Origin of the sequence: Achromobacter piechaudii NBRC 102461, from assembly GCF_001571245.1 — a bacterium.
In the GTDB taxonomy this organism is placed as follows: Bacteria; Pseudomonadota; Gammaproteobacteria; order Burkholderiales; family Burkholderiaceae_B; genus Achromobacter; species Achromobacter piechaudii.
The window spans coordinates 571,181-626,939 of sequence record NZ_BCTK01000006.1; the positions used below are offsets into that span (position 1 = coordinate 571,181).

Annotated in this window: 56 protein-coding genes (2 of these 56 cut by a window edge); 25 read left to right on the forward strand and 31 right to left on the reverse strand. The window is 63.6% G+C overall.

Translation table 11 applies throughout. The features are described 5' to 3' along the window. From API01S_RS14705 to API01S_RS14735, 7 genes are all read left to right on the forward strand, one after another. Positions 1–508, forward strand: partial view of a TonB-dependent siderophore receptor gene (locus tag API01S_RS14705; protein WP_061304982.1) — the end only. Its footprint begins 1,901 nt before the window's first position; only the last 508 of its 2,409 coding nucleotides appear in the window; the start codon falls outside the window, past its left edge; it ends in the stop codon at positions 506–508. A 196-nt stretch (positions 509–704) separates the two neighbouring features. Next, positions 705–1,262 (forward strand): sigma-70 family RNA polymerase sigma factor, encoded by a 558-nt coding sequence (locus API01S_RS14710; RefSeq protein ID WP_061304984.1) that lies wholly within the window; start codon positions 705–707, stop codon positions 1,260–1,262. A gap of 21 nt (positions 1,263–1,283) precedes the next feature. Then, positions 1,284–2,297, forward strand: a complete 1,014-nt coding sequence (locus API01S_RS14715) for a FecR domain-containing protein (RefSeq protein ID WP_061304986.1) — start codon at positions 1,284–1,286, stop codon at positions 2,295–2,297. A gap of 227 nt (positions 2,298–2,524) precedes the next feature. Continuing rightward, positions 2,525–5,089 (forward strand): TonB-dependent siderophore receptor, encoded by a 2,565-nt coding sequence (locus API01S_RS14720; RefSeq protein ID WP_254598457.1) that lies wholly within the window; start codon positions 2,525–2,527, stop codon positions 5,087–5,089. 12 nt (positions 5,090–5,101) lie between these two features. Continuing rightward, positions 5,102–5,428 (forward strand): iron uptake protein, encoded by a 327-nt coding sequence (locus tag API01S_RS14725; protein WP_409360609.1) that lies wholly within the window; start codon positions 5,102–5,104, stop codon positions 5,426–5,428. A 17-nt stretch (positions 5,429–5,445) separates the two neighbouring features. Then, the gene (locus API01S_RS14730; protein ID WP_061304992.1) at positions 5,446–7,122 is read left to right on the forward strand and encodes a PepSY-associated TM helix domain-containing protein; all 1,677 of its coding nucleotides are present in this window, start codon (positions 5,446–5,448) and stop codon (positions 7,120–7,122) included. Next, on the forward strand, positions 7,115–7,480 hold the full coding sequence (locus API01S_RS14735) for a DUF3325 domain-containing protein (protein WP_061304994.1): 366 nt from the start codon (positions 7,115–7,117) through the stop codon (positions 7,478–7,480). The genes API01S_RS14730 and API01S_RS14735 overlap by 8 nt, the downstream gene beginning before the upstream one ends. Before the next feature lie 21 nt (positions 7,481–7,501). On the opposite strand, the gene API01S_RS14740 is transcribed toward API01S_RS14735, so the two are convergent. The 9 genes from API01S_RS14740 to API01S_RS14780 are packed head-to-tail and all read right to left on the reverse strand — an operon-like array spanning position 7,502 to position 16,456. Next, on the reverse strand, positions 7,502–8,656 hold the full coding sequence (locus API01S_RS14740; RefSeq protein ID WP_050729483.1) for an iron-containing alcohol dehydrogenase: 1,155 nt from the start codon (positions 8,654–8,656) through the stop codon (positions 7,502–7,504). A gap of 4 nt (positions 8,657–8,660) precedes the next feature. Further along, on the reverse strand, positions 8,661–9,269 hold the full coding sequence (locus API01S_RS14745) for an ANTAR domain-containing response regulator (protein ID WP_061304996.1): 609 nt from the start codon (positions 9,267–9,269) through the stop codon (positions 8,661–8,663). After that, a complete protein-coding gene (locus API01S_RS14750; RefSeq protein WP_061304998.1) occupies positions 9,266–10,405 on the reverse strand; it encodes a transporter substrate-binding domain-containing protein in 1,140 nt (379 codons plus the stop codon). Before API01S_RS14750 ends, API01S_RS14745 begins: the two co-directional genes overlap by 4 nt. Further along, on the reverse strand, positions 10,402–11,913 hold the full coding sequence (locus tag API01S_RS14755) for an amidase (RefSeq protein ID WP_061305000.1): 1,512 nt from the start codon (positions 11,911–11,913) through the stop codon (positions 10,402–10,404). Before API01S_RS14755 ends, API01S_RS14750 begins: the two co-directional genes overlap by 4 nt. A 13-nt stretch (positions 11,914–11,926) precedes the next feature. Continuing rightward, positions 11,927–12,631, reverse strand: a complete 705-nt coding sequence (locus API01S_RS14760) for an ABC transporter ATP-binding protein (protein WP_061305002.1) — start codon at positions 12,629–12,631, stop codon at positions 11,927–11,929. Then, the gene (locus API01S_RS14765; protein ID WP_061305004.1) at positions 12,615–13,349 is read right to left on the reverse strand and encodes an ATP-binding cassette domain-containing protein; all 735 of its coding nucleotides are present in this window, start codon (positions 13,347–13,349) and stop codon (positions 12,615–12,617) included. The genes API01S_RS14760 and API01S_RS14765 overlap by 17 nt, the downstream gene beginning before the upstream one ends. Beyond that, positions 13,346–14,326, reverse strand: a complete 981-nt coding sequence (locus API01S_RS14770; protein ID WP_231689420.1) for an ABC transporter permease subunit — start codon at positions 14,324–14,326, stop codon at positions 13,346–13,348. The genes API01S_RS14765 and API01S_RS14770 overlap by 4 nt, the downstream gene beginning before the upstream one ends. Positions 14,327–14,337: 11 nt before the next feature. Continuing rightward, entirely contained in the window at positions 14,338–15,207 is an 870-nt protein-coding gene (locus tag API01S_RS14775) for an ABC transporter permease subunit (protein WP_006221601.1), read from the reverse strand. 7 nt (positions 15,208–15,214) lie between these two features. Then, the gene (locus API01S_RS14780; protein WP_050729478.1) at positions 15,215–16,456 is read right to left on the reverse strand and encodes an urea ABC transporter substrate-binding protein; all 1,242 of its coding nucleotides are present in this window, start codon (positions 16,454–16,456) and stop codon (positions 15,215–15,217) included. 398 nt (positions 16,457–16,854) lie between these two features. Between API01S_RS14780 and API01S_RS14785 the strand changes: the two genes are divergently transcribed. The 4 genes from API01S_RS14785 (at position 16,855) to API01S_RS14800 (ending at position 20,842) form a co-directional block, all read left to right on the forward strand. Beyond that, positions 16,855–17,649, forward strand: a complete 795-nt coding sequence (locus API01S_RS14785; protein ID WP_061305005.1) for an enoyl-CoA hydratase — start codon at positions 16,855–16,857, stop codon at positions 17,647–17,649. Further along, entirely contained in the window at positions 17,649–18,785 is a 1,137-nt protein-coding gene (locus API01S_RS14790; protein ID WP_061305007.1) for a CaiB/BaiF CoA transferase family protein, read from the forward strand. Before API01S_RS14785 ends, API01S_RS14790 begins: the two co-directional genes overlap by 1 nt. Before the next feature lie 39 nt (positions 18,786–18,824). Further along, a complete protein-coding gene (locus API01S_RS14795; RefSeq protein ID WP_050729475.1) occupies positions 18,825–19,736 on the forward strand; it encodes a LysR family transcriptional regulator in 912 nt (303 codons plus the stop codon). A gap of 113 nt (positions 19,737–19,849) precedes the next feature. Further along, positions 19,850–20,842 carry a Bug family tripartite tricarboxylate transporter substrate binding protein gene (locus tag API01S_RS14800; protein ID WP_050729474.1) on the forward strand — a complete coding sequence of 331 codons (993 nt, stop codon included), beginning with the start codon at positions 19,850–19,852 and terminating at the stop codon, positions 20,840–20,842. 139 nt (positions 20,843–20,981) lie between these two features. Here the strand turns inward: API01S_RS14800 and API01S_RS14805 are convergent, their stop codons facing one another. After that, a complete protein-coding gene (locus tag API01S_RS14805) occupies positions 20,982–21,284 on the reverse strand; it encodes an ArsR/SmtB family transcription factor (protein WP_217481352.1) in 303 nt (100 codons plus the stop codon). A gap of 60 nt (positions 21,285–21,344) precedes the next feature. On the opposite strand from API01S_RS14805, the gene API01S_RS14810 reads away from it, so the two are divergent. The 4 genes from API01S_RS14810 to API01S_RS14825 all read left to right on the forward strand — a co-directional run bounded on the left by API01S_RS14810 (position 21,345) and on the right by API01S_RS14825 (position 23,998). Then, complete coding sequence (locus tag API01S_RS14810; protein WP_084802430.1) at positions 21,345–22,163, forward strand: alpha/beta fold hydrolase; 819 nt, start codon at positions 21,345–21,347, stop codon at positions 22,161–22,163. Between the two features lie 238 nt (positions 22,164–22,401). Then, on the forward strand, positions 22,402–22,791 hold the full coding sequence (locus API01S_RS14815; protein WP_061305014.1) for a hypothetical protein: 390 nt from the start codon (positions 22,402–22,404) through the stop codon (positions 22,789–22,791). 316 nt (positions 22,792–23,107) lie between these two features. Next, complete coding sequence (locus API01S_RS14820; RefSeq protein ID WP_050729470.1) at positions 23,108–23,494, forward strand: DUF6152 family protein; 387 nt, start codon at positions 23,108–23,110, stop codon at positions 23,492–23,494. Between the two features lie 18 nt (positions 23,495–23,512). Continuing rightward, positions 23,513–23,998, forward strand: a complete 486-nt coding sequence (locus tag API01S_RS14825; RefSeq protein ID WP_050729469.1) for a DUF6644 family protein — start codon at positions 23,513–23,515, stop codon at positions 23,996–23,998. Positions 23,999–24,332: 334 nt separating this feature from the next. Here API01S_RS14825 and API01S_RS14830 read toward each other — a convergent pair whose 3' ends face one another. Beyond that, complete coding sequence (locus API01S_RS14830) at positions 24,333–24,965, reverse strand: TetR/AcrR family transcriptional regulator (RefSeq protein ID WP_050729468.1); 633 nt, start codon at positions 24,963–24,965, stop codon at positions 24,333–24,335. Positions 24,966–25,222: 257 nt separating this feature from the next. Here API01S_RS14830 and API01S_RS14835 point away from each other — a divergent pair, with 257 nt between their 5' ends. Continuing rightward, positions 25,223–26,116, forward strand: a complete 894-nt coding sequence (locus API01S_RS14835; RefSeq protein WP_050729467.1) for an NAD(P)/FAD-dependent oxidoreductase — start codon at positions 25,223–25,225, stop codon at positions 26,114–26,116. A gap of 101 nt (positions 26,117–26,217) precedes the next feature. Here the strand turns inward: API01S_RS14835 and API01S_RS14840 are convergent, their stop codons facing one another. From API01S_RS14840 to API01S_RS14850, 3 genes are all read right to left on the reverse strand, one after another. Beyond that, positions 26,218–26,856, reverse strand: coding sequence for an aspartate/glutamate racemase family protein (locus API01S_RS14840; protein ID WP_050729466.1), 639 nt, complete (start codon positions 26,854–26,856; stop codon positions 26,218–26,220). Between the two features lie 290 nt (positions 26,857–27,146). Beyond that, positions 27,147–27,659, reverse strand: coding sequence for a DUF1643 domain-containing protein (locus tag API01S_RS28860; protein ID WP_082306064.1), 513 nt, complete (start codon positions 27,657–27,659; stop codon positions 27,147–27,149). 86 nt (positions 27,660–27,745) lie between these two features. Further along, positions 27,746–28,621 carry a HEPN domain-containing protein gene (locus API01S_RS14850; RefSeq protein ID WP_050729464.1) on the reverse strand — a complete coding sequence of 292 codons (876 nt, stop codon included), beginning with the start codon at positions 28,619–28,621 and terminating at the stop codon, positions 27,746–27,748. Between the two features lie 269 nt (positions 28,622–28,890). On the opposite strand from API01S_RS14850, the gene API01S_RS14855 reads away from it, so the two are divergent. After that, entirely contained in the window at positions 28,891–29,370 is a 480-nt protein-coding gene (locus tag API01S_RS14855) for a hypothetical protein (protein ID WP_050729463.1), read from the forward strand. Between the two features lie 189 nt (positions 29,371–29,559). After that, on the forward strand, positions 29,560–31,062 hold the full coding sequence (locus API01S_RS14860; protein ID WP_050729462.1) for a carboxylesterase/lipase family protein: 1,503 nt from the start codon (positions 29,560–29,562) through the stop codon (positions 31,060–31,062). A 154-nt stretch (positions 31,063–31,216) separates the two neighbouring features. On the opposite strand, the gene API01S_RS14865 is transcribed toward API01S_RS14860, so the two are convergent. The 7 genes from API01S_RS14865 to API01S_RS14895 are packed head-to-tail and all read right to left on the reverse strand — an operon-like array spanning position 31,217 to position 38,506. Continuing rightward, complete coding sequence (locus API01S_RS14865; RefSeq protein ID WP_050729461.1) at positions 31,217–32,158, reverse strand: 2-hydroxyacid dehydrogenase; 942 nt, start codon at positions 32,156–32,158, stop codon at positions 31,217–31,219. 12 nt (positions 32,159–32,170) lie between these two features. Next, complete coding sequence (locus API01S_RS14870; protein WP_231689419.1) at positions 32,171–32,872, reverse strand: GntR family transcriptional regulator; 702 nt, start codon at positions 32,870–32,872, stop codon at positions 32,171–32,173. Positions 32,873–32,877: 5 nt separating this feature from the next. Beyond that, on the reverse strand, positions 32,878–33,879 hold the full coding sequence (locus API01S_RS14875; protein WP_050729460.1) for a 5-oxoprolinase subunit C family protein: 1,002 nt from the start codon (positions 33,877–33,879) through the stop codon (positions 32,878–32,880). Next, positions 33,876–34,643, reverse strand: coding sequence for a 5-oxoprolinase subunit PxpB (gene pxpB / locus API01S_RS14880; protein ID WP_050729459.1), 768 nt, complete (start codon positions 34,641–34,643; stop codon positions 33,876–33,878). The genes API01S_RS14875 and pxpB overlap by 4 nt, the downstream gene beginning before the upstream one ends. Next, positions 34,640–35,683, reverse strand: a complete 1,044-nt coding sequence (locus tag API01S_RS14885; protein ID WP_050729458.1) for an ABC transporter ATP-binding protein — start codon at positions 35,681–35,683, stop codon at positions 34,640–34,642. The genes pxpB and API01S_RS14885 overlap by 4 nt, the downstream gene beginning before the upstream one ends. A 1-nt stretch (position 35,684) precedes the next feature. Continuing rightward, on the reverse strand, positions 35,685–37,391 hold the full coding sequence (locus tag API01S_RS14890; RefSeq protein WP_082306063.1) for an ABC transporter permease subunit: 1,707 nt from the start codon (positions 37,389–37,391) through the stop codon (positions 35,685–35,687). Positions 37,392–37,444: 53 nt separating this feature from the next. Continuing rightward, positions 37,445–38,506, reverse strand: a complete 1,062-nt coding sequence (locus API01S_RS14895; RefSeq protein ID WP_050729456.1) for an ABC transporter substrate-binding protein — start codon at positions 38,504–38,506, stop codon at positions 37,445–37,447. A 145-nt stretch (positions 38,507–38,651) separates the two neighbouring features. On the opposite strand from API01S_RS14895, the gene API01S_RS14900 reads away from it, so the two are divergent. Continuing rightward, a complete protein-coding gene (locus API01S_RS14900) occupies positions 38,652–39,428 on the forward strand; it encodes a LamB/YcsF family protein (RefSeq protein WP_061305016.1) in 777 nt (258 codons plus the stop codon). Here API01S_RS14900 and API01S_RS14905 read toward each other — a convergent pair. Next, entirely contained in the window at positions 39,422–40,360 is a 939-nt protein-coding gene (locus tag API01S_RS14905) for a LysR family transcriptional regulator (protein WP_050729685.1), read from the reverse strand. The genes API01S_RS14900 and API01S_RS14905 overlap by 7 nt on opposite strands. Before the next feature lie 294 nt (positions 40,361–40,654). On the opposite strand from API01S_RS14905, the gene API01S_RS14910 reads away from it, so the two are divergent. The 4 genes from API01S_RS14910 (at position 40,655) to API01S_RS14925 (ending at position 45,309) form a co-directional block, all read left to right on the forward strand. Beyond that, on the forward strand, positions 40,655–41,644 hold the full coding sequence (locus tag API01S_RS14910; RefSeq protein ID WP_050729454.1) for an N-carbamoyl-D-amino-acid hydrolase: 990 nt from the start codon (positions 40,655–40,657) through the stop codon (positions 41,642–41,644). A gap of 40 nt (positions 41,645–41,684) precedes the next feature. Beyond that, positions 41,685–42,713, forward strand: a complete 1,029-nt coding sequence (locus API01S_RS14915) for a threonine ammonia-lyase (RefSeq protein WP_082306060.1) — start codon at positions 41,685–41,687, stop codon at positions 42,711–42,713. Positions 42,714–42,862: 149 nt separating this feature from the next. Next, positions 42,863–43,849, forward strand: a complete 987-nt coding sequence (locus API01S_RS14920) for a Bug family tripartite tricarboxylate transporter substrate binding protein (protein WP_050729453.1) — start codon at positions 42,863–42,865, stop codon at positions 43,847–43,849. Between the two features lie 5 nt (positions 43,850–43,854). Next, a complete protein-coding gene (locus tag API01S_RS14925; protein WP_050729452.1) occupies positions 43,855–45,309 on the forward strand; it encodes an N-acyl-D-amino-acid deacylase family protein in 1,455 nt (484 codons plus the stop codon). 36 nt (positions 45,310–45,345) lie between these two features. Here the strand turns inward: API01S_RS14925 and API01S_RS14930 are convergent, their stop codons facing one another. Next, positions 45,346–46,095: an SDR family NAD(P)-dependent oxidoreductase gene (locus API01S_RS14930; protein ID WP_039883599.1), complete on the reverse strand. Its 750-nt coding sequence runs from the start codon at positions 46,093–46,095 to the stop codon at positions 45,346–45,348. A gap of 184 nt (positions 46,096–46,279) precedes the next feature. On the opposite strand from API01S_RS14930, the gene API01S_RS14935 reads away from it, so the two are divergent. Further along, positions 46,280–47,185, forward strand: coding sequence for a LysR family transcriptional regulator (locus API01S_RS14935; protein ID WP_050729451.1), 906 nt, complete (start codon positions 46,280–46,282; stop codon positions 47,183–47,185). 114 nt (positions 47,186–47,299) lie between these two features. Next, the gene (locus API01S_RS14940; RefSeq protein ID WP_061305018.1) at positions 47,300–47,692 is read left to right on the forward strand and encodes a YkvA family protein; all 393 of its coding nucleotides are present in this window, start codon (positions 47,300–47,302) and stop codon (positions 47,690–47,692) included. A 92-nt stretch (positions 47,693–47,784) separates the two neighbouring features. Here the strand turns inward: API01S_RS14940 and API01S_RS14945 are convergent, their stop codons facing one another. From API01S_RS14945 to API01S_RS14980, 8 genes are all read right to left on the reverse strand, one after another. After that, the gene (locus API01S_RS14945; RefSeq protein ID WP_061305019.1) at positions 47,785–48,102 is read right to left on the reverse strand and encodes an NIPSNAP family protein; all 318 of its coding nucleotides are present in this window, start codon (positions 48,100–48,102) and stop codon (positions 47,785–47,787) included. A 36-nt stretch (positions 48,103–48,138) separates the two neighbouring features. After that, complete coding sequence (locus API01S_RS14950) at positions 48,139–49,125, reverse strand: Bug family tripartite tricarboxylate transporter substrate binding protein (RefSeq protein WP_050729448.1); 987 nt, start codon at positions 49,123–49,125, stop codon at positions 48,139–48,141. A gap of 85 nt (positions 49,126–49,210) precedes the next feature. After that, positions 49,211–50,896 (reverse strand): thiamine pyrophosphate-binding protein, encoded by a 1,686-nt coding sequence (locus API01S_RS14955; RefSeq protein ID WP_061305021.1) that lies wholly within the window; start codon positions 50,894–50,896, stop codon positions 49,211–49,213. 128 nt (positions 50,897–51,024) lie between these two features. Then, the gene (locus tag API01S_RS14960; protein ID WP_061305023.1) at positions 51,025–51,924 is read right to left on the reverse strand and encodes a helix-turn-helix domain-containing protein; all 900 of its coding nucleotides are present in this window, start codon (positions 51,922–51,924) and stop codon (positions 51,025–51,027) included. 174 nt (positions 51,925–52,098) lie between these two features. Then, positions 52,099–53,076, reverse strand: coding sequence for a Bug family tripartite tricarboxylate transporter substrate binding protein (locus API01S_RS14965; protein WP_061305025.1), 978 nt, complete (start codon positions 53,074–53,076; stop codon positions 52,099–52,101). 42 nt (positions 53,077–53,118) lie between these two features. Further along, positions 53,119–54,042, reverse strand: a complete 924-nt coding sequence (locus API01S_RS14970) for a hydroxyacid dehydrogenase (protein WP_254598592.1) — start codon at positions 54,040–54,042, stop codon at positions 53,119–53,121. Between the two features lie 263 nt (positions 54,043–54,305). Then, positions 54,306–55,187, reverse strand: a complete 882-nt coding sequence (locus API01S_RS14975) for a LysR family transcriptional regulator (protein WP_167351707.1) — start codon at positions 55,185–55,187, stop codon at positions 54,306–54,308. A gap of 407 nt (positions 55,188–55,594) precedes the next feature. Continuing rightward, positions 55,595–55,759 carry the final stretch of a Bug family tripartite tricarboxylate transporter substrate binding protein gene (locus API01S_RS14980; protein WP_061305030.1) on the reverse strand. 861 nt of this gene lie beyond the right edge of the window, so 165 of the gene's 1,026 nt are visible here — the last part of the coding sequence; the start codon falls outside the window, past its right edge; its stop codon occupies positions 55,595–55,597.

A 55,759-nucleotide genomic window follows, 5' to 3' on the forward strand; every position in this document is an offset into this window, starting at 1 on the left:
AATCGACCTGTGCCCCCCGGGCGTCCTTTCTTGCTTCCGCGCCGCTGAGAAGGTGCGAAACCGCGGCGTGGACTTTGAGATCAACGGCGCCATCACGCCGGCCTGGAACGTCAGCCTGGGCTACACGTACACCCAATCGAAGTACGCGCAGGGTCCGCAGTCCGGCCAGACGTTTGCGAGCACTTTTCCGCGCCACATGCTGAAGGTGAGCACCGACTACCGCTTGCCGGACCAATGGAACAAGTTGCGCGTGGGCGGCTCTGTCTATGCGCAGAGCGGCATCTTCAATGCCAGCGCGCCGGGCGAAAACGATTACAGGATCTCGCAGGGCGTCTACGCCCTTGTCGGCCTGCACGGGGTCTACGACGTCAACAAGAGCCTGGCGGTGCAGTTCAATGTGGACAATCTTTTCGACCGGCATTACTACCAATCGGTGGGCAACACCAACTACTTCAATTACTTCGGCCAGCCGCGCACGTTCCGGCTGGCGCTACGCGCTACGTTCTAGCCGCCCCGGACCGGGGGGGGGCAGGGCCCTCTCCCGGGACTCAACCTTGGAAACTCGGGATCACCGCGGCGCCAGTGCCCTGGCGCGATCGCTTCGTTGCAAAGCGATAAATATTTGTCGATAATCGGAAGTAATTCTTATTTAGATTTCTGCATCTCCGGATGGCGAGAAGTCTCTTACCGCTGTGGCCCGTGAGATGCCTACTTCAAACATCGAATCCCTTTACAGCAGCCATCATGGTTGGCTTCAGGGTTGGCTGCGCAGGCGCCTCGGCGATTCGTCCGATGCTGCTGACCTGGCGCATGATGCGTTTCTGCGACTGCTTCAGAGGCCTCGCCGTTTCGACAGCATGCCGGAAGCCCGGGCCTATCTGCGCTCGATGGCCAGCGGCATGTGCGTGGACCTGTGGCGGCGGCGCCAGATCGAACAAATGTGGCTCGAAGAGCTGGCCGCGCGGCCCGAGGCGATCGCTCCGTCGACGGAACATCAAGCCATCGTGGTCCAGGCCCTGCTGGAAATCGACACTATGTTGCGCAGCATGCCGGTCAAAGCCGCCAACGCCTTCGTGATGGCCGTCGCGTGCGACATGACCGACAGGGAAGTGGCCGAAGAATTAGGCGTGTCCACCCGGATGGTTCGCAAGTATGTATCCCAGGCCATGCTGCATTGCTTGATGCTGGAAGCGCGCGGCGTGGCGGCTGATCTGCCGGCGCACGCATCCCGATGGGCGGGCGTTGAGCCCGGCGCCAGCTGATGCAGAGACGGCGCCGTTCTCATGAAAACTGACCTGTCCTTATCGCCGCCAGCGCGGGAACCTTCATACCAGGTCCTGGAGCAGGCCGCTGAATGGTTTGCGCTGCTGCGCTCCGGCGAGGCTACCGATGAGGAAAAGCGGCGATGGCAAAGCTGGCTGGACGGTGCGCCGGAGCACCTTAACGCATGGCGCTACGTCGAGCGCATCAGCGGCCAGTTCAGTGCGGTCCAGGCAAGCTCCAGTCGCGAAGCCGCCGCAAGGGGCTTCTGTGCGGCAAACACCCGCATGGCGCGCCGCCGCCAAACCCTGCTCGGATTGGGCGCCCTGGTCAGTACCGGCTTGTCGGGCTGGGCGGCTTGGCGACTGACCCCGTTGCCCTGGCTGGCGGTCGCGATGTCTGCGGATTACCGCAGCGCCACGGGAGAGGTGCGCCGCGTCGCGTTGGCCGACGGCTCGCAGGTGTGGCTAAGCGCTGCTAGCGCTTTCGACCTGGATTACGGCGGTAGCCTGCGTCGTTTGCAACTGCTTGCGGGAGAAATACTGATACAGACCGCCCCGGACCTGGACCGGCCATTTGTCGTCGATACGCCGCAGGGAAGGGTGCGCGCGTTGGGGACGCGCTTCACCGTGCGTCTGGACGGCGAGGAAACGTTGGTGGCCGTCTACAAGGGAGCCGTCGAGGCCCGCACCGCCGACACGGGCTGCGCCCGCATCATCCAGACCGGCCAGCAGATGCGTTTTACGGGCGAGAGACTGGCGGGAGTGGAATCCGCCGACCCGGCGCGCGAGGCCTGGGCACGAGGCATCCTGATTACCAACAACACACCCTTGGCGGAAGTTGCACGCGAATTGCAACGCTACCGTGGGGGTGTGTTGCGCGTGGCTCCCGAGATCGCGCACTTGCCCGTGATCGGCAGTTATCCCCTTGCGGATCCGGACCGCGCGCTCGCCATGCTTGAGGCCGTCCTGCCCATACGCATCAAGCGCACCCTGCCTTGGTGGGTCAGCATCCAGCCCAGGCAGGGCCCGGTCTAAAGCCTCTGACTTCAAGCCTCTGACTTCAAGTCTCTGACAACAGGCCTCTGACGACAGGCCAAGCATGCCTGCGCCCGCGCGGACCGCGCGGCCATGCAAATAAACAAACTCTTTTAGCGAATTGGTTCCGCTTTTGGGGCGCTCATTCGATTCTCTTTATGAGAGCGAGCGTTGTTGTGATTCTGTCGGCCGTTCTCGTCGATAAACCCTAAGGAACCCAGTTCGTCATGCTCCATCATTCCGTTCGCGCCGTGCTACAGCCTGCGCCCCTCTCCCTGCGTCCGCTGTATCGCCAGCCCGTTCCATTGCGCATGACCTGGACGGCGCGTCTGGTCCAGTTGGTGCTGGTGGGCGGCAGCCTGGCCCTGGCCAGTGCGCCGCGCGACGCCGCGGCGCAGACGGCTCCTTCGGCACAGGCGGCGGAGTCTGTGCGGCGCTACGACATTTCGCCTGGTCCGCTGGGCGCGGTGCTGGCGCGCTTTGTGAGTGAATCGGGAGTCCTGGTCGCCGGCGCCGGCGAGCTTGCGCAGGGCAAGAGCAGCCCTGGCGTGTCTGGCGAGCTGGAGGCGCGGGCGGCACTGAATGCCTTGCTGGCCGGCACGGGGCTGACCGCGGCTCCCGGCGACGCGGGCAGCTACGTATTGCAGAGGGTTCCCATCGGGGCGGAGGGCGGCGTGACCACGCTGGCGCCCGTGGCGGTGCAGGGCGATTCGTTCAACGCCACGGAGGGGTCCCACAGCTACGCCATGACCGGGCCCCTGTCGGTAGCGACCGGCCTGCCTTTGACGCTGCGGGAGACGCCACAGACGGTAAGCGTCATGACGCGTCAGCGTATTGAGGACGAAGGCATCGACAGCATCGAGACGCTGCTGGACCGTACCCCCGGCATCTCGGTGCAGAACATAGGCGCCAGCCGCTTTTCGGTGCTGTCGCGCGGCTACGGCATCGACAACTACCAGTTTGACGGCGTCGTGACCGCCACCGACATCGTGTCGCAGAACATTCCGCAAAGCCAGGCGGATCTGGCGATCTACGACCGGGTGGAAATCCTGCGTGGCGCGACCGGCCTGCTGACCGGTGCCGGCGACCCGTCCGGCACGATAAATCTCGTGCGCAAGAAGCCAACGCGCGAATTCCAGGGTTACTTGAGCCTCAGCGGCGGCACGTGGGGCCGAGGCCGGGGCGAGGTCGATGTCGGCGGCCCGATCAATGACGCTGGCACGGTACGCGGACGCTTCGTCGCCGCGCACGAGCAGGGCGACACCTATATTGACTACTACAAAGAAAAGAAGACCGTGCTCTACGGCGTGCTTGAGGCAGACCTCACGCCGAACACGATGCTGACGGCGGGGCTGGACTATCAGAAGAGTGATCCGCGCGGGCAGTCATCCACAGGTTTGCCCCTGTTCTACTCCGACGGCAAGCAGACGGACTTCGACGCTTCAGACAATGCCGCCGCGCGCTGGAATACCAACGAGATCCAGGTCTACAACGCTTTCCTGAACCTGGAGCATCGCTTCGTCAACGACTGGAAGCTCAAGTTCTCGGGCAACTACATGTACGGCGAACGCGAATTCTCGGCCGCCAATGCAAGCTGGGGATTCGTCGACCGCGCCAGTGGCGGCGGCGCCCGTTTGTATGGCGGGCTTGGCAGCGCCCGCCAGCGGCAATCGGGCTACGACCTGCAGACATCCGGGCCCTTCGAACTGTGGGGCAGGAAGCATGAAGTCGTGCTGGGCATGAACTGGTCTGAGTTCAAGAACTTTCACGAGCCGATGTCGGGCGCAGGCATCGAAGGCCGCGCGGTCAACATCTACAACTGGGACAACGAGACGGCCGGTCCGAACTTGTCGGGCCAGAAGCTCATGGACTACGACGGCTGGCAGAAGCAGCAGGGCGTCTACTCTGCGCTGCGCCTGAAGCCCACTGACGATCTGGCGGTCATCATGGGCGCGCGGGTCAGCAATTATCGCTACAAGCTTTCGCAGATCTACGTGTCGCCGGCGCTGGCGCGCAACAATAAAATCACGGAAATGAGCGAGAGCGGCGTGGTCACGCCCTACGCGGGTGTGGTGTATGACCTGAACGAGCAGCACTCTGTCTACGCCAGCTATACCAGCATCTTCAGGCCGCAGGGCTCGCGCGACCGCAACGGCAACGTGCTCGATCCGCGCACCGGCGACAACTATGAAATCGGCCTGAAGAGCGAGTTCTTCGGCGGCCGCCTGAACAGCGCCGTCGCGCTTTACCAGATTCGTCAGGACAACCTGGCCGAGCCGGACCCCGGCCAGACCGTGCCGGGTACCGTGAACGAGCCAGCGTATCGCGCGGTGAGCGGCGCCAAGACCTCGGGTCTGGACATTGAATTCAATGGCGAGCTGACCCCGGGCTGGCAGGCGGCGGTGAGCTACAGCTACAGCGCTACGAAGGACGCCGATGGTCAAGCCATTCGCACCGTCTTCCCGCGCCACATGGCCAAGCTCTGGACCACTTACCGCCTGCCTGGCGATTGGCACCGTCTGACCGTGGGCGGTGGGCTGAACTGGCAAAGCCGCATCTACTACACCGCCACCACCTCGTCGTTGCCTGGCATCACCCTCAATGGCGAGCAGCCGGCGTATGTCGTCACGAATCTGATGGCGCGGTACGACTTCAACCGCCAGCTTTCCGCCACGCTCAACGTTAACAACGTGTTCGACAAGAAATACCTGCAGGGCTTGGACACGACCTTTTACAGCGGTACCTACGCGCCGACTCGCAACGCGATGCTGACCCTGAAGTATCAGTTCTGAAGAGGATGATCGATGACCCGTCCAGAAAAGCGCGGCGCCGCGATTGCGCCAATGGAGATGTCCAGGTCGGTCACGCTTCGAATCGCGGCCGCCCTGCTGGGTGGATACGCCTTTACCTGGGGGTTCGTTTCCTTGGGAGTCGCGGTGACGTTCGCGGCCGGCATGGCGTTCCATGATGCGGAGCACATGAGCTACATCCTGGGCTTTCTTATCTATCTGGTGGCGTTTCTGTGGGCTTTCGCGGCCCGCAGCCTGAAGCGCGTCTGGGCCGTGCTGGCTGGCGGCGGCGCCGCGATGGCGGTGGCAGCGTCCTGCGTGCAGTATTTCAAGCTCGTCTGAGCGTCGGAGAGAAGACGATGTTCCAGAACTTTCGCCTCAGCATGGCGTGGCTGCACACCTGGTTTGGCCTTGTGCTTGGGTTTGTCCTGATGGTTGTGTTCTTTTTCGGGGCCTTGTCGGTGTTCGACCGCGAGATAGACCGCTGGGCTATCCCCACCACGCGCTTCGCACCGCCGCCCGCGCCCTCGTTCGATCAGATGCTCAAGCCGCACCTTGAGCGCATGCAGCCGTCGGCGGACCGTATCGAGCGCATGCGCTCGCAGGTGAACGGGCCTTTGCCCGAACGATTCGATATCCCGAAGCGTTGGGGCTTTTACTCCACGCACCGCGACCCCGTGCTGGGCCTCTTCGTAGGCTATGAAGTGCCCAACGCCAAAAAGCCGGAAACGACGATCTGGGCACGACGCACCATCGATCCGCGCACGGGCGACGCGCTGCCCGACGACCACCTGAAGATCGGCAGCAGCTTTTTCTATCCGCTGCATTACAGCCTGACTTGGTACTGGAAGGGGATGGGCTATTGGGTCGTGGGGCTGGCCGCCCTGGCGATGATGGCGGCGCTTGTCAGCGGCGTGGTCATGCATCGCAAGATGTTCCGCGAGCTATTCACTTTCCGGCCGCGCAAGAACGGGCAGCGCAGCCTGCTCGACCTGCACAACCTGACCGGCGTGGTCGCGCTGCCGTTCCATTTCTTCTTTGCTCTTACGGGGCTGATCATTTTCGCTGGCATTTACTTCCCCGTGACGCACACCCAGCTTGAGCCTCTGCACGAATACAGCGAGCTTGAAGAGGCACGCGAAACAGGCTTGCCACATGAACGGGCCGGCGTGGCCGCGCCGCTCGCGTCCGTGGATGCGATGGTGGCCGAGGCGCGCCGGCGTTGGGCAGCCCGGGGCATGGAGGGCGAAGTCGGATTTTTGGCCGTGCAGTACCCGTACGACACCAACGGCTACGTCAGCATCTTTCGCGCGGGCACCGACCGGATAGCTCTAACCGGCGAGGGCGTGCACTTCAAGGCGGCAACCGGCGAAGTGCTGCGGGTCGATCCGCCGCCGTCGGCGGTGGACAGGCTCAACGAGTTCCTGACTGGGCTGCACTTGCAGCATTTTCGGCACTGGCTGCTGCGCTGGCTGTATCTGTTTGGCGGGTTGACGGGTAGTGTCTGCATCGCCACGGGCCTCATTTTCTTTGCGGAAAAGCGCAAGAAGCAGCATGCCAAGGCGGGTAGCCAAACCAGCCGCGTCGTCGATGCCTTGGCTGTGACCACGGTGACGGGCATGGCGATCGCGGCGGCAGCCATGCTGGTCGCCAACCGCTTGTTGCCCGAGGCGTTGCCGCCGAACTGGCCCGATCGCGGCGCCCTGGAACAGTACCTTTTCTGGGGCGCCTGGGCGCTGGCCATGGCGCACGCGTTTCGGCGCTCGGGTGGGGTCGCGCAGGGGCTATTCAACCCCGCCTGGCGCGAGCAGTGCCACGCCATCTGGATGCTGGCCTTGGCGGCGGTGCTGCTGAACTGGCTCAGCACGGGCGACCATCTCTTCAAGACTCTGCGCGAGCAATACTGGCCCGTAGCTGGCGTGGATCTTTTTTTGTTGGGTGCGGCGGCGGTCGCGGCGTTCGCTGCGGGCCGGCTCAAACGCCGGCAAGACGCCCGGGCGCCCAAGCGGGTGGGAAGGGAGCCCGTCAATGACTGACGCGCTGATGCTGTTGGTGGCTTTGCTAGCGGCCGTGGCCGGCATGGGATGGCTGGCGCTGGCGATGCAAGTGCATTGGGAACAGGCCTGCGGCGACGTGCCGTGCGCGCCTCGGAATAGAGCTTGCCTGCGTGTCCTGGGCGGTGGGGGCCTGGCTGCGTCGTTGGCCTTGTGCTTGGCGGTCGACCATGCCTCCATGGCCACGCTGGTGTGGGTCATGAGCTTGGCCGTGGCTGCGGCGTCTGTTGCCTTCACGTTGGCATGGCGGGCGAGATGGCTGCGGGCGTTAGCCTGGGTAACCGGGTCGATTGAGTTCTCAGCTTCACGAAGGCAAGAATCGCGCGGTCGATTGGATTGACATCGCCGCGCGATGAGCCGACTAGTAGGCGGCGCGGTAGATGTCCAGCGCCTGGCCCTCATCAATAGGCAATGGGTTATTCATCAGCAGGCGTTGCTGCCCCATTGCGGCGCTTGCCAAGGTGGGCAAGTCGGTCTCTGCAATGCCGACGGCTCGCAGGCCCTGCGGCAGGTCAGCCTGGCGGATCAGGTCTTCCAGGAAGGCGATGAAGGCGGCCGCGCCGCTCGCGTCATCCGCGGCCGGCGGCAAGCCCACCGCCCGGCCCAGTTCGGCGTAAAGGGGCGCTGCGGCCTGCGCATTGAAATGCAGCACAGCGGGAAGCACCAGCGCGTTGGACAGGCCGTGCGGCACATGGAATATGCCGCCGACCGGGTAGGCGAGCGCGTGCACGCCGCCCACGGGGGCATTGGCGAACGCCTGGCCGGCCAGCATGGCGCCCAGCAACATGTCGGAGCGCGCCTGCAGATTGGCGCCGTCGCGGCAAACGGTGATCAGGTTGGCGGACAGCAGCTTCAACGCCAGGACGGCCAGGTGATCGGACAGCGGATTCTTCAGGCGCTTGCTGGTGTAGGCCTCGATGGCATGGACCATGGCGTCCACGCCGGTGGCGGCGGTCGCGGAGGGCGGCAAGCCAACCGTCAGTTCGGCGTCCAGAAAGGCCGCGTCGGCATAGAGCTGCGGCGCGACCACGCCGCTCTTGGTGGTGGCGCCGGTGGTCACGATCGAGATCGGCGTGACTTCCGAGCCCGTGCCCGCCGTGGTCGGCACCTGAATCAGCGGCAAGCGCTGCCCTTGCACCTGGTTGACGCCATACATGGCGGACAGCGGCTGATCGCTCTTGCACAACAATGCCACCAGCTTGGCCACATCCATGGATGAACCGCCGCCAAAGCCGATGACCACATCGGCGTCGAACGCGCGTGCGCGTTCGGCTGCCGCCTGTACCACGGCTTCGGGCGGATCGGCGACGACATCGTCGATCACCAGCGTCTGCCAGCCGTTGTCCGCCATGCTGTCCAGCGCGGGTTGCAGCGCGCCGCTGCGATTGAGAAAGTTGTCGGTGACGAGCACCGCGCGCGCGCCGGCAAGGCGTTCGCGCAGCAGGGCGCCCAGGCGGCGCGCCAGGCCCGGTTCGACAAGAATGTGGGGGACAGTCTGGAATGAGAAGGCGGACATGGGATCAGGAGAATTCGTTGATGATGGTTTGCGCCACGTCTTCGAGTGACGATCGCGTGGCCATGGCGCGGCCCTGGATACGGCGGTGCGCTTCGTTTTCGGTAATACCTTCGCGTGCGATCAGCAGCGTCTTGGCCGTGGCGACCTTGCTGACAGCGGCGTAACGCCCTTCGAGCTTGCGCATATGGGCCATCGTGGCGGCCTGCTGGCGCCAGGCGGTGCGCGCCAACAGCAATTGCGTCAACAGACCAAAAGGGCGGATCGGTCGTTCGATGACGCCGGTGCAGCCGCTATGCAGCACCAGTTGCAGCGTCGCGGGGTTCTCGTACTCGACGATACCGACCAGCGGCGGGCTCAATGCGTTAAGGCCGTCGGCCAGCTTCTGGATGGCATCGCGATAGTCTTCTTCGATGGGCAGAACGACCACGTCGGCGTCGGTGCAGAGCTTATCGGGCGGCGGCCATTGCTGGGTCGGCACACAGCCAATGCGCTTCAGATGCGACATCAACAGCCGCGATTCGGCGTCCTGCGGGTGCAGGACCAGCACGCGCAGGCCGTTGAGTTCGCGCAGCGCCGTGGTGCTGCGGCCGGGCCGGGACAAGGAGGCAGTCACGGTAGCGCCAGGGCCTCGGGGTCGAGCGCATGGTCCACGAGGTACGGCACCGGCCGTACCGCGGCGCGCGCGGCGTAGATGATCTCGAACTGACGTTGCGCATCGATGCGGGCGATGCGCGGCCAAAGCGAGGTGTGTTGTGTATCGCCATCGATGGTGACCAAACCTTGGGGCGCTTCGAACTGGGCGCCGTCCAGGGCACGTACGAGATCGGGCAGGACAAGACCGCCCGCGCGGCGTGCGGCGTGCGCCACCAGATGAACCTGGGAATAGGCGGCTTCGGCGCCCGCCGTGATCGGGCTGTCATCGCCGAAGCGCGCATGGTAGGCCTGGGCGAACCGGCGGCTGGGCGCGGTGTCCAGCGACGCGAAGTACGGCGCGGCCGTGATGTGGCCTTCCGCCTGTTCGGCGGTGAGCGCCGCCACGTCGGTCTCGTTCGTGGCCAGGCTGACGATGGGCATGCGCGCCGGGTCCAGGCCCAGCTCGCGGTAGGCGCGATACAGCTTGACAATGTCCCGACCAACCATGGTCGAGTAGATGGCGTCCGGACGCAACGCCACCGCGCGCTTCAGGACCTCGGCAAGGTTTTCCTGGGGCGCGTTCAACGGCAGATAGACCTCGTCGACCACTACGCCGCCCGCCTGCTCGTAGAGCTCGCGCATGATGCGGTTCGACTCGCGCGGGTAAACATACTGGCCGCCAATGAACAGCACCCGATTGCCGAAGTGGCGGATCACATAGCTGGCCAGCTGCACCGAATTCTGGTTGGGCACGGAGCCGCCGTAGAAGCAATAAGGCGAGTACTCGAAACCTTCATAGAGCGTGGCGTAGAACAGCAGCGCGCGGCGGCTTTCGACGACCGGCAGCACCGCCTTGCGGGTGCTGGACATATGGGTGCCGAAGATCAGCGGCACGCGTTCCTGGTCGCAGAGCCACTCGGCGGCTTCGCGATAGTCGGCCGGCTGCGCACCCACGGGGGCGCTGACCGGGACCAGGGGAACGCCGTCGATGCCGCCGGCGGCATTGACCTCGTCTATGGCCAGCAGTGTGGCGTTCTCCTGGGTGATCTCGGTGGCCGCTGTCAGGCTCTCGTGCGAAAACAGCAGGCCGACCCGATGGCCGGTGTTGGCGGTCACAGCGTCGTCCAGTCGAGCGAGAGCTCGAAAGCATGGGCGGCGCGATACAGCGTCGCTTCGTCGAAATGGCGGCCAACGAGCATCATGCCCACGGGCAGATCGTCTCGCAGTGCGCAGGGCACGGAAATGGCCGGGTGGCCGGTGACGTCAAAGGGCGCGGTGTTGGCGTTCATTTCAAGGGCACGGGTCACAAAGAGGTCTGGCGCCGCGTCGGCATTGATGAGGCGCGGCGCGCGCATTGGCACCGTCGGCATCAATAGCAGGTCGACACGGTCCAACGCCTGATCATAGGCCTGCCGCAGGCGGCGCGCCAGGTTTTGCGCCTTGCCATAGTATTGGCCGCCGTAGCGTGCATAGAAGTATTCGCCGGCCAGCAGGCAGGTTTTGACATCGTGCGGGAACTCGTCGGCGTGGTCGCGCCAGTGGCGTTGCGCTTGCATCAGGCCCGTCACATACAGGCCCTTCCAGTTGGTGCCGTAGTTGAAGCCCTTCATCTGCTGGGTGGTGCCCTCGACCGCGATGGGCGTCCAGATGGCGTGACCCTTGCGGTGCAGTGGCACCGGCAGCTCGATGACTTCGGCGCCCAGCGCGGCCATCTCACGGGCGGCCTTGCGCACTGCCTCGTCAACCTCGATTTCACTGTTTGCCCAGCCAAAGCCCTCGGGCACGACGCCGATGCGCAGGCCTTTGAGCGGCATGCCAAGCGCGTCGCTGTAGGCAGGGCGTTCGGCCGGCAGGCCCTGCTGGCGCGGATCCAGTCCATCCGGGCCTGCGATGGCGTCCAGCAGCAGGGCGTTGTCGGCCACATTGGCCGTCATGATGCCGGCGTGGTCCAACGTCATTTCGATCGGCATGATGCCGGTATAGGGAATGAGACCGTGCGTGGGCTTCATTCCATAGATGCCGGAGTAGGCCGCGGGAATGCGCACCGAGCCGCCCTGGTCCGTGCCGATGGCCATGTCGGCTTCGCCCGCGCCGACCAGGGCTGCGGCGCCCGAGGACGAGCCGCCGGCCGAGTGCTCGGGGTTGCGCGGGTTGCGCACCGGGCCCGTGGCATTGGTATGGCTGCTGCCGGACACGCAGAAGTATTCGCAATGGGCCTTGCCGACTATGCGGCCGCCGGCATCCAGGATGCGCGTGGCGACGGTGGCGTCCTGGTCGGGCACGTAGCCACGCAGCGTGGCCGCGCCATTCATCATGGGCACGCCGGCCAGGCAGATGTTGTCCTTGAGCACCACGCGCTTGCCCGCCAGCGGACCGCCCTGGCGGCCGTCGATCTCGGTGCGCACATACCAGGCGTTGAGCGGGTTGTCTTCGGGCTGCACACCGGGCGTGCGCGGATATTGCACCAGCGGCGGCTGATCGATAAGCGCATCGACCTGGTCGTACTCGGCAAAGGTGGCCTCCAGAATGCTGTCGTAGGCACGCAGCGTGGCATCGTCAAGATTCAGGCCGATGCGGCGCGCGGCCTGATCCAGCGCTTCCAGGGTGGGACGGGGAAGGGACATCTCGGATTCCGTATCAGGATTGCAGACCGCCGTAACGCCGGGCGATCTCTTGTGAAGTGGTGGTGGCGGTGGGAACGTCGGCGATCAACTCGCCCTTTTCCAGCACCAGGATGCGGTCGGACAGCGCGCACAGGAAATCGATGTCCTGTTCGACCAGCAGGATGGCGATGCCATGCGAGGCGCGCAGGGTTTGCAGGGCTTCGACGATTTCGTCGCAGATCGACGGCTGGATGCCTTCGGTGGGTTCGTCCAGCAGCATGAGCCTGGGTTCGCCGCACAGGCAGCGGGCCAGCGCCAGCAATTGCTGTTCGCCGCCCGACAGGCTGCCGCCAGGACGATCGAGCAGACGTTGCAGACGCGGAAACACCTTCAGCACCGAGCTGATCATGGCATCGGCGCCGCGCAGGTTCTTCACGCAACCCATCCGCAAGTTTTCCGCGACACTCAGCGCCGGGAAAATCTGCCGGCCCTGCGGCACGAAGCCCAGACCCTGGCGAGCGCGCGCATGCGGGGCAAGCGTGCCGATCTTTCGGTCGGCCAGCGTCAGGTCACCGCCAGTAAGGGGCAACTCGCCCATCAACGCCCGCAACAACGTGGTCTTGCCCATGCCGTTGCGGCCCAGAATGCCGGTGAATTCCCCGGCGGCCATGCTGAAGCTCACGCCATGCAGCACCGGGATGCGGCCGTAGCCGGCTTTCAGGTCACGCGCCTGGAGCATGTGTCTCTCCTTGCTTGCCCAGATAGGCGGCACGCACTTCCGCGTGCGCCATGATGTCGTCGAAGCTGCCTTCGGCCAGCACTTCGCCCTGGTTGAAGACCGTGATGCGGCCCGCGATCAGCCGGATGAACGCCATGTCATGTTCGACCACCACCACGGTGCTGTGGCGGTTGATGGACGCGATCAGGTCGGCGGTCTTGCGCACCTCCTGGTGCGTCATGCCGGCGGCCGGTTCATCCAGCAGCACCAGCTCGGGCCGCGAGGCCAGGATCATGCCAAGCTCCACCCATTGGCGTTGACCGTGTGCCAGCGCATTGACCGGTGTGCGGGCCACAGCGTCCAGGCCGATTTCTGCCAGCACCTGAGCGGCGATGTCGCCGGGCACGCCATCGGCGCGCCGCGCGGCGGCCAGGCGCAGGTTCTCGCGCACGTCCAGCCCTTCAAAGACGCTAGGCACCTGGGTCTTGATGCCGATGCCCAGGCGCGCCACCTCGTGCGTGGCCAGCCCGCGCAGGGCTTGGCCCTTGAAGCGGATTTCGCCGCGGCTCGGCTGCAACTGGCCCGACAGCATCTTGAAGAACGTGCTTTTGCCGGCGCCGTTGGGACCGATCAAGCAGCGCACTTCACCGCGTTCCAGCCGGAAGTCGACGTCTCTCACGGCGTGCACGCCGCCGAAACTCACGCCCAGGCCCTGGGTTTCCAATAGCAGCGTGCTCATGCTTGCTCCTTGGCCGGCCGCAGGGCGCGGCGGCACGCGTCGAGCACCGTCGGGGCCAGGCCGCGCGGGATCAACAGAACGAAGAGAATCAGGATGACGCCCAGCACCAGGCCGGTGTCGACCGTGTGCTGTGCGCCCAGCTGGGTGACCATGGCTTGCAGCGCCACGCAGGCGATGATGGGGCCGATCAGCGTGCCGCGCCCGCCGACGATCACCCAGATGATGATCTGCGCTGACTGCGACAGGCCAAACACGCCAGGGCTGACGAAGGCGCCCCAGTTCGCGTAGAGCATGCCGGCCAGACCGGCCAGCGCGCCGCCCAGCGTGAACGCGGCCAGCTTGTACAGACTGGCGTTGTAGCCCAGCAGCAGGGCGCGCTGCTCGTTTTCGCGTACGGCGGCGACCACGCGGCCAAAGCGCGAGACCATGACGGCGCGTAGGCCGAAGTAGGCCGCGATCAGGATCAGGGCGGCCAGCGTAAACGTGCCTTCGGGTGACAGGGGTTCTGCCGCGCCCGGCAGCGTCAGCGGCGGGATGGACGGAATGCCGTTGAATCCGCCCAGCAGCGCCTCGCCGATGCGATAGCTGTCGCCCGAAGTCGAATTCATCAGGTTGAACAGGATCAAGGTCACGGCCAGGGTGATGACGCCCAGGTACACGTCGCTGATCTTGCCGTAGAACATGAAGTAGCCGAGTAGGGCGGCAAAGGCTGCCGGCACGGCGATGGCCAGGGCCATCGCGCCCATGCCGGGCCCGAAGTTGAAGGCGCCAATCGCCCAGGCATAGGCGCCCAGGCCAAAGAAGGCGGCCTGCCCGAAGCACAGGATGCCGCCGTGACCCCAGACAAAGGCCAGGCTCAGGGCAAGCAAGGCCATGACGAGGTAGACCGTCATGGACAGGAGGCTGAACATATCGACGACGGTGGGCAGCACGATCGCGGCTGCGACAGCCGCCGCGCCCAGAGCCACAGAAATCACAGGTACACGCATCAGATTGCTCGCTTGAAAAATCGGCCAGTGATGCCTTGAGGCAGCAGACGGATCAGCACGATGGCGGCCAGCAGCAAGGCCACTTGGCCGTATACCGGCGTGGCAAGAAAAGTCACGCCCTGGCTGATGGCGCCGAAGATGCCCGCCGCGCTGACCGTGCCGGCGATGACGGCGCTGCCACCGCTGATGACGGTGATGAAGGCCTTGGCGATGTAGGCCGCACCGATGGTCGGAATAACGCCGGTCAGCGGGGCGAGTACGGCGCCGGCCAGTCCGGACAAGGCGGCGCCCAGACCGAAGGTCATCTTGTAGACACCATTGGGGTTCATGCCCAGCGCATTGGCCATCGCGGCGTTCTGCATGCAGGCGCGGGCCCGCAGACCAAAATCGGTAAAGCGCAGCAGGCACCACAGCGCCAGCATCACGCCGGCGGCCAACGCAATCAGGAAGAGGGTGTAGCCGCTGGCTTGGCGCGCGCCGATGGTGATGCCGCCCAAGGGCGAGGAAATACCGACCGTGGTGTTGCCAAAGACCATGGTGGCCAGGCCAATGACGGCCAGCGACAGGCCCCAGGTCGCCAGCATGGTGTCGATCATGCGGCCATACAGATGGCGCACCAGCAAGTGCTCGACCAGCACGCCGAAGATGCCGACGATCAAGGGTGCGAGCACCAGCATCGAGATCCAGATGGGCACACCCCATTGGTTGGTGGCAAGGATGGCGACGTAGCCGCCCAGCATCATGAACTCGCCATGGGCGAGGTTGATGATCTTCATCATCCCGAATACCACCGCCAACCCGACGCTCAACAGCGCCAGGATGGCGATCGCACCCAGGATATCGATGGCATAAATGGCAACGAGATCCATGGAGCGCTCAGAACTTGATGGCGTATTGACGGTTGTCCGCCGGGTTTTTGATCAGGTCGCACACCGCAGCGGTGTCGCCGGGCTGCTGCTGCGGGAAGCTCTCGACCAGATTGAGCTTGCGATCACGCACTTCGGCGATGTGCACATCCAGCGTGCAATGGTGAGTGGCCGGGTCCAGCGACACGCGGCCGCTCGGCGCATCGATGGCGATGCCAGATTCCAGCGCCTCGATGACCTTCATGCGGTCCAGCGAGCCGGCCTTGCGCACGCCTTCCGCCCACAACATGAAGCCCTGATACGCGCCCATGGCCAGTTCGGTGATGTAGGGATAGTCGGCGCCGTAGCGGGCATGGAAGCGCTTGACGAAGTCGGCGTTGGTAGCCCCAGGCAGCTCTTGCAGGTAGTTCTGGCAGACCAGGAAACCATTGCATTCTTCGGGCGACAGCACGATGTGTTCATTGCCGCCGGCAAAGGTGGTCGAGGCGAGCGGGATCTTGCCCGTCATGCCGGTCGCCTTCCATTGGCGATAGAAGGACATGTGCGCGCCGCCTACCAGGCCCGACCAGATGAAGTCTGGCGAGGCGGCCTGGATCTTGGAAATGGCAGCGCCGAAATCGGTCACGTCCAGCGGGAAGAATTCGGTGGCGACGGTCTTGCCTCCCACATCGGCCGCGTACTTGCGCACCCAGTTGGACACGATCTGGCCGTAGTTGTAGTCGGCCGCCACGATGTACACCTTCTTGCCCCACTGCTTGACGGCGTAGGGCGCAAGCTTCTGCACGGTCTGCGCGGGCGTCACGCCGGCCGCGAAGTAGTTGCGGTCGCAGACGCCGCCTTCGTACTGGTTGTTGTAGAAGTACAGGGTGCGATAGCGGTTGAGCACCGGACGCACGACCTCGCGCGAGGCCGAGGTAATGCCGGCGTGGACCACGGCAGCCTTGTCGCGCAATGCGGCCTGTTGCGCGAACTGTGCATAGAGCTGCATGTTCGACTGCGCGTCATAGGCGATGAAGTTGATCTGCTTGCCCAGCAGGCCGCCCTTGGCATTGATTTCCTCGGCCGCGAACCGCAGCGCGTCCATCACCGGCTTGCCGTAGATGTCCAGGCCTCCCGACAGGTCGTAGATGGCGGCGACATTGATTTTTTCCTCGCCGGCCGCAAGGGCGCGCGTGCCGGCCAGCCCCATGAGGGTGGCGGATGCGGCGGTGGCAGCGGTGGACGAGAGGAACTGACGGCGGTTCATGCTCATGTGGATGGCCCCTTGTGCGCTTGCGGCGCGCACGCCTCTGGCGCCCGGCGCAAAGTGCGGGGACGTGCAGAGGCCGACGCCGAAAGTCGCGTAGACGTGTGGTGGTGTGTGGGTATGCCGAGAACCCGGCAGGATGTCGACGCCGTTGTCGACGAGAAAAACTGAGCGGCCTTGCTGGCAGTTGCGCCTTTGGAACTCGCCAGGCCGGTCTTCCTTGAAAGAAGACGAGGCAAATTCTAAGGGGAAGGGTAGGGGGCGGGCTAGCCCCGGGATTTCCCTAGGGCGGCTTTGGGCTGGCTGATTTATTCCATTCCCGACTTATTCCATGAAAATTACTTGTTTGTTGTGATGAAAGCTCGCCCGTAGCATCGGTGTCCATCACCCTTGCTGGAGTTTCCATGACCGCGCCTGTCCCCACCTTCGCCCATGCCCTCGTGACTCGTGACGGGCGCGGTGTCTATACGCTTCAGATCCACGATGCCAAGAGCCTGAACATCCTGGCCTCGACCGTCACGTTGAGCCTGACCGAGGCTGCCCGCTGGATCGCCGCCCAGGAAGATGCTCGCGCGGTCGTCATCCGAGGCTCGGGCGAGCGCGCCTTCGTGGGCGGCGCCAACATCTATGAGATGGCGGAACTCGATCCCCAGGGCGCGCGCGAATTCATCACGCGGCTGCGCGACCTGTGCGACGCGGTCGCCGCCATCCCGGTTCCGACCATTGCTCGCATTCCCGGCTTCTGCCTGGGCGCGGGCATGGAGCTGGCTGCTGCCTGCGACATCCGTTTGGGGGCAACCGACGCGGTGTTCGGCATGCCCGAGGTGCGCGTGGGCATCCCGTCCGTGATCCATGCCGTGCTGCTGCCGGCCATCATCGGGCCCGGTCCCACCAACTGGCTGCTGCTGACTGGTGAAACCGTGGACGCGGCGCAGGCGCTGCAATGGGGCTTCCTGGAATTTGTCAGCGAGACCGGCGCGCTGGACGCGCTGGTCGAACGCACGGTCGCGCCCATCGCAGAAAGCGGCCCGATCGCCGTGCGCTCGCAGAAGGCGCTGCTGCGCTACTGGAGCGAGTCCACGGTAGAAGCCGGCCTGGACCGCAGCGTGGCGGCGTTTGGGGAAGCGTTCACCACCGACGAGCCGCGCCGCTACATGGCGCCTTTCGTCAATCGCAAGAAGCACCCGGAGGCCAAGTAATGGCGGGCCCGCTTGCGGGGGTGCGCGTCATCGACATGACCTCGGTGGCCATGGGGCCGTATGGCACGCAGATCCTGGCCGACATGGGGGCAGAGGTCATCAAGATCGAATCGCCCGAAGGCGACGTGTTCCGCACATCGGCGCCGTCGATGAGTCCAGGCATGGGGCCGGCCTATCTGAACCTGAACCGCAACAAGTACAGCGTGACGCTGGACGCGAAGACGCCGGCCGACCGTGACCGCCTGCTGCGCCTGATCGATGACGCCGACGTATTCGTGTCCAACGTGCGGCCTGCGGCCCTGGCGCGGCTGGGCCTGGATGCCGACACGCTGCGCGCGCGCAATCCGCGTCTGATCCATTGCTCTGCGGTGGGCTTCGGCCAGGATGGCCCGTATGCCGCGCGTCCGGCCTTTGATGACATCATCCAGGCCATGAGCGGCCTGGCAGACCTGCAAGGCCGCAACAGCGGTGCGCCTGCCTACGTCAACACCATCCTGGCCGACAAGGTCGCCGGGTTGACGCTGGCCTACGCCATTCCCATGGCGCTCTATGAGCGCGAGCGTTCGGGCGAGGGGCAGGCGGTTGAAGTCCCCATGTTCGAAACGCTGGTGTCCTTCACCGTGGTCGAGCACATGGGCGGCCACAGTTTCGTGCCGCCGCTGGGGCCCATGGGATACAGCCGCGTGCTGTCACCGCAGCGGCGTCCCTATCGCACCCTCGACGGGTATCTGGCCTTGCTGCCTTATACCGATGCACAGTGGCGGCGCTTCTTCGCGCTGGCCGAACGCGCCGATCTGGCGGCGGACCCCCGCTACGTCGACGCCAGCGCGCGTGCCCGGCACTTCGACGCGCTCTATCAGGACCTGGCCGACATCGTCGCGCTGCGCGGCACCGAAGAATGGCTGACGCTGCTTGCTGATGCCGACATTCCGCATTCGCGCGTCAATACGCCGGAGGCGCTGTTCGATGATCCGCATTTGCGGGCGACGGGGTTCTTCCAGAACGTGGAGCATCCGACTGAAGGGCCGCTGATGGCAGCCGGCATTCCGGTGCGGTTCTCGCGCACGCCAGGAGAGATCTGGCGCCCCGCGCCGCGCCAGGACGCCGATCGCGATATGCTCGGGCCTGCGCTTTGATGCCGGCATGGCCGGCTGCGCCAGGCGGCGACTTCGACCATGAACATCACTCTGAAGCAATTGCGCGTGTTTTGCGCACTCTACGAACTGCGCAGTTTCACGGCGGCCGCGCGCGCGGCCTTCGTGACGCAATCGGCCGTCAGCAAGCTCTGCGCCGAACTTGAGGCCGAAGTCGGCCAGCCGCTGTTCGAACGCTCCACCCGCAGCGTCACGCCTTGCGACGGCGCGGCGGATTTCTATGCCTATGCCCAGGAAATCCTGGGCACCGTGCGCGCCGCCGAGCGCAGCATGTCGGGCCTGCGCACGCTGGAACGCGGCACCGTGGGCGTGGCGACGTCGCCGCTGATGATGGTCGGCCTGCTGGGCGACGTGGTGGCCGACTATCACCGCGCTCATCCCAGCGTGAAGCTGGACCTGTTCGAACTGTCCACCGACGACACCATCGAACACGTGCGCAACGGCCGTGCCGATTTCGGCATTGTTTCCGTTGAGACTCCATCGGAAGAACTGGCCACGCGGGTCATCTACCGCGACACCATGTATGCCGTGTGCGCGCCGCGCCATGCCCTGACGCGCAAGCGTTCCGTGTCATGGGCCGACGTGGCCGCCCACGACCACGTCATGCTGCGCAACGTGTACAGCGTGCGGCGCAGCCTGGACCGCGTGGCGGCCGACCTGAACCTGGAATTCCGCTACCGCATCGAAGCCGGCATGCTGACGTCGGCATTGAAACTGGTCGGCGCGGGCGTGGGCATCACGGTGGTGCCGGGCTACGCCTGCGACCTGGCGCGGCAACTGGGCTTGCGCATAGTGGCCATCGACGGTGCGCGCAAGCATGGGCACGAACTCTGGCTTATCCAACGCCGCAATGCGCGGCTGTCGCTGGCGGCCACGGCGTTTCTCCAGGCCACCGAGGACTACCTGCGGCAGCACCAGGCCGAGGGCGATTGATCGGGCTTTGGAATAAGTCTATGAAAATTAGTCCCTTGTTGGGATAAGAGGCGCCCCGCATCATACGGTCACAGTTCAAGAGGCCGACCCGCGGCCCCTCAAAGGAGACACGTATGATCCGACCGTTTGGCGCCCGCCGCCGCCTGCTGGCCGCCGGCAGCCTCACCGTCCTGACCTTGCTTGCTGGTGCGTTGCCGTCTACGGCGCTGGCTCAGGGCGCTTATCCCGACAAGCCCATCACCATCGTCGTGCCGTTCTCGCCGGGCAGCGCAACCGACACCAGCGCGCGCATCATCGCCGAAAAGCTCGGCCCGCGCCTGAACGTGCCGGTGGTCATCGAGAACAAGCCGGGTGCGTCCGGCACCATCGGCGCGTCGTTCGTCGCGCGTGCCCAGCCTGACGGCTACACGCTGATCCTGACCAGCAGTTCCACGCACTCGGCCACGCCGGCGCTGTTCCGCAAGCTGCCGTTCGATCCCACGGGCGATTTCACGCACGTCGTGCGCATCGCCACCATTCCGATGATGCTGGTCGTGCGCGAAGACGCGCCCTACAAGTCCTTGCAGGAACTGGTGAAAGCCACGCAGGCCAAGCCCCTGAACTACGCATACGGCTCGCCCACCAGCCAGATCGCGGGCGCCACCTTCAATACCGTGGCCGGCGCTGCCGCCAACGGCGTGCCCTACAAGAGCCAGCCGCCCGCCGTAACGGACCTGCTGGGCGGACACGTGGACTACCTGTTCGCGGACCTGTCCGTCGTCACGTCCTTCATGCAGGCCGGAAAACTGCGGGGCCTTGCCTACACCGGCCATGCGCGCGCCAAGGAATTCCCGACCGTGCCGACCTTGTCGGAATTGGGCTATCAGAAGTTCGACCTGGTCGTGTGGGTCGGCGTGGCCGTGCCGGCCAAGACGCCCGATGCCATCGCACAAAAGCTGAATCAGGAAGTCACCGCCATCCTGCGCGAGCCGGACGTCTTGCAGCGCTTCGAGTCCCTGGGCATGCAGGTCTCTCCGAATACGCTGGCCGAGCATCAGGCGTTCGCGCAGTCGCAGCGTCAGGTCTGGACCCAGCGCGCGGTCGACGCGAAGATCGAGCCGCAGTAAGCGGCGAGAGGTTGGCAAAAAGGGTGCCTGCGAAAGCGGGCTCTCGGGCAGAGCGGGTCGATCTTGCAGACCCCTTGATCGTCAGCTTGTGCCCAACGAGAGGCATCTTGCAGACGCCCGTCTTCTACCCGGAGTGGGCCTATGCCGGAGCCGACAATTGTTGTTGCAGCCATGCCAGATAGTCTTGGATCACCGCTTCATCCCTTTTGCAGTACGACCATTTCTGATGCTTGCGAACGGTGATGAATCCTGCCTGCTTCAGGATATCCAGATGCCTGCTTACCGTTGGCTGCGATATGTCCATAGCCTCGGCGATCAAAGTCATGCAGACCCCGAATTCCTCGGGGTCTGCTGACCACTGATGTCCGAAGTGTTTCTTCGCGTCGGCCAAATGTCGCAACACCGACATACGGACTTCGCTGGCCATGGCCTTGATTTGCATTGAGCGGTTCATGCATCTAGTATATCGTCAGTTAGCTAACTGACTATATGAGAGGCGCCTGTGCTGGATTTATCCAATACGTCGATGATCGAAGGAAGCGCCGTCAGATGGGGGAAATGTGGCGACGGGCCACCTCTTGTCGCCATCCATGGAACGCCATTTTCGTCACAGGTATGGCGCAGGATCGTGCCGCAGCTTGTCGATCGCAGAACCGTCTACTTCTTCGACTTGGTGGGCTACGGCCAATCCGAAATGCGAGAAGATCAGGATGTCTCGCTCGGCGTGCAAAACAAGGTGCTTTCAGCATTGTTCACTGAATGGGGCCTTGAGCGCCCTGATGTGTTGGCGCACGATTTCGGCGGTGCTACCGCTTTACGTGCTTATTACCTGGACGGGCTGCGCTACGCCTCGCTGACGATATTTGACGCCGTTGCACTGGCGCCTTGGGGATCGCCCTTGATCCAACACGTCCGCAAGCATGAGAACGCCTTTTCGGGGATGCCCGACTACATGCATCGCGCGCTCTTGAAAGCCTATTTGCAGACGGCAGCGCATAACCCCCTCTCTGATGAAGCGCTCGATGTCTATAGCAGTCCCTGGTTGGGTCCGATCGGCCAGCCCGCCTTTTATAGGCAAATTGCGCAGATGGATCAGAAGTACACAGATGTGCTTCAGGATAGATATTGCGTTATGGACTGCCCGGTGAAGGTCTTATGGGGTGAGAACGACAACTGGATTCCGCACGAGACCGGTGAAACGTTGGCTTCTTTGATTTCGGACAGCCCGTGTGCCGCAATCAGGAATGCAGGCCATCTTGTGCAGGAAGATCGACCGGAAGCCATTGTGGCGGCCGTCCTGAAACAGATCGCCGACGCTTGAAAACAGCTATTCGCCGCGAGCCGCCGACCGAATTTCACTAATTCCATGATTTACTGCCAACAGCGGATTTCCGGCTATCTTTTCATTGTGCCGAGACTCAGTAGTTACTAGCAGGCCGCGCACCAGGTGGGCGCTTCTTCTGGCGAGGGCCAACTTCCTCTTCGGAGCTCTGGTCTTCAGTGGTGATTCAAGCTAAAACCGTCCCGGCGAGTCGAAGCGATACGCCAAGGAGAGCGCTATGTCTTTAGAGTTCGCTCGAGTGCTTCTTGTGTTCATCCTGGCCCCTCTGTCGAGCTACATCTTTTGGGTAGGCCTCGGAATGTCACAGTTAACGCACGATCAGCCGTTCACGGAGCCCTGGATTGCGGCGATTGGGATGATGGCTGGCACCTTCGTCTTGTATATCCCGCTCGGCGTTGTGGTCCTTGGGCTGTGGGTCTATTGGACACGAAAGGCTGTGAATACGTTTCCGCGCCTTGTCCTCAGTGGGCTGGCCTGTGGCGGACTGGTGGGTCTCGCCTTTGCCAGACACTCTGGCGTGCTTTTGCTATTTTGGGGTTTATGCGTCGGTGCCATCGTGGGCATCACGCTAGCGTTGGGTACGCGTTGGGTTCAGCGCCACCCGTAGCATCCGGCCATAGGGCTTTGACGATGCCCGTCTTCCACCGACTGAGGATCTTCTCAAGGGCGACTTGCTCTGCGCTAAGACCATGCCTTCTTTGATCGACGTGCAAAGTTTTGGATGCCATCAAACCAGGCAAAGCGAAAGGCCTCACGCCGCGAAACTCCCCTGAATCTACTGGGGTGCCGGGCTGCATCGGGGTTAGGCGCAGCCGCTGTCCGCCGTGGTAAGAACCGCCGTCGCGCTGCTATGCTTGGTTCGCTGGCCGCCGCCGCAGCGCCGGACCATGACGACAGTCCAACCGCAAACAAGGAGCATCGACATGAGGCTATCCCAACGCGTGTTATCGGCAGGGCTGGCGCTATCCGCGCTGTTGCCAGTCGCCCCAGCGGCCGTGGCGCATCACGGTTGGTCTTGGGCGGAATCTGAACAGATGACCTTGCAGGGCACGGTCGAGCAGGTGCAGGTCGCGCCACCCCATCCCACGCTGAGGGTGCGAGCGGATGACGGTGTCTGGGTGGTCGAACTGGGCAATCCCTCCCAGACAAAGGAAGCCGGATTCGTCGAGGGGGCCGCCAAGCCGGGCGACGCCATTACCGCCATCGGCAACCGCGACCAGGACGCCGGCAACAAGCGTATGAAGGCTGTTCAGATCATGGTGGGCGGCAAGACCTACGACATCTATCCCAGCCGCATAAAGAAACCCTGAACCCCACGGCCTCTAGCGATGGCTGAACTGCTTCGGCTGGCCCTGGAACAGCTTACGGCCCTACCGCCGGCGCTGTGGCTGCGTCGCTCCGGAACGCTCTATCTTTTCGTCAATGCCGCCCATATCGGAGCCATCGGCCTGTTGATCGGTTCGATCGTTCCGCTGGACCTGCGGCTGCTCGGTATCCTCAAGCCCTCGTCCTTGGCGGTCCTGGCGCCCGTGCTGGCGCGCACTGCCGCGGTTGGCCTTGCGCTGGCCATTCTGACCGGCGCCATGTTGTTCACGGTGCGAGCGCAGGAATACCTGCAGAATCCGGCATTTTTGGTGAAGATGGGTTTGTTGGGCGCGGGCGCAGTCAACGCCTGGCTCGTGCGCCGGGGCGGGGCATGGGGACAGGTATTACAAGGGGGGCGCCCATCCAGCGCACTGCGCTGCCAGGCCACCCTCTCGCTAATGCTATGGACTGGCTGCCTGGTAGCGGGCAGATGGATCGGGTTCCTGTAGCCTGTCGTTCGTCTGATCTGGGCAGGTGGGGCGGATTGGCATTGGGTTGTGGACAGAGGCGCTTGGTGACGGTTGACTGGTTCCGACCCATTGCAGCCGGTCGAGCAGTCTCTGTTCGACGGGCAGGTATCGGAGTGGAACGGTCATTCCCCGCCGTCGCCAGGGATACCGGTCACCGGCCTCTGCGGGCGCTTAAAACCGTGCGCTGGTGAGGCGGCTTTTGCGCGCGTGCAGTGGCCTCGCCCATCGGCGTGCGCGCATCATCCACAGATTGATTAGAGCGAACAGGGTATGCAACTCTGCGGATTCTTCATCAAGCCGCGATAGCGCACTTTTAGATGCCTCCGTGCGCAGCGATGAACATGGCGACGGCCGAACGGCAATAGGATTCGATTTCGCTGTCATCCTCTGCTCTCGCCTCATCGAAGCGTGCGATAAGCAGAAGATCTGATCCTTTGAAAAGCGCGGCAAACAAGCGGGCGGATCGGCGAGCATCGGGTACGTTCAGAATCGCTTTCGCGTGCAACTTATGCAGCACGGCCTCGACTTGGGCGATGACATGGGCGGGCCCGGCTTCGTAATGGAGCTTGCTTAACGACTTTTGATTCGTCTTGTCGGCCAAAACCATGGCTTCGACACTACGGACGTCCGGGCTTAACAGCGTGCGAAGCAGGGATGATCCCACCGCCATGAGCTGATCTTCGGCCGAACCGCCGACACTGTCAGAAAGGGCCAGGGGTGCAAATTGATGGCAGTGAGCCACCATCGCCGCGCTGAACAGCGCCTCCTTGTTCTCGAAGTGCCGATAGATGCTGAGTTTGGATATCTGCGCCCTCTGCGCGACCTTGTCCATGGTCGTCGCTTGAAATCCCAATTCCACAAAGAGTTCGCCGGCGGCGTTGACGATCGTTTGGCGAAGCGCTGCGTTGGCGGGCCGGCCGCGCCGGCCCTGGCTGTTTTCGGTCACGGCAATTCCAGTACTTGACAGTATTCAAATTCTCCAATTACGATACCATCAAGTATCATAATTTGCAAGACGCGGGGAGGCTTTGCCCTGGCGCTCACCGTTATCGGTGGCATTGTCGGGCGGGTCAATACTGCCTTGGGCAACTCTCTTGCTAATGGCGAAGCCTTGCTCGCTGACCGTATCAAACGCGTATCGCGGGACGATGCTGCACACCACGCCCAGCCCAACCCTCCATCCACAGCACGGAGTCCATCATCATGAAAGACGTCATCATCATCGGAGGCAGCTTTGCCGGCCTCGCCGCCGCGCTGCAACTCGGCCGGGCCCGCCGCACGGTCACCGTTCTCGATACCGGTCGGCCGCGCAACCGCTTTGCCGGCCACTCGCATGGCATGCTCGGCCACGACCACAAGCCGCCGCTGGACATCCTAATCGAAGCGCGGCGACAACTGGCGCGCTATCCAACTATCAGCCTGGTCACTGCGCGGGCCGAGAGCCTGTCTGGCGCCGTCGACGATTTCCGCGTCATCACTGACGATCACGAAAGGTTGAGGGCTCGCCGCGTAATCCTGAGCTATGGTGTCGTCGATCAGATGCCTGATGTTCCGGGCTTTGCCGAGAACTGGGGCTCATCCGTCATCCCATGCCCCTATTGCGACGGCTTCGAAGTTGCTGACAAGCATTGGGGCCTCGTCTGGTCCGGCCCGCAGTCGATGAATCAGGTCAGGCTGTTTCACGATTGGACCGACAGGTTGACCGTCTTCGGCAACGGTCACGACATCACTGCCGAAACACGGGCCGATCTGACGGGCCGGAAGGTCCCTCTCGTTGATGGCCGGATCACCGAAATGGCACGTCACGGGAGCCATGGTGCCACCATCAAGCTCGATATCGGCCCCGATGTCGCGGTCGACATCCTGTTCGCGCATCCGCGCAACAAGCCGTCCGTAAACCTGCACAACGCACTGGGCCTTGCCACGGTCAATACGCCAACCGGCATCGCGCTTAAGACCGACGAGCGCCGTGAAACCAGCATGCCGGGCATTTACGCCGCCGGTGACCTTGCCAACCCCGGCATCCCCTCGGTTACTACGGCGGCATGGCAAGGAGCGATGGCGGGTATCTTCGTTCAGCAGTCGATGCTGGTTTAAGAGCGCATGTGACCGGCAGTTTGTGGCCGAAAGCGGCTAGACATGCTGGGCCGTCGCCGATCCGATTACTTAATGAGCATGGCAATATCGGCGGGACCTCGCTACACCTCCCGCGTGGCGTGGACCGCGTCCAGCGCTGCCTGTACCCCGTGGATCAGTCGGCGCTTGTTTCCCACTAACTCCGCAGATCCCGCCATCCATGGATGAGCGTAGGCCACGGCATCAAAGCCTTGGGCATACGCTTCATCTGCGGCCTGCGCACATGCCGCCATGCATGCCGCTTGCTTTCCTTCCTGGTAAAGCGCCCAGGCGCCAGGAATCAATTGAACCGTCACACTAGCGCCGGTGGCGGCCGCATAGTGCTCGAAGAGCGCCCGGTTCGGTGCAATGCTTGCTTCGACCGCACAGAGAACGGCAAGCCTTCCGCCGCCGCTTGACGCCGCTTTAGCCAGGGCCGTGTCTGCCCGGATGATGGGAACGGAGACTGCTCCCATGGTGTCGACTGCGGGGCCAAGCGTGGCGCATGTCACGACTACCGCATCAGCGTCGATCACCAAGCCCCGCAACACTTCGTGAACCAGCCCGTGCGCACTGCCTGGCGCCAACTGCTGCCCCATGGCCAGCCGGAGATCCTCGCGAGTCACATGACGAATCTCATCTGATGACCAACCTGCTTTCACCGCCGCGAGTCCAAAGACCGCTTCATTACCTTCCATCGTGTGCAAAAACGCGATTTTCATGCGACCAATCCTTTCAAGGCGAGGGTGGAAACGGATTGTTCTGTAGGCTCCGTATCGCAACAAGGCCATTGGCAATACTGGTATCGACAGTTCTCCCCCAATGCAGATCGCATAGCGCTTGTGCGGCGGGCACGATGAGGAAATGGTCAGGAAAGACCGCCTCAAATGTCAGTAGCAAGCTTGGGTGAGAACCTAAACAGTCCCACTCAGTTCGAGATGAATGGCGAGTATCGACCCAGAGCAGACATCCACTAACGTTAGGATTCAGCGGCTGCCGCAGGCAGTCAGCGTTAGATTTCAAGCGGCATGATGAAGCCTGCATAGCGACCTCTGGATGGATGCATTCTTGTCTGGTAGAAAAGTTTGCCTTGCTGCCGTTTGAGCAAGTCAAGAACGTACTCCTTGCGAGCATGAAAACGATTGCTTGAACCCCATGCAATGACTACTATTTCAGATTCCATTACGGCTGCGGCAATGGCTTGATCATTCCGAGAGCCTATATCCGAAGGCAGGCCAGCGAAGCCATTTGTCTGTACGCGAGCAAACTGATTCACCACGATGAGGCGGCCAACACTCTTGAATTCAGTCAGGTCAAGTTCAAAGATATTCTTTTCAAGGAACTGTACGGACTTGTCAGCTTCTTCTTCACCAGCGTAACTGGGATTCTGCATAACTACGCAGACTGTTTTTGAAGATTCCAGTGCGCCATCCCTGTTTATTTCGAGACGGTAACGATACAGAATATCTGCCTCCGTCGAGAACTCGGCACTGACGGAAACGTTCTTGATGTGTAGGTAGCGCATGAGAGCGATTTTTGAAATCTAACGTTTGAATTCACCGGTCACCGAAGGTGGCCCGGTGGAATTATGGATTAGCCATCATCGCAGTTCTACCCAAAAAGTTGGGCTTCCAGCTCCTCCTTGGTGGGCACGTGTCCGGAGTCGAGCATCTTTGTCAAAACCTCACGAAGAAGATTGAACGAATCCAGAAGATCTTGCTGATCGTGCTTCGGCTTGCCATGAGCGGCTGCAGAGCGTTTTGTGTACAGCTTCGCAATCGACTTTTGCCTCGCTAAACGTACAGTCCCGGGCTCCTCTAGATAGGCGGCAATCAGTGCCGAGACTCGGAAGCTGAGTTCGGACGTGGAAGGGGAAAAGAGTGCCTCCAGTGCTGCCCATATAGACACAAGAGTCAGGGCATGTTGCTGCACAAACTGACCACGATCGAGTGCTTCGACGGCAAGTTCAAACTCAGCATGACTACTTGTAAGTCTGTAGGCTGTGGGCCAACGCTCCTTAACCCATGTTGCCGCAGCGGCAGTCACTTGGCGGCCAAAAACCCCAAGAGGAAAGTGCCTCCGCTCAATCTCGAACGGTTGCAGCTTTACAGCAGAATCAGGCATTTCTGCCAACGCAGAAAACGAAGCATTTGCGAAAGCTGGCAATGAAACGGCTGGATTGACACCTAGGCGCAGCAAGAAGACGAGAAGCCGCGCAAGGCCAACTTTGGACTCGTATTTCTTTTCGAGAGACGCTGGAATGAACAACTCGGCCGTAATGTCGAATGCAAAGCCACCATTTGCAGCCTTCCATGGGCCTGGATGTGGCTTCCCTACCTTTGGCTTTGCAAAGGCAAGCATGAAAGGCGCAAATTGATGGGCGTACGTCCGCTTTAGAAGGATCCCTTCCCCTAGGTCAAGGGAATCCTCAGCTAGCTCTAGCCCTGACAGTCCCGCATGAAGATCGCCGCCAAAGATCGTGCTCATTTTTTGTGATGGCTAACTGGATTTAGGTGACCGATAAAACAGGATCGGCGTTCTTATAAAAACGAATTTATCTGCAATTCTGAGAGTGAGCAATCGCAAGTAAACTTTTTAGGCAAATCTAAAGATTTCGAGATTGATGCTTGTTGTAGGTAGTCCAAAGATAAATGATGGAATGACAGCTCCTGGCCGAAACCCCCGCATATCAGAATGCCGCAGAAAACAAAGCGTCAGACTGCAATATCATCGATACCCCATCCGAGGAAACCGACATGACATCGCAGCCACAACGCTTGCTGGATCATCTCGCCGCTCGTGGCTGGACGGTGCTGCGGACCGCGCCCACCTCGACGCCAGCGGCCGCGCCGTGCGAAGCGCACGGCTATGGCGCTTTCCTGGCGACATTCACCGAATTGCACAACGCGAACCAGACACGCTGGTTCCTGAGCGCAGCCGACCATGACTGCACGGCGGACAGCGCCTTTCCCTGGCACACCTTGCGCGATATCAGCCTGGAGGCCGCGCTGGACGACGCTGGCCGGCAGGCGGTCCTGGACTTCTGGCAACAGCACACGCCGATCTACATGAGCGTTGCGGGCGATTACGAATTTCTGGCGATAGAACGCCACTCGGGCCGCATCGTGCACGGCATCGAGCCGGAGTTCGAGGACACCCGAGACGTCGCCCCGAATCTCGCGGCCCTGTTCGAAGACATGATTGCGGGTCGCGCCATGGCGACGCTACTGGCGTAACGTCGTATGCAACAGCCTGCGCAGCCCCCTATGCCGCCCGATCTGAAGGCGTATACCCACGACGATATTCCTGCTCAGGAAACTTGGTTGGACTGTGCAACCGATGGCCTCCTTGACACGACCAGAAGACCGAAATAGCCTTGCTTTCATCGCGTCGCGTCGCGCCGTACTCGGCGCCACTATGCTTCGGTGATCACCTTGACACCTCCCGCCACCCCTGCACTGCCCGCCGACGGCCAGCCTGTCTTCAGCATCCAATCCGGCCGCTTGCGCGGCACGCGTGCGGGGGGCGTAGCATCGTTCAAGCGGGTTCCTTACGCCGCCAATCCATTCACCGCAGCGAACCGCTTTCAGGCTCCAAAGCCGGTTGCGCCCTGGGATGGCATCCGCGACGCCACCGCTTTCGGGCTTGCGCCACCCCAACCCAGTCGCGACCCGCAAGCGGTGCTCTTTGGGGGTTGCGACGATCTGACGCTGAATATCTGGACGCCGGATCCGAGCACCAAGGGACTGCCTGTGATGGTGTGGATCCCCGGCGGCGCTTTCATCCGCGCCGACGCCAGCGAACCGGCCTATGACGGCGATCATTTCGCAGTCGATGGCATCGTCGTGGTGACAGTGAACTATCGCGTCGGTGTGGACGGCTTCATGGCAATCGAAGGGGCGCCAGCCAATCGTGGTCTGCTCGACCAAATCGCGGCGCTGAAATGGGTGCGTGACAACATCGCGGCCTTCGGTGGCGATGCGGCCAATGTCACGCTGTTCGGCCAGTCGGCCGGTGCCGAGAGCGCCGCTATCCTGCTCGCCTCGCCCAAGACCGAGGGCCTGTTCAAACGCGTCATACTGCAAAGTCCGCCCATGCAGGCGATGAGCAGCGCCGATGGCAAAAGGCTGGCCGCAGTTTTCGCAAAAGGGCTTGGCGTCGCGCCGACTGTTGATGGGCTCGCCGGTGTTCCTCTGGACAAGCTGATCGACGCGGGCACGAAACTGGCGACTGCGATAAAAGACCCCGCCACGTGGGGAAAGCTGTCGCTCGGCGGCACCGCCTTCCTGCCGGTGATCGATGGTGATGTGCTCGATGCCTCGCCCATCGACATGCTCGCGCGCGGGCCCAAGCCTGGTGTGCCGGTTATCGTCGGCAGCACAGATGAAGAAGCGCGCATCTACATGGTCCCGGGCGACGTCATCGATCACATTCAACAGCAGGCGATCGACCAGTTCATCGGCGCCCTGAAGCTTCCGGCCGATACGCTAGACATCTATCGGACTAAACCGGCCAATGTCACGATCGGCGATCTCTACACCGCGCTCCAATCTGATTACACGTTCCGAATGCCGGCACTCAGGATCGCCGAGTTGCGCAGCAGCAAATGGCAGACGTGGCATTACAATTTTTCCTGGCGGTCCCCGGGTTTCGGCGGTCGGCTCGGTGCGGCGCATTTCGTCGATGTGCCGTTCAGCTTCGATACCTTGTCATCGGATCAGGCGAAGGCCTTCGTCGGCAGCAATCCTCCGGCCTCGCTTGCCGAAGCCATGCACGGTGCCTGGGTCGCCTTCGCCAAGACCGGCGATCCCGGCTGGCCGGCTTATGACCTGACCACGCGGTTGACCAAGCGCTTCGACGCGACGTCGAGCCTCGTCGCCGATCCGGAGAAGGCAACGCGCGGCCTGTGGAAGGATGTGGCGTTTTGACGAAGGAGCGGTCGCAGGAGACGCTGTCGATGTTGATACGCTGAACACTGACCCAAGGGTCAAGGCTTTGGTGAAAGAGCGCGGACTGAAACTGGCGCTGTAGCGCGAACCGGCCCGTCTGTAGCACCCGATCCGCGACCGCAAACCCCGAATGTCAAAGTGGCGTCAGCAGCGGTTCGCCCGCATAGAGTCGGCGCGCGTTGTCCAGGAATTTCTGCACCATGGACTGCATGGCCTCGGGCGACCATCCGGCAACGTGAGGCGTCAACACCAGGTTCTGCAAGTCGGCAAGGCCCGCAGGCAACTGCGGCTCGCCTTCATAGACGTCCAGCGCCGCGCCGGCAATCGTCTGTGCGCGCAACGCGCGTTCCAGCGCGGCCGTGTCGACGACGCTGCCGCGTGCGATGTTGACCAGGTATCCATTCGCGCCCAACTTCGCAAGCACGTCGGCGTTGATCAGGTGCAGGGTCGAATCGCCGCCAGGAATGGCGACCAGCAGCACGTCGCACCATTGCGCCAGCTCATCCAGCGTCGGGAAGTAGCGATGCGCCGAACCCGGGCGGGGGCGGCGATTGAAGTAGCCGATCTCCATGTCGAAGGCCCGCGCTCGTGTCGCGACCTTTTCGCCGATGCAACCCAGGCCGACGATGCCGAGCTTCTTGCCGGACACGTTGGGCGGCAGCGGCAGCTGGGTGCGCCAGACGCCTTGGCGTGTCAGTTGATCCAGGCGGGGAATGCCGCGGATGATGGCAATCATCAGGCCCATGGCGTGATCCGCGACGCAGCTGTCGTTGGTGCCGGCGCCGTGGGCGACCTTCACGCCGCGCAGCCTGGCATGAGCAAGGTCGATCTTCTCGTATCCTGCGCCCATGGCATAAATCATTTTCAGATTGGGCAGGGCGTCGATCTGCTGTGCGTTCAGGCCGATGGCGCCGATGGTCATGACGATATCGACGCGCGCCGCATGCTCGGCCACTGCTTGTGCATATTGTTCCGGCGAGGGGGCGAAGATCACTTCGAAGTGTTGCGCAATCTGATCCCGGTCGGCCTGCGTGACCGGATTCATGATGATGAGCAAGGGCAGGGAAGATGGCATGGCGGCTGGAAATCAGAGTTGGGTGTGGCGGGCCACCAGGCCCACGCGCACATTGCCAAGATGGCGTTGCATGGCGGCGCGGGCGGCGTCCGGGTTGCGGTCCAGGATAGCTTGCAGGATATCCATATGCTCGTCGCAACAGGGAATGAGCCGCTCGGGCGCGCCGTTCTGATCGAAGCAGCGCGCCTTGATGCGCAGGTCGTGGATGGTCTGCGCCATCAGCCGGTTGCCGCTGGCTTGCGCAATGCTGTCATGCAGCAGGTTGTCCACGCGATGGTTCTCTTCATGGGTGGAATGCTGGCGGCGCTTGATCTCGCTGACCTGTTCAAGAATCGCCGCCGCCTGTTCGGGCGTCATGCGCGTGGCGGCGGCCGCTGCCGCATCGCCTTCCAGCAGCAGGCGCATCTGGAAGATCTCAAGGTACTGACGCAATGTCGGCTCGGCCACGATCAGTTGACCGCGCGCGGTGCGCACCGCGAATCCGCCGCCGATCAAGCGGCTCATGGCTTCGCGCAGCGGTGTGCGCGAGACGCCCAGCGCGCTGGCCAGATTGCGCTCCTGCAAGGGCTGGTTGATGGGCAGTTGGCCCAGCTGGATCATGTCCAGCAACGTCGAATAGGCTTCATCGACCAGATCGCGCGCTTCTTCAGAGGCGCCTGTCGTTACAGGCGCGGCCGCGCGCGTGGGGCTTTCCATGGCAAGGGTGGTTGGCATAGGGATCATGGAAACAGGAGGGGGAAGATGGGGAAGTTCGGATCCGCGCGCAGCTCGCGTTCACGCGCGTCCAGCCATTGCGTATCCGCGCGCAGACGTTCTACGGCGCCGGCCGCGTCCATCGCTTCGAAGCGCAGTGGCTGACCCGGCCGCATTTGCGCCAGGCGCGGCAGGTCGGCGCTGATCACGGTTGCGATCTTGGGATAGCCGCCGGTGGTTTGGCGGTCATTCATGGCGATCAGGGGTTGGCCCGCGCCGGGAATCTGGATACTGCCTGCCGCGATGGGGTCGGTGATGATATCGGCGCCCTGCGCGTGCGCGATGGTGGGGCCGTCCAGGCGCAGCCCCATGCGGTCGGACTGCGGCGCCAGCCGATAGGTGGCGCTCAGGAAGCGGCGGATCTCGCTGATGGAAAAGTGATCTTGCTGAGGGCCCAGGATGACGCCGATGGGCGCATCGCGATAGAACCACGCGGTGTGGCGCAAGGGCACCCAGCGCCGTTGGGTACGCGCGCGGGCGCGGCCGATGGCCAGGACGTCATCGCGCTTTAGCGCCCGGCCTTCGATGCCGCCCATGACCGCGCGCGTGAGCGTGGACGCGCTGCCTAGAACCGGGTCCACGGCGATGCCGCCGCACACCGCCAGGTAGCCGCGCATGCCGCGTTCCAGCGGCCCGATGGTCAAGGTGGCGCCGGCCGGCAGGCGGTGCGACTGCCAGGGCGCCACCTTGCTCGCAGGCATGCCGCTCGCTGCCGATACGTGCAGCGTGGCGCTGCCCGAAAACGCCACCGTGCAGTCGGCGTCCAACACGCGCAGCCGGCCGCCCGTCACCGTGAATTCCAGCGCGGCAAGATCGCCAGGGTTGCCCGCCAGCGCATTCGCCAGACGCAGCGCACCCGGATCCATCGCGCCCGAGGGCGGTACGCCCATGTGCTCATAGCCGGGTCGGCCTCTGTCCTGCACCGTGGTCAACATGCCGGGCGCAAGCACAAGCAGCCGCGCGCTCATGAGTGGCTCCCTGTGCGTGGCTGCGGCCGGTAGCCGGGATCGGCATGCAAGGCATCGATGCGCGCGAATTCGTCTTCGCTGATCGGTGTGAACACGATCTCGTCTCCCGCTTCAAACAGAAAGGGCTGGGCATGGCGCAGATCGAAGCTGCGCCACGGGGTGCGCCCGATCAAGTGCCAGCCGCTGGGGCCGGGCACCGAGGCGATGGCGGTTTGCTGGCCGCCGATGTTCACGCTGCCGGCAGGCGTATGCGCGCGTGGCATGGCGCGGCGCGGTGTGTGCAAAACGGGGTCCAGTCCGCCCAGGTAGGCAAAGCCCGGCATGAATCCCACCATGAATACGCGATACACCGGTGCGCGGTGGCGCTCGATGACTTGGGCGGGGTCCAGCTGATGGTGCTGCGCCAGCGCGTGCAGGTCCTCGCCATGCGCGCCGCCATAGCAGACCGGCACATCCCAGCGGCGCGGCGTGGCGTTGCTGGCCACGGCCAACGTGTCCAGGCAATCCGCAATCACTTCACGCACCTGCGCGTGGCTGATCGTCAGCGGATCGAAGTGGATGCTTAACGAACGATAGGCCGGCACCACGCCCAGCAAGCCTTGCGTTTTGCGCTGCTGTGCCCGCAGCGCCTGCGCCAGGGCCAGCACGCGCGCATTGGTATCGGCGTCGATGCGGTTGGCGAATTCGACCAGCAGCGTGCAGTCGCCCGCCATCAGGATGCGTGGGGCCTCGTTGCTGCAAGGGGAAGGCGTGGCGCTCGTCATGCTGCGGTGGCGAATTCCATGGCGTCGGCGGCGTGAAAGCCCCAGGTCACGGCCTGGCCGGGCGTACGCTCGGCGGCGCTGATGCCCAGCGGCGCATACGCCAGGATGACTTTGTCGTAGGCTTCGATGAACACTTTCCAGTGCAGGCCGCAGAAGGTGGCGGCCACGACCTTGCCGGTATGGCGCAGGTCTGCGCCGCGTAACTGGCTGCCCAGCCGCAGGTGTTCGGGCCGCACGCCCAGCGCGGCGTCGGGGCTGGCGTTTGCGGCGGGAATGAAATTGCATTCGCCCAGAAAGCCCGCTACGAACGCGCTAGCGGGCTGGCGGTACAAGCCTTCCGGCGACCCCGCTTCCACGATGCGGCCCTGCTCCAGAATCACGATGCGGTCAGACAGGTTCATGGCCTCTTCCTGATCGTGAGTCACGAATACGACCGTCAGCCCCAGGTCTTGATGCAGGCGGCGCAGTTGCAGCTGGATCGCCTGGCGCAGGTTCTTGTCCAGCGCGCCCAGCGGCTCGTCCATCAACAAAATGTCCGGCGTGAACACCAGCGCGCGCGCCAAGGCCACGCGTTGCTGCTGGCCGCCCGACAGTGCGCCCGGCTTGCGGTCTTGCAGTGGCACAAGGCTGACCAGATCCAGCGCTTCCAGCACCCGCCTGCGGATGTCGTCTTCGTTCAGGCGTCGCATGCGCAGGGCGAAGGCCACGTTCTCGAACACGCTCATGTGCGGGAACAGCGCGTAGTTCTGAAAGACCATGCCGATGTTGCGATCCGAGATCGGCGTGTGCGTCACGTCGCGCCCGCCGATCTTCACAACGCCCGCGTCGGGCGATTCGAAGCCGGCAATGATCTTCAACAGCGTGGTCTTGCCCGAACCGGACGCGCCCAACAGCGTGCAGAATTCTCCGCGCGCGACCGTCAGGTCCACTTCGGGCAACGCGACGGAATCGCCGTAGCGCTTGTGGATGCCGGTCATGATCAATTCTTTGCCCTGACGCTCGGGCGGACGTTGCGGACGGATGTCGTAGGCAGTTTGCATATCAATCTTCCTTCTTCCTGCGCAGCAGCAGGTTGGCAAGCAGAATCAGCGCCGTTGCCCCAACCAGCAGGCAAGAGGCCGAGATAACGGTGGGATCGAAGTCGTTGGCCAAGCCTTCGAACATCAGTTTGGGCAGGGTGCGATTGCGGATCGTGGTCAGGAACAGCGCCATCACGACGTCGTCGAACGAACTGACAAATGCGAACACCGCGCCGCCGACCAGGCTGGGAATCAGCGCGGGCAGCATCACCAGCCGGAACATTCTTGGCCACGATGCGCCCATGCCCAGCGCGGCCAGCTCCAGGTTCGGGTCCAGGCTGCGCAGCGCGGCGCGCATGGTGATGTAGACATAGGGCGCGGCCAGCACCGTGTGGCCCAGCACCACCGCCATCGAGTTCGCCACCCAGCCGATGGGGGCGAACAGGTAATACAGCGCCACCGCCGTGACGATGGCCGGGACCGACATCGGAATGATGAAGAAGGCGTCCAGCCAACCTTGGCGGCGCGCGGCCAGCCGGCTGACCCCCAGCGCGGCGGCAGTGCCCAGCACCGTGGCAAGCAGCGTCACCACGATGGCGATCCTGGAGCTGGAGGCCAGCGCCGCCAGCCACTTGCCGTCGGTGAAGAAGTTCTCGTACCAGCGCAGGCCATAGCTGGGCGGTGGGAATATCGGGAAGTCCGTGGTGCCAAAGCTCATCGGGATGACGACGACGATGGGCAACAGCAGGAAGATGGCGCACGCCACGCCCAGCAACGCCGTCACGCGCCCGCCCGGTGTGCGGCGGTAGCCCGATTGGTTGCTGCCCTTGCCAGAGCTTGCGCTGATCAGGTTGTTCAGGCCAAAGAGACGGTTGAACAGCCACAGCGATAGCAGCACTGTCACCAGCAGCACGCCGGCCAGCGCTGACGCCAGCCCCCAGTTCAATTCTTCGGTGATGTTGTGCGAGATGAGTTCGGCGGCCATGCGCTGGGCAGGGCCGCCCATCAGCGACGGCGTGATGTAGTAGCCGACCGCATTCATGAAGACAATGATGCCGCCAGCGACCGCGCCGGGGCTCGTCAGCGGCAGGATGACCTTGCTGAAGATGCCCGCGGATCCCGCGCCCAGGCTTTGTGCGGCCTGCACCAGGCTGCCGTCCAATGACCGGAACGATGCATACAGCGGCAGCACGACAAATGGCATGAGCACATGCGTCATACCGACCATCACGCCGGTGAAGTTGTAGAGAAACGCCATGGGCTGGTCCAGAATGCCCACGGTGGTCAGCAGCGTGTTCAGCGGCCCGTTCTTGCCCAGCAGCGCAATCCACGCCGACGTGCGCACCAGTGCGCTGGACCAGAAGGGCAGCAGCACGGCGAAGAACAGGACGCGCGCCACGGTCGGCGATACGGTCGCCATCAAGTAAGCCAGTGGATAACTCAACACCACGCAGGCCACGGTGACGGCGGCGGCGATCGTGAAGGTGTTGCCCAGCACGATGCGGTAGATCGGTGTGTCCAGCAGATGACGGTAATGCGCCAGCGTCAGGCCGCCGTCCTCGCCCTTGAACCCGTTACTGAGCAGACCCGCAATGGGGCCGGCGAAGAAAAGCAACAGGAACAACAGCAGCGGCAAGGCGGCCAGGGCCGCCACGCGGCCGCGCCGGCGAGCAGCGGCCGGACGGAGTCGTGCGGCGGGCAGGGGTAGGGCGTCGGTGCTCGTAGTCATGGCAGGGGGGGCGCCGGCGCGTACGCCGGCGTCTGGGTAAGAAAAGTGGCGGATCAGCGGGCGCGGACCTGGTTGTAGCGCTCGGTGATGGCGGGGCCGTTCGTGTCCCAGAAGTCCGAGTTCAAAAAGATGCTGTTCTTCAGGCGCTCGGTGGTCGACGGCAGGAGTTCCAGCCGCTTGGCGTCAATCAGGGGCAGGGCCGCTTCGGTGGTCGGGCCATAGGCGATGTACTTGCTGAACTCGGCCTGGTTTTTCGGCTGGATCATGAAGTTCAAGAGCTTGATGGCCGCATCACGGTTGGGCGAACCCTTCACGATGGCGAAGTAGCCCACTTGCGCGATGCTGTCGCCCCAGCCCATCGCAATCGGCAGGCCCGAGTCGATACCGGCCTGGAAGCGGCCGTTCCAACCCAGCGCCATCACGACTTCGCCGCTGCCTAAGGCGTTGACGGGTTCGGCCCCGCTCTTCCACCAGCGCGCCACATGCGGCTTGATCTCTTCGATCTTCTTGAAGGCGCGGTCCATGCCTTCCTTGGTAGCCAGCACTTTGTAGACGTCGGCGGGCGCCACGCCATCGGCGATCAGCGCGGCCTCGATCACCGTGGCGGGATCGTCCTGCATGGTGCGCTTGCCGGGAAATTTCTTAACGTCCCAGAAGTCCGCGAAGGTGCTGGGCTGAGGCTTGCCCGCAGGAAAGGCCTGCGTGGAAAAGCCGATGTTGGTCGAGAAGATTTCCGAGGGCACGCCGTAGTCGTTGCGCGCGTTGGCAATGACGTGATCCTGCTTGACCATGTCGGGCGTGATCTTTTCAAACACACCCAGCTTGATGCCGCGCGTGAGGCGGGCGCTGTTCTCGGTCACGACGTCCCACGTCACCGACTTGGTGTCGATCATGGCGCGGATCTTCGCCACTTGCGGGTCGGTGTCTTCATGGATGGCGATGCCGGTTTCCTTGGAGAAGGGCTTGAGCCACGCGTCACGGATGGCGCCTTGGTAGTTGCCGCCCCAGCTTGCGAAATTGAGTTCGGCGGCGTGCGCTGCCCCTGATGCCACGCCCGATGCCAGCGCCACGGTGGCGGCGACGGCGCACGTGACGTTCTTCCATTTGAGATTCATTGCTTGGACTCCGTTCGAGAAGAAAAACGCGATGGGCAGACCTGCCCCGATCCTGGGCATATCGCCTCAGCAAGTCCTTGGCATGCAAATTGCATGCCAACGGTATGCCAAACATCGACATTCGCTATTTTTCGGAGTCCTTCACATGTACGACGTAGATCTCAATTCCGACCTGGGAGAGAGCTTTGGTCCCTACAAAATCGGCACGGACGAGGCCATGCTGGACCTCATCACCTCGGCCAACGTGGCCTGCGGATTTCACGGCGGGGACGCCTCCGTCATGCACCAAACCGCGGCATCCGCCCTGAAACGGGGCATAGACGTGGGCGCGCATCCGGGCTTTAACGACCTGTGGGGATTTGGCCGGCGCAAGATCACGGGCGATAGCCCGCAAGCGATTGGCGACATGATTGCGTACCAGATCGCCGCGATGCAGGGCATGGCGCGCGCGGCGGGACATCGCGTGTCGCATGTGAAGCTGCATGGCGCTTTGGCAACCCAGGCCTTCGAAGACCGCGCGTTGTCCGAAGCGCTGACGTGGGCCATGCGTGCGCTGGATCCGGAGCTGGTGCTGGTGTGCACGCCGCACAATGAAACCGAGCGCGCGGCGCGCCGGGCGGGCATCCGCGTGGCGTGTGAAGTGTTTGCAGATCGTCTGTATGGCGACAACGGTCTGACGCTGCCGCGCAGCGAGCCGGGCGCCGTCATCCATGATCCGGCGGTTGCGGCCGCGCAGGCGTTGCGCATGGTGCGCGAACAGGCGATACGGACGGTGGGCGGCAAGGTGGTGGCTATGCCCGTGCACACGATCTGCGTGCATGGGGACAACCCGCAAGGCGTTGCAATCGCGCAGGCCGTGCGTGACGCGTTGTTGGCCGAAGGCGTGCGCCTGCGGCCGATCTCGCAGCTGGACTTTCAGTAAGGCGCGCTTTTTTGAGCTTGCTTGATCAGCGCCTTCAGCACGCTGGCAAAGCGGCGCGCGCTGCTGGACAGCGGGCTGCTGGCCGCATGCAGCAGGTGGATCGCGTGGCCCAGCGCCGGGTCGGTGGGCAGCAGCACGAAGTCTTTGCCAAAGCTTGGGTGATAGCCGAACGACTCGATCAACGCCACGCCCACGCCTTGGCGCACCAGCGCCAGCGCTTCGGGTGTCGAGCGGATTTCAATCTGCGGCTGTACCGGCGTCGGGCCGGAATTCAGGAAGCGGCTGGCCAGCCGCCCGAACGGCGTGTCTGCGCCATAGCCGATCAGCAGATGGCCTTGCAGGTCTTCAGCGCGCAAGCGGCTGCGCACCGCCAGCGGATGGCCGCGCGGGACGGCGCAGCCCAGCCAACCCTGACCGATTTCTTCACTGACGATATTGGCGTTGACAGGGGGCGGCATCGACGCAAGGCCGAAGTCGGCCTGTCCCAGCAGCAAGTGCGGCAGCAGCGCATCGAAGGCCAGCGGCCGATAGCGGATGGGCGTGTCGGGGTGGCGTTCGCGAAATTTCTGGATGGCGTGCGGAACCAGCCATTCGCTGAAGCTGGGGCTGGACACCAGGCTGACCGTGCTAGCCGACCCTGCGCCCAGCGCTCCCGCCAAGGCGTTGAAGCGGTTGACGCGGCCGAATATTTCTTCGGCCTCGGCGTACAGCCGCCGCGCTTCCGGCGTGGGATGCAGGCGACCTTTGACGCGCTCAAACAGCGGATAGCGCAAGCGATTTTCAGCGGAGGCCAGCACGCGGCTTACCGCGGGCTGCGTGACGGACAGCATGCGGCCGGCTTCGCTCAACGAGCCAGTCAACATCACCGCGTGAAACACCTCGATCTGGCGGAGCGTCAGGGCTCCAGGCGCCGAGGGAAGGGGGCCGGCCATGGGAAGGATCGTCCGCAAAGAATTGGGCAGCTGCCATTTTATGGCCAGGGCGACGCTGCGGCGCGCCCGCCACGTGGGCGCCATGACGTTTTGCGCGTAGCCCATAACTTAATGCACAGTCCCCGGAGTCTCGTCCGACACCCGCGCCGCAGTCGGAACCCTTTGTTTTCAAGGCATTCCAGCCGGTTTCTTCCTTCGCTACTCGCGCTTTTCCGCGCCGCAAGATGGCTTTGCGGCGCGCGCGCCGCGCGGCATGCTGCCAGCAACCACTCTTTCTCCACCCAGGATTGCAACATGTCCCGCATCGTCACTGTCGCCGCCGCCCAGTTGGGTCCCATTCAACGTTCGGAGGGGCGCGAAGAGGTCATCGGCCGCATGCTCCGCCTGTTGGAGCGCGCGCACCGCCGTGGCGCGCAGGTGGTGGTGTTTCCCGAGCTGGCGCTGACGACGTTCTTTCCGCGCTGGTATTGCGAAGACCTGGACGAGGCCGACGCCTGGTTCGAGCCCAGCCTGCCGTCGCCCGCCACGCAGCCGCTGTTCGACGCCATCAAGCGCTTTGGCGTGATGGTGTATCTGGGCTACGCCGAGCTGGCGTGGGAACCGGACGAGCAGGGCATCGTGCGCAAGCGCCGTTTCAATACGTCGGTCGTCATCGCGCCCAACGGCGAGATCGTGTTGAAGTACCGCAAGGTCCATCTGCCGGGCCATGCCGAATACGCCGAACACCGCCAGGTGCAGCATCTGGAAAAGCGCTATTTCGAAGTCGGCAATCTGGGCTTTCCGGTGGTGCGCGCACCGGTCGCGCCGGGCGTGGACGCCAACCTGGGCATGCTGATCTGCAATGACCGGCGCTGGCCGGAGGCGTGGCGCGTGCTGGGTTTGCAGCAGGTGGAACTGGTCATGCTGGGCTACAACACGCCCAGCCGCAACCAGGACAATCGCGGCTTCGAAGCGCACCACCTGCGCGTGCTGCATTCGCATCTGTCGATTCAGGCGGGCTGCTACCAGAACGCCACCTTTGCCGTCGCCGTCGCCAAGGCCGGCACCGAAGATGGCCACGAGCTGCTGGGCCATTCCATCATCGTCAATCCGCAAGGCGAAATCATCGCCATGGCCGCGACTTGGGACGACGAACTGATCGTGGCCGACTGCAACCTCGATCTGTGCGAGCTGGGTCGCAACACCGTCTTCAACTTCGCCAAACACCGCCGCCCCGAAGCGTATGCCCGCCTGGTCGAACAGACCGGCAGCGTGGCCCCCGCCGTGTGGACGCCGTCCGTCTGACGCGCCCCTATCGACTCTTTCCGTGGATTGAACATTTCTCATGACCGTGACGCTTCTGCCCCCGACCATCGAACATGAAATGCTGGGCACGATGCGTGTGCCCGGCTACGCCGACGTCACCGCCGCCGCTGACCGCCTGGCCCCGTATGTGCGCCGCACGATGCTGCTGCGCTCGCCCGTGCTGGATGAGCGCGCGCAGGCGCCCATCTGGCTGAAGCTGGAAAACCTGCAAGTGACCGGCTCGTTCAAGGCGCGTGGCGCGTTCAACGCGCTGCTCAACATGGATGAGGCGCAGCGCGCACGCGGCGTGGTGGCGTATTCGACGGGCAACCACGGGCAGGCCGTGGCCTGGGCCAGCCGTTGCCTGGGCGTGCCGGCAACCATCGTGATGCCGGTGGACGCACCGGAGAACAAGGTGGAGAAGGCGCTGCGCCATGGCGCGAAGGTGGTGCGCTACGACCGCCTGCGTGAAAGCCGCGAGGAAATCGGCATGCGGCTGCTGGCCGAGACCGGCGCGACCTTGTTGCCGCCGGGCGATCACCCGGACGTGCTGGCGGCGCAAGGCACGCTGGCGCTGGAGGCCTTGCAAGACCTGCCCGCTGCCGCGCGCAACAACCTGGGCCTCTTTGCCACGCCTTGCGGCGGTGGCGGCATGGCGGCGGGTTGCTCGCTGGTGCTGCGGGAACTGGCGCCCCAGGCGCGCATGGTGGCGGTGGAGCCGCGTGAGTACGACGACACGGTGAGATCGCTGGCCTCCGGCCGGCGCGAAAGCAATCCCGCTGGCGCGAAGACCATTTGCGATGCCTTGCAAGCGGCCACGCCGGCTGAACTGCCCTATGCCATCAACAGCCGCAGCCTGAGCGCGGCAGTGTCCGTGACCGATACCGAGGTGGCCGCCGCGATTCGCTTCGCCCTGGATGAGTTGCGCCTGGTCGTGGAACCGGGCGGCGCGGTCGCGTTGGCCGCGTTGCTGGCCGGCCATATCTCAGCTGACGGCCGCGACGCCGTCATCGTGCTGTCGGGCGGAAATATCGATTTGCCCCTGTTGCGCCAGATTGCCCTGGACTAGGCGCAGAAGCGCCTGGTTCCAGATCGGCGAGGCCGCAATGCCTTTGCCATGCAGTGACGAAGTACCCGCAGCACCCGCAATACCCGCAGTACCCGCGCCGGACGCAGAGCTGGCGCGGAAACACCCATAACAGTCCAAGGAAGAAAACCATGTCCACGTACCAAAGCAGCGCCAAGCGCTGGCTCGCCGCCGCGAGCGCGATGTTGAGCCTGACGGCGGCGTCCGCCGCCCAGGCCGCTTATCCTGAGCACCCCGTCACCATCATCGTGCCGTTCAACACCGGCACCACGCCTGACATCGTGTCGCGCCTGCTCGCCGCAGAAATGGCCAAGCAGACGGGCGGCAACTACGTGGTGCAGAATCGCACCGGCGCATCCGGCATCATCGGCACGCAGGCGGTCGCCAACGCCACGCCCGACGGCTACACGATCGGCTTTGCCAACGTGGCCACGCTGGCCATCAACCAGGGCCTGTACTCCAAGCTGCAATACGACGCCGACAAGCAATTGGCGCCCGTGGCGCTGACCGGCTCCGTGCAGAACATTCTGGCCGTGCGTCCGGGATTGAACGTCAAGAGCGTGGCGGAGCTGGTCGCGCTGGCCAAGAAGGAACCGGGCAAGCTCGTGGTCGCGTCAGGCGGCAACGGCACGACGGGGCACCTTAGCGCCGCCATGTTCAGTTCGATGGCGGGCGTGGAGTTCATGCACGTGCCGTACAAGGGCGGCGTCGAGGCGGATCTGGCCGTGCTGCGTGGCGAGGCGGATCTGGTGTTCGACAACATCTCGTCCATCGCATCGTTCGTGGACCAGGGCAAGGTCGTGCCGCTGGCCGTGACTGATCTGCAACGTGATTCGTCCATGCCTGCGCTGGCCACCCTGGACGAGCAGGGCTTAAAGGGCTATCGCGCGGTGGCGTGGACGGGTTATGTGGCGCCTGCCGGCACCGATCCGAAGGTGCTGGATTATCTGAACGCCGCCATGAACAAGGCGCTGCAATCGCCCGAGGTGCAGCAAAAGCTGAAGAGTCTGGCCTACGTGCCGAACATCGGCCCGCGCCAGCAACTGTTTGACCGCGCGCAAGCCGAACGTCCGGTGTGGGCGCAGGTGATCAAGCAAGCCAACGTGAAGATCGACTGAACGCCATGACCCACGAACGCTACGACCTGCTGATCCGTGGAGGCATGGTGATCGATGGCACGGGCGCCGACCGGGTTCGCGCCGATGTCGGCGTGCGAGCTGACCGCATCGTGGCCGTCGGCGACCTGCATGGCGCACAGGCCACGCAGGTGCTGGACGCAGCCGGCCGCATCGTCGCGCCCGGTTTCATCGACACGCATACCCACGACGACCGCTACCTGTCCATCGACCCCGGCATGCCCGCCAAGTTGAGCCAGGGAGTGACGACGGTGGTGACGGGCAACTGCGGCATCAGTCAGGCCCCGTGGCGTTCGGGCTGGCGCCGCGAGGTGCCGGCGCCGGTCAACCTGTTGGGCAACGACGCCGGCGATTTTCCGTACGAGACGTTTGGCGCGTACCTGGATAACCTGGACCGCCACCCGCCTGCCGTGAACGCCGCCTGCCTGGTCGGCCACACGTCGCTGCGCGCCGCCGCCATGGACGAGCTGGACCGTCCCGCCACCGCCAGCGAGATCGAACACATGCAGGCCTTGCTGCGCGAGGCCATGCAAAGCGGAGCAATCGGTTTGTCGACTGGAACGGCGTATCCGGCCGCCATGCCCGCCACGCTGGACGAACTGATGGCGGTGGCCAGCGTGCTGCGCGAGCATGGCGGCCTGTACGCCAGCCATATCCGCGACGAAGGAGATCGCATCTTTGCGGCGCTGGATGAAGCCTTTGCAGTCGGCGAGGCCGGTGGTGCGCCGGTGCTGATCTCGCATCACAAGCTGATCGGGCCGCGCAATCACGGCCGCTCCGTCCAGACGCTGGCGCACATCACCCAAGCCAGCCAGCGCCAGGAGGTGGCGCTGGACTGCTACCCCTACGTGGCCGGTTCAACGATCTTGCGCAAGGACCGTCTGGCCGTGTCCAGCCGCGTCATCGTGACGAAGTCCGTGCCGTATCCGCAGTACGCGGGACGCGATCTGGACGACATCGCCCAGGACATGGGCTTGACGCCGGAAGACGCGGTCGATGCGCTGCAACCGGCAGGCGCCATCTACTTCATCATGGACGAGGCCGACGTCGAGCGCATCCTGGCGTATCCCGGCACGATGATCGGCTCTGACGGCATGCCGCACGACCCGGCGCCGCACCCGCGCCTGTGGGGCACCTTTCCCCGCGTGCTGGGCCACTACAGCCGCGACGTCGGCCTGTTCACGCTGGAGCAGGCCGTGCACAAGATGACGGGCAAGCCGGCCGCCTACTTCCGCCTGCCGCAACGCGGCCGCATCGCCGTGGATCACGCGGCGGACCTGGTCGTCTTCGATGCAGACACCATCGCCGACACCGCGACCTGGTCGTCGCCGACGAGCCAGGCCGTGGGGATCGACTATGTGCTCGTCAATGGCAGCGTTGCATGGCGGGCAGGAGCAGGCACGGGGTCTCGCAGCGGCAAGGTGATCCGGCCGAGAACTTGAGGGTGCCGCGCGGATCCGCAGGGATAGCGCCGACCCTCAAACCTGCGCCATGCCGCCGTCTACGAACAGCTCGACGCCGTTGACGAAGCTGGCCGCATCCGAGGCAAGAAACGCCACCGCCTTGCCGATCTCCTGCGGTTCGCCCAGACGGCCCAGCGGCACTTGCGCGGCCAGATAATCGAACAGCCCCTGGCGGGCATCGTCGCCCACCAGCCCGCCCAGGCCCGGCGTGCGAACCGGCCCGGGGCTGACGACATTCACGCGGATGCCGCGGTCTTTCAGGTCCAGCGCCCACGACCGGGCAAAATTTCGCACCGCCGCTTTGCTGGCGCTGTACACGCTGAAATTCGCCGTGCCCTGTATCGACACGGTCGAGGCGGTCAGGATCACCGACGCGCCGTTGACCAGCAGCGGCAGCGCCTTCTGCACGGTGAACAAGGTGCCGCGCACGTTGGTCCCGAAGATGCGGTCGAAATGCTCTTCGGTGATGGCGCCCAGCGGCAGCATGTCGCCGCCGCCGGCGTTGGCGAACAGGATGTCGAGCTTGCCCGCGCTTTTGGCGATCTGGGCGTAGACGCGATCCAGGTCGCTCAACACCGACGCATCCGCGCGGATACCGGTTGCTGCGCTGCCGATGCTGGCCACGGCGGCATCCAGTTCGGCCTGACGCCGGCCGGTGATGAACACGCGTGCGCCCTGCGCCGCCAGTTCTTGCGCGGTCGCAAGACCGATGCCCGTGGTGCCGCCGGTGACGAGGGCGATCTTGCCATTGAGTTGCTGATTCATGATGAGCTCCAAACTGTTGATGAGTAGGTTGTCAGCCACGCTTTCCCGGCGGTTTTCGGTGTGAAGCGCCGTTGTTGAGTGGGCATGAATCAAATTTAAAGGTGCGGCGATATTTGATAAACCGTGTAAAAATTAAATAACTATCCATGTGCATGGATAATCAATGCCCTGTTGAGGAACCCAGATGGATCAGTTGACAGCCATACGCGGCTTCGCCCGAGTGGTGGAAGCCGGCAGCTTCACGCGTGCGGCCGACTCGCTTGATATGCCGAACGCCACACTGAGCAAGATGGTGCAGGACCTTGAAGCGCATCTGGGCGTGCGCCTGCTGCAACGGACCACGCGACGTGTCACGGTCACGCCGGAAGGCCGCGCATACTACGAGAAGGCGTTGCGTATCGTCCGCGACCTGGAAGACATCGATGGTTCATTCAATGCCATACAGGGCAAGCCCAAGGGGTATCTGCGCATCGATGTCGGCGGTTCCACGGCGCGCGACGTGCTCATCCCCGCCATCTCCGATTTTCTGGCGCGCTATCCCGATATCCGCATCGATTTCGGCGTGTCTGATCGCCCCGTTGACCTCATCAGCGACAACGTGGATTGCGTGATCCGGGGCGGCGTCTTGGGCGACTCTTCACTGGTGGCGCGTCACATCGGCAGCGCCGACCTGATCACCTGCGCCACGCCTGCGTATCTCAAACAGCACGGCACGCCGATCTATCCGGAAGAGCTGAAAAACGGCCACAAGCTGGTGAACTATCTGTCGCCCCAGAATGGTCGCGCGTTTCCGTTTCGCTTCGAGCGCGACGGCGAAAAGCTTGAGATCAAGGTCGAGCATCGCGTGGGCGTCAATGAAAGCAACGCGCATCTTGCCGCCGCGCTGGCCGGCCTCGGTATCGTCCAAACCTTCACCTACGCGGCTGGCGATGCACTGCGCAGCGGCGCTCTGGTCGAGATCCTCAAACCATGGCGGCCCCAGCCTTATCCCTTTCACGTGGTGTACCCGCACAACCGTCATGTCACGCAGCGCTTGCGCGTGTTGATCGACTGGCTGATGGAACACCTTCCCGCGCGGTTGAAAGGCTGAGGCGGCTGGCTGGCGCGGGTGAGGGGGGCGGCGCTGGGGGCGCGCCTTGCCGCTGCCCAGGGCCACTTCTAGAATATGACGTGGACATCCCACGCGACTGCGGCGACACATCCCATGAACATCCTTGAGCGGCTGAACGCCTGGGCCCGGCGCATCAAACGCGATGGCTTGACCCTGTGGTTTGCGGGCAAGCATCCCCGCACGCCCTGGCATGCAAAAGCCGTTGGAATTTTCGTGGTCGCCTATGCGCTCAGTCCCATCGATCTGATCCCCGATTTCATTCCCGTGCTGGGCTACCTCGATGACGTCCTGTTGCTGCCGGGGCTGATCTACCTGGCGATCCGGCTGCTGCCGCCCGACGTGCTTGCGCAATGCAGGACCCAGGCAGATGCATGGATGAGCGAGGCGCGCGCAAAGCCGCGCAGCCGCGCCGGCGCCGTAGTGATCGTCGCGTTGTGGCTGGCCGCATGCGTCGTGGCGGGGTTATGGCTTATGCGTCGCCTATGATTCACCGGATCGGCAACAGGCGTTGACCGCAAGGCAGACGGGCCGAGACCTTCCGGCCCGTCGCTGTCCCAGGCGCGCTGCGTCGCCGCCGCTTAGGGGTGAAAAAACGCCGTCGGTGTCATCAGCCGGTTTTCCTGGCGGATCAGATAGCCGGCCTCGGCGCTCTTGGTCAGATAGCCCGCCCATGCGGGGTCTTTCTGCAACGCCTGGCGCTTGGCTTCGCGGTCGGCGGCGCTGTCATAGACCCAGATGTGCATGTAGCTGTTGACGTCGCCTGTCTCGGTCTGCATGTAGGCGAGGGGTTTGCCCAGGTGGCGGCTCTGCACCTCATAGCCGTGCTCTGCATAGAGCGCCAGGTGCTTCTTGATGGTGCCGGCGCGGCAGGTATAGGTACGTACGTCGTAAAGCATGGTGCATCCTTGATTGATGTTGCGAAAAATTGATCGTCAGTCGGCCGTGGCGCCGGACTGTTTCACCAGCACGCTCCAGCGCGCGACTTCCTGGTTCACGTATTGCTGAAAGGCGGCATGGCCGTCGCCGACGGGGTCGGCGCCCAAGCCCTTCAACTTGTCCTGCACGGCAGGGTCGGCCACGCCCTGGGTGATGGCTTGCGACAGCTTTTCCACCACGGGCGCCGGCGTGGCAGCGGGCGCGAAAAGGCCGAACCAGGAGCGGGCGTTCATGGCCGGGTATTTCGTCTCGGAAAACGCCGGTACGTTGGGCAGCGACGCGTGGCGCTGCTGGCCCGTGACGGCGATGGGCGTCAGGCGGCCGGCCTGCACCTGCGACAGCACTTCGGGCAGGTTCGCGAACATGATCTGCACCTGGCCGCCCATCAGGTCATTGAGCGCTTGCGAGCCGCCCTTGTAGGGCACGTGCGTCATCTGCGCGTCAGCCAGCGAATTGAACTGCGCGCCCGCCAGGTGCGACGCCGTGCCGGTGCCGCCCGACGCATAGTTCACGCGGTTGCCGTTGGCCTTGGCGTAGGCGGCCAATTCCTCGACGGTCTTGGCCGGCACCGACGGATTCACCACCAGCAGCAAGGGCACCGACGCCAGGTTCGACAGGCCCGTGAAGTCGCCCGTCAGGCTGTAGTCCAGCTTGTGATAAAGCGTGGAATTGATGGCATGGCTGGACGTGGCCATCAGCAGCGTGTAGCCGTCGGGCTCGGCGCGCGCCGCCATGACCGCGCCAATATTGCCGTTGGCGCCTGCCTTGTTCTCCACGACCACCGGCTGGCCGAGGCGGGTGGACATGGCCTGCGCCACGGTGCGCGCGATGACGTCGGTGGCGCCGCCCGCAGCAAAGGGCACGATGATGCGCAGCGGGCGTTCGGGATAGGCAGAGGCGGCGGACGCGGCCGTGCTCAAGGTCGCGGCGGCGAGCATCGCGGCTGCGGCCAGCCGCCGTACGGGGGGCAGGGGGATATTCATAGTCTCTCTCCAGTGTTGGATATTTTTTTATGTAGGCGCCGCGCGCCGTTCTTGCGTCCGGCGCGCGGCAATCCGCTCCTGCAAGTCAGGATGCGGCGCGCCGCGCCTTGTCGCGCAGGCTGGTCAGGGTGGCCCGGGGCGTGATGACTTCGGGGTCCAGACTGAGTTCGATCAGATACGGCGAACCGCTGTCCAGCGCCCGCTTCAAGGCGGGCGCGAAACTCTCGTGGCTGTCCACGCGTTCGGCGGGCACGCCGAACGATTCCGCATAGGCCACGAAGTCGGGGTTGCTGAGGTCCGTGCCGATGGTCCGGCCGGGGTAGTGCACTTCCTGGTGCATGCGGATCGTGCCGTACATGCCGTTGTTGAACACGATGAAGACGATGGCCAGCCGGTGCTGTTTGACGGTGGCCAGCTCTTGCGAGGTCATCAGAAAGCAGCCGTCCCCAGCCAGGCAGACGACCTGCCGTTCGGGGTGGCGCAGCTTGGCCGCGATGGCGGCGGGCACGCCGTATCCCATCGCGCCGCTGGTGGGCGCTAGCTGGCTGCGCGGATGGCTGAAACGGTAGTAGCGATGTGCCCAGGCGCTGTAGTTGCCCGCGCCGTTGGTGAGGATCGCGTGCGCATCCAAGGTCTCGCGCAGCGCGACGATGACGCGCGCCGGGTCCATGGGCAGATCGGTAGCAGGCGGTTCCGTGTAGCGCAGATAGCTCTGCCGCAGCCCGTCGAGCCAGCCGCGCCACGGGGTGGCGTCCAGCGGCTCCAACGCGGCAGCCGCGTCCGCGAAGGCGTTCAGGCCCGACTGTATCTTCAAGGCAGGTTGATAAACCCGGCCCAGTTCTTCGGGGCTGGCCAGTACGTGGATCAGCGTCTGTTTGGGCACGGGAGATTGCAGCAGCGTATAGCCGCCCGTCACCATTTCACCCAGGCGCGCGCCCACCGCCAGGATCACGTCGGCATTGCGCACGGCATCGGCCAGTTCCGGGTTGATGCCGATGCCTACTTCGCCGACGTATTGCGCATGGTGGTTGTCGTACAGGTCCTGGCGGCGGAACGAGCACGCCACGGGCAGGCCATTCTGATGCGCGTAGCGGGCAAGGCTGTCCAGGCCCGCGCGGGTCCAGCCCGAACCGCCCACGATCATCAGCGGCCGCTGCGCGTCGGCCAGCAAAGCGCGCATGCCTGCCATGGCATCGGGCGCCGGGTGCGCCTGCGGAAACTGGATCGTTCCGCAGTCCTGGGGCGCGGCCAGTTCGGTCAGCATGTCTTCGGGCAATGCCAGCACCACGGGACCGGGCCGGCCCGACATCGCCACCGAGAAGGCGCGGTTCATGTATTCGGTGACGCGCGCGGCGCTGTCGATCTGCGCCACCCATTTGCTGAACTGCCCGAACATGCGGCGGTAATCGATTTCCTGGAAGGCCTCGCGCTCGACCATGTCGTTGCCGACCTGGCCCACCAGCACGATAAGCGGCGTGGAATCCTGAAACGCCGTCTGCACGCCGATGCTGGCATTGGTGGCGCCCGGCCCGCGCGTGACCATGCAGACGCCCGGCCGGCCTGTCAGTTTGCCGTGCGCTTCGGCCATGAACGACGCTGCGCCTTCGTGGCGGCAGGACACCAGGCGGATCCGCTCGCGTTCCGTGTACAGCGCGTCCAGCACGTCCAGATAGCTTTCGCCGGGCACGCCGAACACGGTGTCCACGCCATGTTCCAGCAGCGCGCGCACCACATGCTGGCCGCCCGTCATCAATTTCGCAGTGTCGTTCATCGCAGTTTCAATCAGGCCGCAAGGCGGCGGGTTGTGTCTGGATGCACTGTACGCAGCCCGGCGTCGGGCGCGTTAGGACAGATCAGAGCTTGTCTTGCACTTTTTTGCGCAAGCGCCCGGAGCGGCCGTCAGCCGATGGGGCGGTCGTACTTCTTGCGGAAATCGCCTGCGGTGCAGCCGGTGTGCTTCTTGAAGAAGCGGGCGAAGTAGGACGGGTCTTCGAAGTTCAGCTGAAACGCGATTTCGGCAATGCTCAAGCCCGTATTACTGAGCAGGCGCTTGGCTTCGAGCGCAACGCGTTCCTGCACCAGTTGGCTGGCGGTGCGGCCCATGCTGCGCTTGGCGGCCTCGTTAAGCTGGCGTTCGCTGACGTGCAGTGCGTCGGCGTACTGGCGTATGGCGCCGAATTCTAGATAGTGTTCCTCGATCAGCATGGTGAAGCGCTTGACCAGCGAATAGCTGGGGCCGGCCGCGGTCTCGCGCTCGTCGGCCGGGTACAGGCGGCGCAACTGCGTCAGCAGGATCAGCAGGTAGGAACGCACGACGTCGAAGCGCCCGGTTTGTCGATCGCGCGTTTCGCGTTCGATCTCATTGAGCAGTGGCAGCATGCCGTCGTGCTGCTCGCGCGACAAGTAAATGGCGGGCGAGCCGCCCGCCAGATGGAAGAACGGAAACTTGGCGATGTCGTCCGCGCGCGGGAACATGTGCGCGAAGAAGTCGGTGCTGATGTTCAGCACGTAGCCGCGCGGTTTGACGGACGACGTCCAGGCGTGGATCTGGCCGGGCGACAGGAAGAACACGGAATGGTCGCGCACCTCGTGCTGCTCGAAGTCCAGCATGTGCGTGCCGCTGGCCTCGCTCATCCAGAGCAGGTGGTAGTAGTTGTGCCGATGCAGGAAGCCGCGCGGGATATCGTCCCGGTCCTGCAAGCGAACGAGATCGAAATAGAACGAACCCTCGCCCGAGAAATCTGAAGACTCCAAGGTGGGAAATGATTCGGGATAGGGCGTGGGCGTGCCTGTGGACAAGCTGGGGTCTCCTTGATGGCGCGCAGGGCGGCTCTATTTTTTTGCCATCATAAAGGCAAACCCCGCTGCCCCCGCAAGCCGGGGCAGGCAACACGCCCAATGTCCAGAGACCCGCTCGACCCACAACACGCCCCGCCTGCAAACGTCCACCGCCCTGCGCGGCGGCGTGCGGCATCACTCCGCCGTGATGCCCGCTGCCTGGATGACCGCGCCCCAGCGATCGACTTCACTGCCCCAGAAGTTGGCGAACTCTGCCGGGCCGCGCGCGTCCACCCGGAAGCCCAGTGAGCGCGTCTTCTCGGCCACTTCTGGAACCGCCATGATGCTCACCAGTTCTTTGCCCAGCCGTTGAACAATGGCGTCGGGCGTCGCGCTGGGCAGCATGACTGCGGTCCATTGTTCGACGTTGAGCTTAGGCATGCCGGCTTCGGCCGATGTCGGTACCGTCGGGACCTGCTGGTTCCGCTCTGAACTTGCAATCGCAATGGCGCGCAGCTTGCCGGATTGCACGTAGGGCAGGGACTCCGCGTAGTTGCTGAAGATCACGTCGAGCTGGCCACCCATCAGGTCAGTCAGCGAGGGTGATCCGCCGCTGTAAGGGATGTGCAGGATTTTTGTGCCGTTGATCTGGTTGAACAAGGCCAGCGACAGATGCGAGGGCGTGCCCACTCCACTGGACCCCGCATTCAATTCCTTGGATTTCGCTGCTTTGACCAGATCATCGAGCGTACGGATATTGCTGCTTGCGGGAACGACGACGAGGATCGGCGTCGACGCCAGCAGCGCCACTGGCTTCAGGTCCTTGGTAATGTCGAACCGGCTCCTGCCGCGCAACAAGGTGGCGTTGACGGAGTGCGTCATCGTGATCGCCAGCAGCGTATTGCCATCGGGCGGGGCGCGTGACACTTGTTCGGCGCCGATCATTGCCCCCGCGCCCGGCCGATTTTCGACGACGACCGTGACGTTGAGACGTTCGCCAAGCTGCTGCCCCACCAGGCGCGCCATGACGTCCGTCAGCCCTCCCGGCGTGAAGGGCACCACGTATCGCAAGACGCTTCCCTTGTTCAGGTAATCCGTGGCTTGCGCGTTGACAACCGGGGCAATGGCGGCAAGCGCCAGCGCTGATGCAAGCAGCGTTCTTCTGGTAATCATTTTGTCTCCTGTCTGTACGCTTCTTATGTTGGCGTCGCAGAGTCAAGCCAGTGCTTCAAGGACCTTCTCTGCAACGAGACTGCTGACTCGTTGGTTCGATTCCATCGTCAAGCCCGCGGTGTGGGGCGTGAGAATCAGGTTGGGGCAATCGCGAAAATGCGGCGCGGCGGCCAGTGGTTCGTCTTTGAAGACATCGAGCGCCGCGCCTCCTAGCTGCCCGCTGCGCAGTGCGGCCGCTACGGCAAGCTCATCGACGATCCCTCCCCGGGCCGTATTGATGAGAATGGCGCCCGGCTTCATTGCCTGGATGCGGCGTGCGTCAAAGAAATTTCGGGTCGATTCCAGCAGCGGCATATGCAGGCTGGTGACATCCGATTCGGCAACCAGACGGTCCAGATCCGACGCGGTGACGCCAAGCTGGCCAAACACCGGGTTGTCGTCTGCCATCGCGGGATCGAAAGCCATGACCGACATGCCTAGCGCTTTGGCCAGACGAGCCGTCAATTGACCGATCGACCCGAAGCCGAGCAAGCCCAGCTTCTTTCCGGCGATCTCGCGGCCTTTGGACAAGGCATCCCGTGGCCATTGTCCCGAAGCGACGGCCTCGGTGGATGCATACGAACCGCGCAACAACAACAGCGCGGTGGCGATCACGTATTCGGCCACGCTGTTTGCGTTCGCGCCGGTTGCCGGGAACACCTGGATGCCTTGCCGCTTGCATCCTTCCAGATCGATATTGTCCAGACCGACACCCAGGCGGCCCACGACTTTGCATCGCTTGAGCGAGGCCAACAGTTCGCCACGCACCTGCGTGCGGTTCCGAACGATGATTGCGTCGTAGTGCTCTGCCTGCTCAAGCAGCTGCGGCAGGTTGTCGACCAGTTGAGGGTCGTAAGTCACCTCCGCCTTCTCCCGCAGTCGATCGACCGCAGGTGCATCCATGAATTCGGTCACGACGATTTTCAAAAAGCTCTCCCTCTGGCGGGTTGGATGGTTGGCGCTGTGTACACCGCTCAGGCTTTCGCCGCTTGCTGGAGTCGGGCGCACGGCCATAGTAAAAAGCCGCGAGCTTTAGCAAAAGCAAATTTTTATGCACGTCAGCATCGGAAAATACGATGCTGATGGCCGGTCGCGTGGGTGGTTGATTGCGTGGGCTTCGCGCGTAGGGGCGGCGCTTGCCTATCGGCGGCTGGCGGGCAGGCCGAATGAAAACATGGGCCTGCACCCAATCATTTAGACGGCGGGGAGGATTGGCCGAATTCCCTGAAGCAGCTCAATAGCACTTGGGTAGCGCGGCTGCTGCTATTGGCGGGGCGCACGGCAAGGCACACGGTCCGGTACGAGTCCGGCAGGTCCACAAACTTCAATGCCCCATCGTGTCGAGTTGGCCCTTTGAGCACCGGCAGTACGGTGACCCCGATGTCGTGCCGGACCAGGGAGAGAACGGCGTCATGCGAGTCCAGCTCCATGGCGGGACGTACCGATATGCCGCAGTCCGTGATGGACGACTCGATCTGCTTACCGATCCACGTCGTTTTGTCGAACGCAATGTAGGGGTGCTCTTGCAGCATCTTCTTGACGCTGGTGAAGTGTCTCTGCGAACTCATGACCAGCGCCAGCGGTTCGGTGTACAGCTCAAGAAAGCAGAGCGACGTCGACACATGGGGCGGGGGCATGGAGATCACGGCGGCATCGAGTACGCCGGCCTCGACTTGCAGCGCCAGGTCCGGAGATCGCTTCGCGGTGATGCGCAGTTCCAATGACGGGTGATCCGCACTGAGCCGCTTCAAGACGCCGGGCAAGCCGCCCGACAAGGTACTGGTAATTACACCTAGAGCCAGCCTGCCCTTGAGTACGCTGCTGCTGCCCAGCGACGCCATTTCGGCTTGCAAATCCAGGATCTGGCGAGCCAGCGGAACCAGTTGGTGAGCCCGGTCATTCAGCAGTATCGACCTGCCCGTGCGGACGAATAGTTCTACACCGAGCTCATCCTCAAGATTGCGCAGTTGGACGCTGACGGCGGCAGGAGACAAATGCACCGCCTGGGCAGCGGCGGTCACGGTGCCAAATTGATGGAGCGCCAAAAAGGCGTGCAAAGAACGGCTTTGCATGAGGGGGGCTGAGGTGAAAGTGGCGATTACGGTAGCACGCCGCCCAGTGCGCGGGGGGCGCGGCGGGCAGGCATCGCCTCTGCAATCTGCTTGGCCCGTGCAAGACCGTTGCATCGTTGCCGCAGATTTATCGACATGGTCCCAAGCGTGTGGATAGAACGTCCCGCGCGGCGGAACGCGTGCTAAAAACTTTCGGAGCTGAATAATTCAAAAAACTGATGCGGCCCGTTGTGAAGCGGCATAAGAACCGGCTCAATTCAGCTTTCATTCCAATTCAAGTTGTTGATTTGTTGGAAAGAAAGCTGAGTTTTTATCCGGCACGGGAACCGGTGCATTCCCTTTATCGAATATTCGCCGCCGCCCAAAAAATTGCCTACCCCGCGCTTGCGGGATAGGCAATGCATCGCTTAGTCGATGCGGGCGCCGGAGATCTTGACGGCCTCGGCCCACTTGGCGATTTCCTTTTGCACGAAGGCCTGGAACTGCTCAGGCGTCGAGGGCGTGAACTCGCTGCCGGCCGCGATCATTTTTTCTTTCGCCTTCGGATCCGACATGACTTCGCGCATGTCGGA

Excerpts from the sequence above, each read along its gene's own strand:
- API01S_RS14710 (WP_061304984.1), top strand. The coding sequence starts at position 705 with ATGCCTACTTCAAACATCGAATCCCTTTACAGCAGCCATCATGGTTGG.
- API01S_RS14715 (WP_061304986.1), top strand. The coding sequence starts at position 1,284 with ATGAAAACTGACCTGTCCTTATCGCCGCCAGCGCGGGAACCTTCATAC.
- API01S_RS14720 (WP_254598457.1), top strand. The coding sequence starts at position 2,525 with ATGCTCCATCATTCCGTTCGCGCCGTGCTACAGCCTGCGCCCCTCTCC.
- API01S_RS14725 (WP_409360609.1), top strand. The coding sequence starts at position 5,102 with ATGACCCGTCCAGAAAAGCGCGGCGCCGCGATTGCGCCAATGGAGATG.
- API01S_RS14730 (WP_061304992.1), top strand. The coding sequence starts at position 5,446 with ATGTTCCAGAACTTTCGCCTCAGCATGGCGTGGCTGCACACCTGGTTT.
- API01S_RS14735 (WP_061304994.1), top strand. The coding sequence starts at position 7,115 with ATGACTGACGCGCTGATGCTGTTGGTGGCTTTGCTAGCGGCCGTGGCC.
- API01S_RS14740 (WP_050729483.1), bottom strand. The coding sequence starts at position 8,656 with ATGTCCGCCTTCTCATTCCAGACTGTCCCCCACATTCTTGTCGAACCG.
- API01S_RS14755 (WP_061305000.1), bottom strand. The coding sequence starts at position 11,913 with ATGTCCCTTCCCCGTCCCACCCTGGAAGCGCTGGATCAGGCCGCGCGC.
- API01S_RS14760 (WP_061305002.1), bottom strand. The coding sequence starts at position 12,631 with ATGCTCCAGGCGCGTGACCTGAAAGCCGGCTACGGCCGCATCCCGGTG.
- API01S_RS14765 (WP_061305004.1), bottom strand. The coding sequence starts at position 13,349 with ATGAGCACGCTGCTATTGGAAACCCAGGGCCTGGGCGTGAGTTTCGGC.
- API01S_RS14775 (WP_006221601.1), bottom strand. The coding sequence starts at position 15,207 with ATGGATCTCGTTGCCATTTATGCCATCGATATCCTGGGTGCGATCGCC.
- API01S_RS14780 (WP_050729478.1), bottom strand. The coding sequence starts at position 16,456 with ATGAGCATGAACCGCCGTCAGTTCCTCTCGTCCACCGCTGCCACCGCC.
- API01S_RS14785 (WP_061305005.1), top strand. The coding sequence starts at position 16,855 with ATGACCGCGCCTGTCCCCACCTTCGCCCATGCCCTCGTGACTCGTGAC.
- API01S_RS14790 (WP_061305007.1), top strand. The coding sequence starts at position 17,649 with ATGGCGGGCCCGCTTGCGGGGGTGCGCGTCATCGACATGACCTCGGTG.
- API01S_RS14795 (WP_050729475.1), top strand. The coding sequence starts at position 18,825 with ATGAACATCACTCTGAAGCAATTGCGCGTGTTTTGCGCACTCTACGAA.
- API01S_RS14800 (WP_050729474.1), top strand. The coding sequence starts at position 19,850 with ATGATCCGACCGTTTGGCGCCCGCCGCCGCCTGCTGGCCGCCGGCAGC.
- API01S_RS14805 (WP_217481352.1), bottom strand. The coding sequence starts at position 21,284 with ATGCAAATCAAGGCCATGGCCAGCGAAGTCCGTATGTCGGTGTTGCGA.
- API01S_RS14815 (WP_061305014.1), top strand. The coding sequence starts at position 22,402 with ATGTCTTTAGAGTTCGCTCGAGTGCTTCTTGTGTTCATCCTGGCCCCT.
- API01S_RS14820 (WP_050729470.1), top strand. The coding sequence starts at position 23,108 with ATGAGGCTATCCCAACGCGTGTTATCGGCAGGGCTGGCGCTATCCGCG.
- API01S_RS14825 (WP_050729469.1), top strand. The coding sequence starts at position 23,513 with ATGGCTGAACTGCTTCGGCTGGCCCTGGAACAGCTTACGGCCCTACCG.
- API01S_RS14835 (WP_050729467.1), top strand. The coding sequence starts at position 25,223 with ATGAAAGACGTCATCATCATCGGAGGCAGCTTTGCCGGCCTCGCCGCC.
- API01S_RS14840 (WP_050729466.1), bottom strand. The coding sequence starts at position 26,856 with ATGAAAATCGCGTTTTTGCACACGATGGAAGGTAATGAAGCGGTCTTT.
- API01S_RS28860 (WP_082306064.1), bottom strand. The coding sequence starts at position 27,659 with ATGCGCTACCTACACATCAAGAACGTTTCCGTCAGTGCCGAGTTCTCG.
- API01S_RS14850 (WP_050729464.1), bottom strand. The coding sequence starts at position 28,621 with ATGAGCACGATCTTTGGCGGCGATCTTCATGCGGGACTGTCAGGGCTA.
- API01S_RS14855 (WP_050729463.1), top strand. The coding sequence starts at position 28,891 with ATGACATCGCAGCCACAACGCTTGCTGGATCATCTCGCCGCTCGTGGC.
- API01S_RS14865 (WP_050729461.1), bottom strand. The coding sequence starts at position 32,158 with ATGCCATCTTCCCTGCCCTTGCTCATCATCATGAATCCGGTCACGCAG.
- API01S_RS14870 (WP_231689419.1), bottom strand. The coding sequence starts at position 32,872 with ATGCCAACCACCCTTGCCATGGAAAGCCCCACGCGCGCGGCCGCGCCT.
- API01S_RS14875 (WP_050729460.1), bottom strand. The coding sequence starts at position 33,879 with ATGAGCGCGCGGCTGCTTGTGCTTGCGCCCGGCATGTTGACCACGGTG.
- pxpB (WP_050729459.1), bottom strand. The coding sequence starts at position 34,643 with ATGACGAGCGCCACGCCTTCCCCTTGCAGCAACGAGGCCCCACGCATC.
- API01S_RS14885 (WP_050729458.1), bottom strand. The coding sequence starts at position 35,683 with ATGCAAACTGCCTACGACATCCGTCCGCAACGTCCGCCCGAGCGTCAG.
- API01S_RS14890 (WP_082306063.1), bottom strand. The coding sequence starts at position 37,391 with ATGACTACGAGCACCGACGCCCTACCCCTGCCCGCCGCACGACTCCGT.
- API01S_RS14895 (WP_050729456.1), bottom strand. The coding sequence starts at position 38,506 with ATGAATCTCAAATGGAAGAACGTCACGTGCGCCGTCGCCGCCACCGTG.
- API01S_RS14900 (WP_061305016.1), top strand. The coding sequence starts at position 38,652 with ATGTACGACGTAGATCTCAATTCCGACCTGGGAGAGAGCTTTGGTCCC.
- API01S_RS14905 (WP_050729685.1), bottom strand. The coding sequence starts at position 40,360 with ATGGCCGGCCCCCTTCCCTCGGCGCCTGGAGCCCTGACGCTCCGCCAG.
- API01S_RS14910 (WP_050729454.1), top strand. The coding sequence starts at position 40,655 with ATGTCCCGCATCGTCACTGTCGCCGCCGCCCAGTTGGGTCCCATTCAA.
- API01S_RS14915 (WP_082306060.1), top strand. The coding sequence starts at position 41,685 with ATGACCGTGACGCTTCTGCCCCCGACCATCGAACATGAAATGCTGGGC.
- API01S_RS14920 (WP_050729453.1), top strand. The coding sequence starts at position 42,863 with ATGTCCACGTACCAAAGCAGCGCCAAGCGCTGGCTCGCCGCCGCGAGC.
- API01S_RS14925 (WP_050729452.1), top strand. The coding sequence starts at position 43,855 with ATGACCCACGAACGCTACGACCTGCTGATCCGTGGAGGCATGGTGATC.
- API01S_RS14930 (WP_039883599.1), bottom strand. The coding sequence starts at position 46,095 with ATGAATCAGCAACTCAATGGCAAGATCGCCCTCGTCACCGGCGGCACC.
- API01S_RS14935 (WP_050729451.1), top strand. The coding sequence starts at position 46,280 with ATGGATCAGTTGACAGCCATACGCGGCTTCGCCCGAGTGGTGGAAGCC.
- API01S_RS14940 (WP_061305018.1), top strand. The coding sequence starts at position 47,300 with ATGAACATCCTTGAGCGGCTGAACGCCTGGGCCCGGCGCATCAAACGC.
- API01S_RS14945 (WP_061305019.1), bottom strand. The coding sequence starts at position 48,102 with ATGCTTTACGACGTACGTACCTATACCTGCCGCGCCGGCACCATCAAG.
- API01S_RS14950 (WP_050729448.1), bottom strand. The coding sequence starts at position 49,125 with ATGAATATCCCCCTGCCCCCCGTACGGCGGCTGGCCGCAGCCGCGATG.
- API01S_RS14955 (WP_061305021.1), bottom strand. The coding sequence starts at position 50,896 with ATGAACGACACTGCGAAATTGATGACGGGCGGCCAGCATGTGGTGCGC.
- API01S_RS14965 (WP_061305025.1), bottom strand. The coding sequence starts at position 53,076 with ATGATTACCAGAAGAACGCTGCTTGCATCAGCGCTGGCGCTTGCCGCC.
- API01S_RS14975 (WP_167351707.1), bottom strand. The coding sequence starts at position 55,187 with ATGCAAAGCCGTTCTTTGCACGCCTTTTTGGCGCTCCATCAATTTGGC.